This is a genomic window from Flintibacter porci (assembly GCF_041925195.1).
Taxonomy (GTDB): Bacteria; Bacillota; Clostridia; order Oscillospirales; family Oscillospiraceae; genus Lawsonibacter; species Lawsonibacter porci.
The window spans coordinates 163,049-209,506 of record NZ_JBHEVB010000007.1; the positions used below are offsets into that span (position 1 = coordinate 163,049).

The window sequence follows — 46,458 nt, forward strand, 5'->3', positions numbered from 1 at the left end:
GGATCATGGTGCGGCGGTAGAAGTAGGCGGTGCCCAGACCCTCTGCCGCAGCCGCCAGACCTGCCAAAACGGCGGCTTTTTTCAGCAATCCCATAAAATCAGCCCTTTCTCTCCCGGGCCAGCAGGTCGCCCAGCTTCAGAGCCTTGTCGATATTGCCCTCCACCTTCAGCTTGCCGGTGGTAAAGGCCAGCACAGGGTCGGTCTTGCCCTTGGCCAGCTTAAACAGGGTGTCCGCAGTGCAGATGAACATCACGTCCCGGTCAAAGTACTCGTAGGGCTCGATGTACAGCTTGCCCTCCTTGACCTCGGCGTAGAAGATGCCCTCGGCCTCCCCGATGATGTTGAATTGGTAGGCCAGATGCTCCTGGATATCACTGACATCTGCTCCCGCCAGCATACCTTTTACTTCGGAAAACATGTCTGCGTATGTCATTGGGATCCTCCTTTTTTCGACCGCCGGTCAATACATTTTCCTTCCAATTAACAAGTAAAATGAAAGATTTGGTAATTATTTCATTTGTGCTGGGAAAAACTGTGCTATACTGTAAAAAATGAAGGTGCTGGTAAAATTTAAGCGAGAAGGATGGAACACCATGGCCAAGGACCAGAAAAAATATGATTTGATTTTAGACGCGCTCCAGCAGCTGCTGCGGGAGCGCAGCGTACAGACCATCTCCGTCAGCGATATTGCTCAGGCTGCGGGGATCGGGAAGGGGAGCATATATTATTATTTTCCCTCCAAGGACGCCATTGTGGAGGCTCTGGTCCAGCGCAATTACGAAGCGCCCCTGAAAACGGCCCAGAGCCTGTCCGCCCGGCAGGATATCCCGCCCTTTACTCGCATGGCTATGATCTTCCAGGCCTGCCGCTCCTCGTCCACGGAGTACTCCAAGTCGGAGGCCAGTACCGGGGATGGGGCCGGCGCCCAGGAGAAGGCCTTTCTCCATCAGACCTACATGAACCACCTGATCACTGAGCTCAAGCCGGTGCTGGCCGAGATCATCCGTCAGGGAATCCAGGCCGGAGAGATCCACTTTGACCACCCCGACGAGCTGGCCGAGATGGTGCTCATCATTCTCACAGTAAAGATGGACAATACCATTGTTCCATCTACGAAAGAGGAGATCGAGGGGACCATTACTGCCCTGGTGTCCCTGCTGGAGAAGGGGACAGAGAATCCGCCGGGGTCGCTGGACTTCCTTATTAAATAATGAAAGAGAAACGAGGAGCCTGAGCGCATTGCTCAGGCTCCTCGTTTCTCTTTCTTTCAGGCCTTACGTTTCTTTTTTCCATGGTCCAGGATATATGCCATGCACTGATAGCTCATCAGCTGCACCATCCACAGCCCGCCCACCAGCAAAATCCAGCCCGACGGGGCCAGGCCGTTGTCGGCCAAGATAAACAGCACCAGCATCACGATGGGGAAAAGGGTGCTCATCACCCGGAAGGAGAAGTAGCTGCACTGGCCGATCTGCTGCTGCTCGGCCTCGTCGCAGCTCCGGAACCAGTCCTTCTGGAACTTGCTGTCAAATACGTTGCCCTTCTTCTCCGGGTGGATGACCTTGGTGGCCTTCACCGTCAGGGCCTGGAGGGCCACCACCCAGACCAGCTGAACGACCAGATTGACAATAAACAGTACGTTCTCCATCAGGCCGCCGATGCGCAGGATATGGTCTCCCAGCCACATGGCCTGGCTGTTGGCCCAATCAGTCTGTCCGTTAATGCCCAGGGCGATAAACAGCCACACTACGGCCGCTCCGGAGAGGATCAGGGACAGGCACAGCCGACGGTCGGACTCCTGAAAGGCGTCGTCATCTGCCTCCGCCTGGGGCAGCAGGGCTTTACCTCGGAGATAATAGATGGTGCTCACCAACAGCAGCACATACCCGGGGATAAACCACAGCTGGCCCAGAGACGCCAGGGCCATGTTCAGACTGTCTGCGGAATCAAGTAAATTTTTTCCTGCCATGGCGGCACAGAAGCCCGCCACGCCGCCCAAAGCGGCACACACCAGAATCGTAATTGCAAACCGGGCATAGATTACTTTATTGCTACGTTCCTTTTTCATTGTTCCTCATCCTCCTCGGTGAGATAAAATACCTCGTCTACTGTCGTTCCAAATACCTTTGCGATGCGTAGGGCCAAAGTGATGGAGGGGTTGTAGTCCCCCCGCTCAATGAGGCTGATGGTCTGGCGGGACGCGCCCACCAGCGATCCCAGCCCCTGCTGGTTAAGCCCCTTCGCCGCCCGCAGCTCTTTCAGTCGGTTTCCAAGCGGCATATTGCAGTCTCCTTTCGTGACAAGAATCTATGTCGTTTTGACAACCATCTTTGTCATCGTTAGAATAGCATTGACAAGGATCCTTGTCAATAGGGAAAAATCAATTTTTTCAAACAAGAAAAAGCCCATGCCTTTCCTTGCGAAAGGCATGGGCAGAAAGGCAGGGGAGAGTTCACTCGCACAGCGCCTCCAGGCCGGGACGGTCCAAAATCTGCACCGAACGGTAGCCCAGGGAAATGAGCCCCTCCCGGGCAAGCTGATTGAGGATGCGGCTGACGGTCACCCGGCTCACCGAGATGGTGGCGGCGATCTCCTCCTGGGGACAGGATACCTGGCCGTTTCCGTCGGCGTTGACGGTGAGAAACCGGGCCACCCGCCACCGGGCGGGCCGGAAAGCCATCTGGTCCACTTGGTCGGAGAGGAGCCGCACGGTGCGGGCCAGATACTTCATCATGGCCAGGGCCAGCTCCGGATGGGCAGCAAACTCCCGGCTCAGCAGCTCCCGGTCGATGGGTACCAGCTCGCAGGGGGTCATGGCCACGGCGGAGGACACCCGGGGCAGCTCGTCAAAGAAGGAGGCCTCCCCGAATAGACTTCCCTCCTGATACAGGTTCAGCACCCGCTCGCCCCCGTCGGGGGATTGGATAAAGCTTTTCACCTGGCCGGATTTTAAATAGTAGAAGCAGGTGGCTGCCGTGTTCTGTAAATAAATGAGGTAGCCCGCCGGGCACCGGATGGCCCACCGCTGCTGGGCAAAGGGCCGCCAGATGTCCGGCGGCAGGTTCAATTCCATGTGGTGGAGCTGGTCCATCGAGGAGATCCCTCCCAAAACATTTTTTCAGATTGTAACATGGTTTACATTCTTTTGGCAAGAGCTCTGCTAGGATAACAGGGAAAGAACATTCCTGAAGGAGGAAGTTACATATGGGTATGACAATGACGCAGAAAATCCTGGCCAAGCACGCCGGGCTGGACCACGTGGAGGTTGGCCAGCTCATCGAGGCCAAGGTGGACATGGTCCTGGGCAACGACATCACCACTCCCGTGGCCATCACCGAGTTTGAGAAGGCCAGCTTCAGCCAGGTCTTTGATAAGGACAAGATCTCCATCGTCCTGGACCACTACACCCCCTGTAAGGACATCAAGTCCGCTGAGCTGTGCCTGAAGGCCCGCAACTTTGCCCACAAGCACAGCATCACCAATTTCTTTGACGTGGGCCAGATGGGCGTGGAGCACGCCCTGCTCCCCGAAAAGGGCCTGTGCGCTCCCGGCGAGATCATTGTGGGCGCTGACTCCCACACCTGCACCTACGGCGCTTTGGGCGCCTTCTCCACCGGCATCGGCTCCACCGACATGGCCGCCGCCATGGCCACCGGCCTTCTGTGGTTCAAGGTGCCCGCCGCCATTAAGGTGACCTTGAAGGGCAAGCTCCAGCCCATGGTCTCCGGTAAAGATGTGATCCTCCACCTGATCGGCGAGATCGGCGTGGACGGAGCCCTCTATCAGTCCCTGGAGTTTGCCGGGGAGGGCGTTTCCTCTCTCTCCATGGACGACCGCTTCACCATCTCCAACATGGCCATCGAGGCCGGCGGTAAGAACGGCATCTTCCCTGTGGATGAGAAGACCATGGAGTACATCAGCGGTCGGGTGAACCGCCCTTGCGAGGCCTTCGAGGCCGACGCCGATGCGGAGTATGTCCGCGAGGTGGTCATCGACCTGGACAAGCTGGAGCCCACCGTGGCTATGCCTCACCTGCCTGAGAACACCAAGGTGGTTTCTGAGGTGGCTGGTCTGCCCATCAACCAGGTGGTTATCGGCTCCTGCACCAACGGCCGCATCAGCGATCTGCGCGCCGCCGCTGCGGTGATGAAGGGCAAGAAGGTGGCCGACAACGTGCGCTGCATTGTCATCCCCGCCACCCAGGAGATCGTCCTCCAGGCGATGAAAGAAGGACTGATTGAGACCTTCATCGAGGCTGGCGCCGCCGTCTCCACCCCCACCTGCGGTCCCTGCCTGGGCGGACACATGGGCGTGATGGCCGAAGGGGAGCGCACCGTCTCCACCACCAACCGCAACTTCGTAGGCCGCATGGGCCATGTCACCTCCGAGGTCATTCTGGCCTCTCCCGCTGTGGCTGCCGCCTCCGCCATTGCCGGCTGTGTCGCCGACCCCCGCACGCTTTCTTGAAAGAAAGCTTAGCAAAGAACTTTGCGCGAAACTTCGTTTCGCCTCTGGGGTTTTCGGAAGGGGAGAGGAGGACAGAAAGATTCTTCGTTTTTCGGTTGGTTTCCTTTTTCATTCCGTTCCCCAAACTCCTACATTGATTTAGAAAGGATTGAGACCTGATGAAGGTTTATAAATACGGCGCCAACGTGGATACTGACGTCATCATCCCCGCCCGCCACTTGAACGACCCCTCTCCCGCCGCCCTGGCCTCCCACTGCATGGAGGACATCGACGCCGACTTTGCTTCCACCGTCCAGCCCGGCGATATCATCGTGGCCGGTCCCAACTTCGGCTGCGGCTCCTCCCGTGAGCACGCCCCTCTGGCCATCAAGTCCTGCGGCGTGAAGTGCGTCATTGCCCCCTCTTTCGCCCGTATCTTCTACCGCAACGCCATCAACATCGGCTTCCCCATCGTGGAGTGCGCCCAGGCCGCCGAGGAGATCCAGCCCGGCGACCAGGTAGACGTAGACTTTACCACCGGTGTGATTACCGACCAGACCACCGGTAAGACTTATCAGGCCGCGCCCTTCCCCGAGTTCATCAAGGGCATCATTGAAAGCGGCGGCCTGCTCAATTCTTTGAAGGCCCGGGGGGTGGCGAAATGAATTACAAAATCGCTCTCATCCGCGGCGACGGCATCGGCCCCGAAGTAGTGGGGGAGGCCGTCAAGGTTCTGGAGCAGGTGGGCAAGAAGTTCGGCCACACCTTTACCTACACCGACGTGCTCATGGGCGGCTGCGCCATTGACGCGGTGGGCAAGAGCTACCCCGACGGCACCGCCGAGGCCTGCAAGGCCTGCGACGCCGTTTTGCTGGGTGCGGTGGGCGGTCCCAAGTGGGGCCACTCTACCGATCCCGAGAAGCGCCCGGAGACCGCTCTGCTCTCCATCCGGAAGGATCTGGGCCTCTACGCCAACCTGCGTCCTGCCGCTCTCCGTCCTGCTCTGGCCGACGCCTGCCCTCTGAAGAAGGAGACCGCCGACAAGGGCATTGACCTGATGATGGTCCGGGAACTCACCGGCGGCATCTACTTTGGCCAGAAGGAGCGCTACCAGACGGAGGACCGGGGAGAGGAGGCCTCCGACCGCATGGCCTACTCCGAGAAGGAGATCGAGCGCATTGGCCGCCGTGCCTTTGAGCTGGCCCGCCTCCGCCGCAAGAAGGTCGCCTCCGTGGACAAGGCCAACGTGCTGGAGACCAGCCGCCTGTGGCGGCAAGTGATGCACCGTCTGGCCGAGGAGTATTCCGACGTGGAGTACGAGGATGTGCTGGTAGACAACGCCGCCATGCAGCTGGTCCGGGACCCCAGCCAGTTTGATGTGGTGGTCACCGAGAACATGTTCGGCGACATTCTCTCCGACGAGGCCTCCATGATCACCGGCTCCATCGGCCTGCTGCCCTCTGCCTCCATTGGCGACACCGCCCCCGGCCTCTACGAGCCCATCCACGGCTCCGCCCCCGACATCGCCGGGCAGGACAAGGCCAACCCCATCGCCACCATTCTCTCCGTGGCCATGATGCTTCGCTACTCCTTCCACCTGGCCGACGAGGCCAACGCCGTGGAGCAGGCTGTAGACGCTGTCCTGGCCGAGGGCTACCGCACCGCCGACATTGCCAAGGCAGGGGAGAAGGCCATCGGCACTTTGGAGATGGGCCGTCTCATCTGTGAGCGCATCTGATATTGCCTTTGTTTCAAGCGGGCTCCGGCTTTCACCGGAGCTCGCTTTTTGCATATTGTCCAAAGGAGAGATGCAAAACTTTTGAAATTTTACGAGAATGGGCTTGCATTTTTGAAAGCAGAAGCATATAATGTTTTTTGCTGTGACAAAGGAATGAAGTGCAAGGTTTTAGAACAGCGCCCAAATATTGCAAGCCTCTCCGTTTTGCAGTTTTCCATGCAGCGGAACAGGTAAATTGCATTATTATGAAGGAATTCTTGCAAATATAACGATACGGAGGCGTTTCCTATGAAAGAGTTGTCCCGGATTGCACTGGCCATCGAGCCTTCTGCCACCATGGCCATTGACTCCATGTTCAAGCAGATGAAGGCTGACGGTTTGGATGTCATCGGCTTTGGTGCCGGTGAGCCTGATTTCCCCACTCCCGATTACATTAAGGAGGTTGGTATCCAGGCCATCCAGAATAACGACACCAAGTATACGCCTTCTGTGGGCACTGTGGCCCTGCGCAAGGCCATCTGCCAGCGTCTGAAGGAGGACTGCGGCGTGGAGTACACTCCCGCTGAGGTGGCTGTCTCCAACGGCGCCAAGCCCTGCGTCTATGTGGCTCTGCGCGCTCTGGTGAACCCCGGCGACGAGGTCATCCTGCCTGCTCCTTACTGGGTCAGCTACATTGAGCTCATCCGCATGGTGGGCGGCGTGCCCGTGGTGGTGGAGGCGACCGAGGCTGAGCACTTCAAGATCACTCCTGAGAAGCTCTCCGCTGCCATCACCCCCAAGACCAAGTGCATGATCCTCAACAACCCCTCCAACCCCACCGGCATGATGTACAGCCGCAAGGAGCTGGAGGAGATCGCCAAGGTCTGTGTGGAGAAGGACATCTATGTCATCTCCGACGAGATCTACTACCGCTTGGCCTATGACAACGAGGAGTTTTTCAGCTTCGCCGCTCTGGGCGAGGATGTGAAGGCCCGCACCCTGCTGGTCAACGGCGTGTCCAAGTCCTATGCCATGACCGGCTGGCGTATCGGCTACGTGGCCGCTCCCGCCGCCATCTCCAAGGTGATCGGCAACTATCTGGGCCACTGCACCGGTTCCCCCAGCTCCATCTCTCAGGCCGCTGCCGCCGAGGCTCTCTCCGCCTCTCAGGAGACCGTGGAGAAGATGCGTGAGGCCTTTGAGGAGCGCCGCAACTACATGGTGGAGCGCATGAACCAGATCGAGGGCGTCTCCTGCATCAAGCCCGAGGGTGCCTTCTATGTCATGATGAACATCAGCAAGATCTTCGGCAAGGAGCTCTTCGGCCACGTCATCAAGGACGCCGACGACTTCGGCAACATGTTCCTGAAGTACGGCAAGGTGGCCGTGGTGCCCGGCACCAGCTTTGGCGCCCCTGAGTTCATCCGCTGGTCCTACGCCACCTCCATGGAGAACATCAAGGCCGGCCTGGACCGTCTGGAGTGCTTCCTCTCCGGCAAGGAGGTTTGATCTACTTTTCTTGAAAGAAAAGTAGACAAAAGAACTTTATGGGAAACTTCGTTTCCCCTCTAAGCCCGTTATAAAGCATCACGTGGGAGTGACATTCTTCGTCGCTCCCACGTTTTTTATTGTCACGGAATGGGCGGGCCGCATAGGATAGGCGGAAAGGGGAGAGGACCATGCCGCTCATACCATACGACCGGGACGCGGCGGTGCGCTACGCCCACCGCTGGGCCTTCAGCCGAAATCCACGATTTTATAATTTTGATGAATTGGGGGGCGACTGCACCAACTTCGCCTCCCAGTGCCTCTACGCAGGGGCGCCCTTTATGAATTACACCCCGGATTTGGGCTGGTACTACATTGGCCCAAACAACAAAGCTCCCGCCTGGACGGGAGTGCCCTATTTTTATAATTTTTTGATCCGCAAGCAGGAAAACCGGGGACCGGTGGGGGTGTCCGCCTCCATAGAGGACCTTCTGCCCGGCGATTTTGTCCAGCTCCGCTTTGCTGGGGATGAGTTTGGACACACCCCGGTTGTGGTAGAGGTGGGTTTCCCCGCCACGTTGGAGAACGTGTTAGTGGCCGCCCACAGTCAGGACTCCGACTTCCGGCCGCTCAGCACATATGAGTTTCAGGAGATCCGATTTATTCATATTTTGGGCAGCCGAAAATAATTCGCGTTATTGATTAAAAAAGCATTGGCGGCAGGAGCAAAATAGGATACAATACAGGTAAGCCCCAAATAAACTAACACAAAGGAGAATTGCACATGGGTATTCTGGAACTCAAGCCCGGTTTTTATTTTACCGGCGCCCTGGATCACGACCTGCGGGTGTTTGACATCATCATGTACACCGAGTACGGCACCACCTACAATTCCTACGTGCTGAAAACCGCCAACCATACCGTCCTTTTTGAGACGGCTAAGGCCAAATGCCTGGACAGCTGGCTGGAGAAGGTGGGCTCCATCACCCCCATCGACCAGGTGGACTATCTGGTGGTCAGCCACACCGAGCCCGACCACAGCGGCAGCGTGGAGCGCCTGCTGGAGCTCAACCCCCGGCTGAAGATCGTGGCCACCGGCTGCGCCATCAACTTTTTGAAAGAGATCGTCAATCGGGATTTCTACTCCATCGCCATCAAGGACGGCCAGACTCTGGAGCTGGACGACAAGACTCTGGAGTTCATGGTGGTTCCCAACCTCCACTGGCCCGACACCATGTACACCTATATCCGGCAGGACAAGGTGCTGGTCACCTGCGACTCCTTCGGTTCCCACTACGCCTGCGACGGTATCCTGGCCAGCGCCGTTACCGACCAGGAGGGCTACTGGAAGGCCACCAAGTATTACTACGACTGCATCATCGGTCCCTTCAAGAGCTTTATGCTGGACGCTTTGAAGCGGGTGCGCCCCCTGGAGCTGGAGATGATCTGCCCCGGCCACGGCCCGGTGCTGGATACGGGAATTCCCCACATGCTGGACACCTACGAGCAGTGGTCCACCGTCATCAATCCCAACCCCCGGCCCACCGTCATTATTCCCTATGTCAGTGCCTACGGCTACACCGGCCAGCTGGCCCAGTCCATTGCCCAAGGTATCACGGACAAGGGCGGCATCGACGTGCGCCTGTATGACATGGTGGAGGCCGACGCCGGCAAAGTGGCTGAGGAGCTCCTCTACGCCGACGGTTTCCTGCTGGGCACCCCCACCATCGTGGGTGAGGCCCTCAAGCCCATCTGGGACCTGACCACCGGCATGTTTGCTGGCACCCACGGGGGCAAGGTGGCCTCCGCCTTCGGCAGCTACGGCTGGAGCGGCGAAGGCGTGCCCCACATCATGGAGCGCCTCAAGCAGCTCAAGCTCAAGACCCTGGAGGGCTTCCGGGTGCGCTTCAAGCCCAGCGAGGACCAGCTCAAACAGGCCCGGGAATATGGCATGGAATTTGCCCAGTCTGTGCTGGACAACCTCCATCCCATCCAGCGCGCTCCCAAGGGAAAGGTGCGCTGCGACGTGTGCGGCGCGGTGTTTGACGCCGACGCGGAGGCCTGTCCCGTCTGTAAGGTTGGCCCCGAGCACTTTGTCCCCCTCACCGGGGAGGAGAAGACCCCCAAGGAGGAGCTGGTGCGGTGCAAAGTGTGCGGCGCGGTGTTCGAGTCGGACAAGGAGCGCTGCCCGGTGTGCGGCGTCGGCCCCGAGTATTACGTGCCCGTGAAGAAGGAGGAGAAGAAGGGCTCCGGCACCCGCAAGCTGGTCAAGTGCCTGGTGTGCGGCGAAATTTTCGACTCCTCTCTGGACACCTGCCCGGTGTGCGGCGTGGGCCGGGACAAGTTTGTGGAGGTAGAGGTGGAGGAGACCGCCTTCCGCAACGACACTCAGAACACCTACGTCATCCTGGGCAACGGCTGCGCCGGCGTCAGCGCCGCCCAGGCCATCCGGGAGCGGGACAAGACGGGCCGCATCCTGCTCATCTCCAACGAAGGCCCCGCCTACCAGCGGCCCATGCTGACCAAGGCCATGCTCTCCGGCCTCACCGCCGACCAGATGGCTCTGCATCCCGCCGGGTGGTATGAGGCCCAGAACATCGTCCAGATCCTGGAGCGCCAGGTGGTGGCGGTGGACACCCAGAACAAGCAGGTGGAGCTGGACGGCGGCTTCAAGCTGCCCTACACCAAGCTCATCTTCGCCCTGGGCAGCGAGTGCTTCATCCCGCCCATCCCCGGCCACGACAAGCAGGGCGTGGTAGCCATCCGCCGTCTCAGCGACGTGGAGAAGATCCAGGCCATGGGCAATGCCCTCAAGCAGGCTGTGGTCATCGGCGGCGGCGTGCTGGGACTGGAGGCCGCCTGGGAGCTGCGCAAGGCGGGCATTGAGGTGACCGTCCTGGAGCTGGCTCCCAAGCTGATGGGCCGTCAGCTGGACGATCAGGCCGCGGCGCTGCTGCTGGACGCCTGCGGAAAGTCTCAGGTCCGGGTGGAGACCGGCGTGCAGATCCAGTCCATCCAGGGGGGCGAGGCTGTCACCGGCGTGGAACTGGGCAGCGGCGAGATCATCCCCGCCCAGCTGGTGGTGGTGTCTGCCGGCGTGCGTGCCAACACCGCCATCGCTCAGAGCGCCGGTATTGAGATCGACCGGGCCATTGTGGTCAACGAGCGCATGGAGACCAACCTGCCCGGCGTGTACGCCTGCGGTGACTGCGCCCAGTATCAGGGCGTCAACTACGCCCTGTGGCCTGAGGCCCAGGAGCAGGGCAAGACGGCGGGCGCCTGCGCCGCCGGAGAGCTGGCGGCCTACCAGCCCATCGCCCCGGTGCTGGCCTTCCACGGTATGGGCACCGAGCTGTTCTCCCTGGGAGACCCCGGCAAGCAGCCCGGCGTGGAGTACAAGACGGTGGAGGTCCGCGACGAGGCCCGGAATACCCTGGAACGGTACTACTTCACCGCCGGCAAGCTGTGCGGCGTGATTCTGGCGGGTGACCTCTCCAAGATGGCAGACATGATGGCCGCCATCGACGAGAAGCGCTCCTTTGCCGAGTTCTTCGCCTAAATCATCACCTCTTTCCCGGCTGGGCATCCGCTCAGCCGGGAATTTTTTCTTCTTCCATTGACATAGACTCGGATGTGCTGATAAGATAGAGCGTACACAAAAATCAGCCCCTTCAGTGCCCAGCCTCGCCGCTGGGGTAAAAGGAAATCGGGTGCAAGTCCCGAGCGATCCGGTCACTGTAAGCGGGGAGTCCGCCGCAAGGTGCCATTGTCCGGCCAACAAGGCCGGGTGAGAAGGCGCGGCGGGCGCCGATCCGCAAGCCAGGAAGCCTGCTGAGGGAGCCATGGTGGGTATCTTCCGCAGAAAGTAGCCCCATCTGGATTTTTGGGCGGTTTGTTGCGCCCATTTTTCCGATGCCTGCTTTCCCTGGAAAGCAGGCATTTCTGTTTTCCTAGAGGCAGGACATCTCGATGCGCAAGATACAAAAAGAAAGGAGATCGTATGAATACCTGGAAACGCCCCCTGTCCGCGCTGCTGGCCCTGTCGCTGGCTCTCACTCTGTCCGCATGCAGCGGACAACCCATGTTGGATACTTCCGGCTCCCAAAGCACATCCTCTGCTGTCTCGGACAACTCCGATGGCTACTATCCCGTCACTATCACCAATTACAACTACGCCGGGGAAGAGGTAAGCTACACCTACAACCAAGCCCCCCAGCGGGTGCTGGCCGTCTATCAAGGCTGCATCGAGACCATGATCGCCCTGGGGCTGGAGGACCACGTCATTGCCAGCTACGGCCTGGACAACGAGGTAAAGCCGGAGTGGCAGGATGGATTCTCCAAAATGCACTACGATGACTCCGTTTTTGCCCCGGATAAAGAGACTGTCACTTTGATGGAACCCGATTTTATCTTCTCCTGGGGCTCCTACTTTGGAGACAAAAAGCTGGGAGACGTGGATGCCTGGAATGAGAAGGGTGTGGGGACCTATATGAACTCCAACACCGTTCCCGGAGGCACCCGCACCCTGGAAAACGAGTACACCGACATTCTGAACATCGGAAAGATCTTCCACGTGGAGGACAAGGCCCAGGCTCTGGTGGACGAGATGAAGGCTCAGGTAGCTGACACTCTGTCCGTAGTACAGGGACAGGAACCGGTACGCGTGGCGGTGGTGGAGCCCATCAGCGGCAGCATCACCAACTATGGCGCCAAGTCCCTGGCGGGGGACATGGTGACCGCCCTGGGCGGGGAGCTGGCCATGCCCCAGGCCGACTCCATCAGCAAGGAGGACCTGGTGGCCGCCGACCCGGAGGTCATCTTTGTGGTGTACATGGCCTACTCCGGCGACGATCCGGAAAGCGTGAAGCGTGAGCAGCTGTCCCTCATTCAGGATGACCCCGCCCTCCAGAGCCTGCAGGCGGTCAAGAACGGTAACGTCCATCTCATTATGCTGGGCGACATGTACGCCAGCGGTCCCCGGACTCTGGACGGCCTGAAGACCCTGGCCCAAGGCATGTACCCGGAGCTGAGCCTGTGAGTCGGAACGGAAAAGCACGCCTGGCCCTGGTGATCCTAGCCGCCGCCCTCATCTTATCCCTGGGACTGGCGGTGAGCGTGGGTTCCATGGCCATCCCTATGGGAGACGTGTACCGGGTTATGGCCTACGAGCTCTTTGGCCTGGGAGACGGCAGTCAATGGGGCAGCGGAGGGGTCCACGATGTGGTGTGGCTCATCCGCCTGCCCCGGCTGGTACTGGCGGCGGCCACCGGGGCTGGCCTAGGCCTGTGCGGCGCGGTGATGCAGGCCATGGTCCAGAACACCATGGCCGACCCCTACATCCTGGGCGTGTCCTCCGGCGCCTATCTGGGAGCCGCCCTGGCACTGACGGCTGGTGCGGGCACCGCCCTGGGCGGCAATGCCATGGGGTTATTTGGCGCAGTGGGGGCCTTTCTGGCCGCTGCGGCGGTACTCCTGCTGTCCCGGCTGGGAGGGCGCTCCACGCCAATAAAACTGCTGCTGTCCGGCGTAGCTCTCAGCGCAGTGTGCTCCGCCCTGGGTAACTTCTGTATTGTGCTGGAAAACGACGACCACGCCGCTGCCGCCCTGGTGCAGTGGACCATGGGGGGCATGGGGGCAGCCAACTGGCCGGGCAACGCCATCGCCTGCGGTGTGGTGGTGTCGGGCGGGCTGTTCTTCTGGAGCCAGTACCGCACCCTGAATCTGATGCTGCTGGGGGACGACTGCGCCGGTACCCTGGGGGTAGAGCTGGCCGGGCGGCGGCTCATATACCTGCTGGTGGTGGCCGCCATGGTGGGCGTGCTGGTCTACCAGGCGGGGATGGTGGGCTTTGTTGGTCTCATCATTCCCCATGGGGTGCGGCTGCTCTTCGGCAGCGACCACCGCACCCTGCTGCCTCTGGCGGGACTGACTGGGGCTGTCTTTCTGGTGTGGATGGATGTGCTGTGCCGGTTGGTGCTGCCGGGCAATGAAATTCCCATCGGTATCCTCACCGCCCTGGTGGGCGCACCGGTATTTCTGGCTCTGCTGGCCCGGCGGCGGTACGGATTTGGAGGTGAGGTGTGATGGACCTGCTGGCCCAAGACCTGCAAGTTACCCTGGAGGGAAACCACATTCTGAATGGAGTAACCCTGGAGGCCAGGGCAGGGGAGCTGGTGGGGGTCATCGGCCCCAACGGCAGCGGCAAAAGCACCCTCTTAAAATGCCTCTACCGTCAACTGGCCCCTCAGGGGGGCGCGGTGTATCTCAATGGCCGGGATTTAACCAGGGAGAGCCGCCGGGAGAGCGCCAAGAAAATTGGAGTCGTGGCCCAGCACAACGACAAGGGCTTTGACTTTACCGTTCTTGACATGGTTCTTTTAGGCCGTTCTCCCCATAAAAAAGCCCTGGAACGGGACAACCCAGCAGACTACGCCATCGCCCATCAGGCACTGCAGGAGGTGGGGATGGATGCGCTGGCAAACCGCTCCATGGTCACCCTCTCCGGCGGAGAGCGCCAGCGGGTCATTTTGGCCCGTGCCTTGGCCCAGCAGACCCCTGTCCTCATTCTGGACGAGCCCACCAACCACCTGGATGTGCAGTACCAGCTCCAGCTCATGGAGCTTGTAAAGGGAGTAAGCTGTACCGTTGTTGTCGCCCTCCACGACCTGAATTTAGCCGCTATGTACTGCCAGCGGCTCTATCTGCTGGACGAGGGTAGAGTAGTGGCCCAAGGTACCCCGGAGCAGGTACTTACCCCGGAGCGTATAAGCGCGGTGTACGGCGTACGAGCGGAGGTAGTGTCCGCTTCTGACGGACATCTAAGGGTGTTGTTTTACCCTCGGTGAAGAAAAATTTCTCCTTGCCAGAACCGCCCTGTTGGGGTATGGTTAGGACAGAAAACCACGGGGAGGGACACACATGACGCTGCTGGTTACCGGCGGAGCCGGATTCATCGGGAGCAACTTCATCTTCTATTGGCTCAAACACCACCCGGAGGACCAGGTAGTCTGTCTGGATAAGCTGACCTATGCGGGAAACCTGGCTACCCTGGTCCCGGTGATGGACCATCCCAGCTTTCGCTTTGTGCGGGGAGATATCTGCGACCGGGCAGCGGTGAAACGACTCTTTGAGGAGGAACAGCCCCAGGCAGTGATCAACTTCGCCGCCGAGAGCCATGTGGACCGTTCCATCCAAGCCCCGGAGGTCTTTTTACAGACCAACGTGCTGGGCACCCAGGTACTGCTGGACGCCTGCTGCGCCCACGGCGGGGTGCGCTTTCATCAGGTGTCTACCGACGAGGTCTACGGCGACCTGCCCCTGGACCGCCCCGACCTGCTCTTTACCGAGGAGAGCCCCTTGCGGCCCAGCAGCCCATACAGTGCCTCCAAGGCAGGGTCCGACCTGCTGGCACTGGCCTATTTCCGTACCTACGGCCTGCCCGTGACGGTGAGCCGCTGCTCCAACAATTACGGTCCCTACCAGTTCCCGGAAAAGCTCATTCCACGGATGATCGTCCGAGCGCTGGCCGGAAAAACCTTGCCGGTGTACGGCAGGGGAGAGAACGTGCGGGACTGGCTCCACGTGGACGACCACTGTACCGCCCTGGATGCGATCCTCCAACGCGGTGTGGCTGGAGAGGTCTACAACATCGGAGGCCGCAGCGAGCGCACCAACCTGGAGATCGTAGGCCTCATCTGCCGCAGGCTGGATGTACCCCCGGAGCAGGTAGTCCATGTGGCCGACCGGAAGGGCCACGACAAGCGCTACGCCATCGACAGCGGAAAGCTGTCCTCCCAGCTGGGCTGGCAGCCTCAGGTGTCCTTTGACCAGGGGATGGATGAGACCATCAACTGGTATCTGGACCACCGCTACTGGTGGGCGCCCCTGGCGGAGGATGTATGAAAAAAGACATTCCGATAAAAAATTTCTCGCTGTTGACAAACAAATCTTTTTGTGCTAAGATGCAGAAAATTTAATTTACTAAACCGTTGAAGCGGAGATAACGGCAGGATATGCCTTTCCAGAGAGTCCGGGGTGCTGCGAGCCGGGCAAGAAACAGCCTGTCAAATGGACCGCTGAGGGTGCAGGGAAATGTGAGGAACCTCACAGAGTATTCTGCAACGCGTGGGCATGCGTCAGTTGCCGGGGATATGTTGGTATCCCGCAAGGGCATAGGGTCATTCCTATGAAGCAAGGTGGCACCGCGGATAAGCTTTTTTATTCGTCCTTGACAGAAGAGATCATTCTGTCAAGGGCGATTTTTTATTCTCCTTTGGCAGACACGGACCGAAGAAAGGAGAAGCACCATGATCAAAGAAGCCATTGTCAAAATCGTCAGAAAAGGGGACCTCACCTACGAGGAGGCCTACACCGTGATGAACGAGATCATGAGCGGCCAGACCACCCCCACCCAGAACGCCGCCTTTCTGGCGGCTCTCTCCACCAAGAGTGCCCGGGCGGAGACCACCGACGAGATTGCCGGCTGCGCCGCCGCCATGCGCGCTCATGCCACCAAGGTAGAGACCGGGATGGAACTCTTCGAGATCGTGGGCACCGGGGGCGACAACGCACACAGCTTCAATATCTCCACCACCTCCGCCTTAGTGGCGGCGGCAGGAGGGGTGAAGGTGGCCAAGCACGGCAACCGGGCCGCCTCCTCCCAGTGCGGCACCGCCGACTGTCTGGAGGCCCTGGGGGTAAACATCCAGCAGAGCCCGGAGAAGTGCGTGGAGCTGCTGCAGGAGGTGGGCATGTGCTTCTTCTTCGCCCAGAAGTACCACACCTCCATGAAGTACGTGGGAGCCATCCGCAAGGAGCTGGGCTTCCGTACCGTATTCAACATCCTGGGCCCCCTTACAAACCCCGGCACCCCGTCCATGCAGCTGTTGGGGGTGTATGACGACTACCTGGTTCAGCCCCTGGCCCAGGTGCTCATCAGTCTGGGGGTGCGCCGGGGCATGGTGGTCTACGGGCAGGATAAGCTAGACGAAATTTCCCTCAGTGCCCCCACCACTGTGTGCGAAATCAAAGACGGGTGGTTTAAGAGCCGGGTCATCACCCCGGAGGAGTTTGGATTTGCCCGTTGTGCCCGGGAGGACCTGAAAGGCGGCACCCCGGCGGAGAACGCCGCCATCACCCGAGCCATCCTGAATGGAGCGCAGGGCCACAAGCGAAACGCTGTTCTCCTCAATGCCGGAGCGGCCCTGTACATTGCCGGAAAGGCGGACACCATGGCAGATAGCGTGGCCTTGGCCCGGGAGCTCATCGACTCCGGCGCGGCTGCCCGCACCCTGGAGAAGCTCATTGTAGTGAGCAACCGGGAGGTGGGGACGGCATGACCATCCTGGAACAGCTGGCCGATCACGCCCGGGCACGGGTGGCGGCGGCCAAGGAGAAGGCGGGGCTGGACACCCTCCAGGCCCAGTGCCGGTCGCTGGAGCGGACCCTGGGCCGGGGGCAGGGGAAGGAGCGCTTCCAGAAAGCCCTGAGTAAGCCGGGACTTTCCTTCCTTTGTGAGCTGAAAAAGGCGTCTCCCTCCAAGGGACTCATCGACCCGGAGTTTCCCTATCTGGACATTGCCAAAGATTATGAGGCTGCCGGAGCGGATGCCGTCTCCTGCCTCACCGAGCCCAAGTGGTTCCTGGGCTCTGACGATATTTTCCGCCGGGTGCGGCAGACCGTGTCTTTGCCCATGCTGCGCAAGGACTTTACCGTGGACCCCTACCAGATCTACGAGGCGCGCCTTATAGGTGCCGACTGCGTGCTGCTCATCTGTGCTCTGCTGGATACCCAGACCTTGAATGAGTACCTGAAGCTGTGCCAGGAGCTGGGGCTGGCCGCTCTGGTGGAGACCCACGACGAGGATGAGGTCCGCTCCGCCCTGGCGGCGGGAGCCACCATTCTGGGGGTCAACAACCGAAACCTCAAGGACTTCTCCGTAGATTTCTAGAACGCCAAGCGGCTGCGGGACCTCATCCCGCCGGAGGTCCTCTATGTGGCCGAGTCAGGAGTAACCGGCCCCCAGGATGTGGCCGAGCTGAAGGAAGTGGGGGCCGACGCGGTGCTCATTGGGGAGACCCTGATGCTCGCTCCCAATCAGCGCTCCATGCTGGAGCAGCTCCGGGAGGCGGCCCGATGACGAAAATCAAGCTGTGCGGCCTGACCCGCCCGGAGGACATCACCGCCGCCGCCCTGATGGGCATGGAGTGCGTGGTGTTCATGGGGGAGGAGGACACCGTCCGTCAGGCCCTGAACGTATATCGCATGCGCCTGTTGGGGGCCACGGTGGTGCCTGTTACCTCTGGCACCGCCACCTTGAAGGACGCCGTGTCCGAGGCAATGCGGGAGTGGACGTCCCGCATTTCCGACACCCACTACTGCCTGGGCTCGGTGATGGGTCCCCATCCGTTCCCCACCATCGTGCGGGACTTCCAGGCCGTCATTTCCAAGGAAATCAAGGAGCAGATGCTGGCCAAGGAGGGCCGCCTGCCTGATGCCGTGGTAGCCTGCGTGGGGGGCGGCTCCAATGCCATCGGCAGTTTTTATCACTTTATTGACGACAAGCAGGTGCGGCTCATCGGCTGCGAGGCAGCTGGCCGGGGCATCAACACCTTTGAGACGGCGGCTACCGTCAACACCGGCCGCTTAGGCATCTTCCACGGTATGAAGTCCTACTTCTGCCAGGATGAGTACGGCCAGATCGCCCCCGTCTACTCCATCTCCGCCGGGCTGGACTACCCCGGTGTGGGACCGGAACATGCCTGGCTCCACGACATCGGCCGGGCGGAGTACGTCCCCGTCACCGACGACGAGGCGGTGGACGCCTTCGAGTACCTGGCCCGCACCGAGGGCATCATCCCGGCCATCGAGTCAGCCCACGCGGTGGCCTACGCCAGGAAGCTGGCCCCCACCATGTCCAAAGATCAGATTCTCGTTATCACGATCTCGGGCCGGGGAGACAAGGACTGCGCCGCCATTGCCCGTTACAGAGGGGAGGATATCCATGAGTAAGATCAAAACTGCCTTTGACCACGGCAAGGCGTTTATTGCCTTTCTCACCTGCGGCGACCCAGACCTGGAGACCACCGCCGCTGCCGTCCGTGCCGCTGCCGCCAACGGGGCTGACCTCATCGAGCTGGGTATCCCATTCTCCGACCCCACCGCCGAGGGTCCCGTCATCCAGGGAGCCAATCTGCGCGCCCTGAAAGGGGGCGTCACCACGGACAAGATTTTTGCTCTGGTAGAGGAGCTTCGAAAGAACGTGACCATCCCTCTGGTGTTCATGACCTACGCCAACGTGGTCTTCTCCTACGGCACCGACCGCTTCCTGGCCCGGGCGGCGGAAGTTGGGGTGGACGGCATCATCCTGCCCGACGTCCCCTACGAGGAGAAGGAGGAGTTTGCCGCACCCTGCCGCGCCCACGGCCTGGACTTTATTTCTCTCATCGCCCCCACGTCGGAGCACCGCATTGCCGCCATTGCCAGGGAGGCGGAGGGCTTCCTCTGTCTGGTGTCCAGCCTGGGGGTCACCGGCACCCGCAGCGAGATCACCACCGACCTGAGCTCCATCGTGAACGCAGTGCGGGAGAACACCCAGATCCCCTGTGCCATCGGCTTTGGCATCTCCACTCCGGAGCAAGCCGGGCAGATGTCCCAGCTGGCCGACGGAGTGATCGTGGGCTCGGCCATTGTCAAGCTGCTGGAGCAATACGGTACCCAGGCTTCTCAGCACATCGCCGCCTATGTAAAATCCATGAAAGAGGTCATGTAAAGAATCGGGCTATCCCGTTGCGCCCTAACATATTGGATGGTAAAATAAAAAAGACAGATGGGTTTATTGTTCCGTCTGATCTATCACGGAAAGAAGGTTGATTGTATGGACCGTTTGAAGGATAAGGTAGTCATTTTGTCGGGCGGTAACTCCGGCATCGGCGCCTGCGCGGCCAAGCTGTTTGCCGCTGAAGGGGCCAAGGTAGTAATCTCCGCCCGGCGTGTGGAGGCGCTGGACGCGGTGGCGGAGGAAATTCGCCAGGCCGGGGGAGAGGTTCTGGCTATTCCCTGCGACATTTCCAAGCCGGAGCAGTGCGCCGCCGTGGTGGCCAAGACGGTGGAGACCTTCGGCACGGTAGACGTGCTGGTGAACAACGCCGGGGTGCTGGACAGCGGTCTGGATGCCATCGAGAAGATCAGCGATGAGACCATCGACCGCCTGGTGGACACCAACACCAAGGGCACTCTTTACCTCACCCGAGAGGCCGCCAAAGTACTCATGGCCAAAAAGAGCGGTTCCATCGTCAATGTGGCCAGCGTGGCAGGCTACTGCGGCAACGGCGGCGCGGCCTATGTGGCCAGCAAGGCAGCCATCATCGGCCTGACCAAGAATATTGCCATGCGGGGCGCTTCCGTCAATGTGCGCTGTAACGCGGTGTGCCCCGGCACGGTAGCCACTCCCATGACCGCCGGCCTCAACCCCGCCAACCTGGACCCCGATATGATGGGCGCCATGGCTAAGCACGCCGACCTCACCCTGCCCGTGTGCCAGCCTCAGGATGTGGCCAATCTGCTGCTGTTTTTGGCCAGCGACGAGTCCAAAGCAGTGACCGGACAGGTGCTGGTCATTGATTACGGCGCCAACCTGTAATTTCTTTCTTCCGCGGATCTGCCTGATGTTCCAGGCTTGCCGGAATTTCAAACAAATGGTATGATACCTATACCGGCTTTGCCGGAATATCAAGTTCAGGAGACATGCTGTTTGAAACGAAACAACACCTTGGAGATTGTGCCCTGACCGGGAGGCCGGAGCACGATCCGCAGGCCTCCCAATATTGAATCCACAATATTCAGGAGGAAACAATCATGAAGCAACATAACATCATCATCCGCCAAGAGACTCCCGCAGACTATGCCGCCGTGGAGCACCTGACCCGGGAGGCATTTTGGAATGTGTACCGACCCGGCTGTCTGGAGCACTATGTGGTCCATGTGCTGCGCAATGACTCCGCCTTTGTGCCTGAGCTGGACCTGGTCATGGAGCAGGATGGAGCGCTCATCGGCCATGTCCTGTATATGCGCGCCATCATCAAGGCCGACGACGGTCGGGAGATCCCTATGATGACCTTTGGACCCATCAGTATTCGCCCCGACCTTCAGCGCCAGGGATTGGGCAAGTATCTGTTGGACTACTCCATGGAAAAAGCCAAGGAACTGGGCGCCGGTGTTCTGTGCATCGAGGGAAACCTGGATTTCTATGGCAAATCCGGCTTTGTTTTGGCCGGGACCCGGGGAATCCGCTACCACGGGGAACCGGAGCAGGAACTGGTTCCATATTTTCTGCTGAGAGAGCTCCGTCCGGGCTTTCTGGACGGCGTGACCGGCGTCTATCATACGCCCCAAGGCTACTATGTGGATGAGGCTGCGGCCGAGGTCTTTGACCGGAGCTTTCCGCCTAAAGAAAAATTGAAGCTGCCCGGCAGCTGTTTTGAAGCAGAGAAGAGGGACTGCGGCATATGCCGCAGTCCCTCTCTTTTCTTTTTGGGAAAGTTTCAGCCCTCTTCCCGGAGCAGCGGACGAAGCTGTTCATACTCCGGACTTCCCCGGAAAAAGGTAAATTCTTCGCTGTGCTCCAGGTCGTCCGTAATCCGGTCATAGAGAGATTGGGCCAGAGCAGCCAGATCCCCGTCTCCCATGTGGCGGTAAAGAGGACACGTCTGGGGAGTCCAGGGCTCTTTCAGTACAGGAAGAATGTGGCGGAGGGCAGACAGACAGGCAGCCCTGTCCTGCCGGAGGGAGGCCAGCTGGAATTTGGCGGTGTAGGGGATCCACTGGGTCACATGGAGCAGGCTGGAGACCTGCTGATAGGTATCCGCACAGAACTGGGCATCCTGTGGGCGGCCCTCTTTTTCCGCAATTTCCATCAGATGGATCAACGCCGTTTGCAGCTCTGTGGCACTCTGAAGGATCCGGCGCTCCCAGAGCCGCTGGGCATCCTCCCATTTTTCCTGCTGGGTGTAGAGGGTGGCCAACTGCTCCTCTTTATCGATGCGGGTGGATGGGATGGTATTGATAAGCTCTTCCGCCCGGGTGAAATCCTTCCGGTTGCGGTGGTAGGCGATGCACATGGCCAGGGCGGCATCCCGGATTTCCGGTGTCTGGCTGTGGGACATACTCTCATAAAAGGGAATCAACCGGTCGGTATAGGCGTCCGGGTTTGGAAAGCCGTGGAGGAATCTGGCGCCGTCCAGATAGAAAATTGCCGTGTAAATCAGCTTTTCGCAGGTGGGGTACTGATGGATCTGGTCCATGGCCCGCTGGAACGCGGCGTCATAGCTCTCCTGAGAGATCATGCGGTCCAGTTCTTCCAGAAAACGGGCAATCTCCTCGTCGGTCAGTTCCTCTTGGAAGGACAACAGGGTATTCAAATCTGTCCTCAGCACCCGGGCCAGAGCGGGCAGGGTGGTAATGTCTGGGTAGGTGGTCCCTTTTTCCCACTTATGGACCGCCGGAGCCGACACGCCCAGATAGTCGGCCAGCTGTTCCTGGGTCAGGGAGAGGGCCTTTCGCTTCTCCCGGATGATCTCGCCAAGCTTCATCGTTCTACCTCCCTTTCTCTTGTATCTCCATCATAACAGAGGCAGGGAAGAGGAACAATAGCGCGGTAGTTATATGAATTGGTCAAAAAAGTAACTGTGGGTTAAATTCACTGTTTCTCTTTTAGAATTGAGTGATTCCTACTCAAGAAGACGATCCGGAAGACAATTTCCGCCAAAGGGTGGTCCGGCTCAAGCCTAGCTTTTCTGCCAAGGCAGCATTGCCATAGCCCAGAATTTCTTTGGCTGCGGCCACGCCGGCTTGAAATTGACCGGGATTCTCCGCCGCTCCGGGAGAGAGTGCGGGGTATTGCAGCAGCAGGGACTGAAACAGTGCCTGCTCTCCAATGGCGTTGGTCAACAGACGGCAGCGGGTATTCACCGTGCTGCCTGGCTCCATACTGAGGGCATACAGGTAGCGCTGACAAACAGCGGACAGTTCCTCCAGGTTGCCCGGCCAGTGGTAGAAGGACAGCAGCTGTTCCATGCGGCTGGAAAGGCGGGGAACTTGTTCAGCCCGCTCGGTATATTGTCTCAGATACCGCATGAACAGGGCGGGAATATCTGCGGGGTGCTCCCGAAGAGGCGGCAAGTTCAAGGTCAGGATCCCACACAGTTCTCGCAGGGCAGGGGAGAAGTGCTGAGCTTCCTCCGGGGTGGCCAGGGTGACAAACCGGACATGGAGCGGGATCGCCGTCTGTCCACCCAGGTGTTTGATCCTCTGATGGCGCATCACATCCATCAGGCAGGAAAGCGCCTGGGGCTGGGCCTGATCCAGGTGCTCCAGTACGACGGTACCCTGTTGAGCAAATTCCAGCATGCTCTCCACGGTACGGCCATCCTGTTCCATCCCAAGCAGCAGCCGGCCTGCATCCTGGCTGGAAAAGGCAGCAAAATTGATGCGCACATAGGGGCTGTTTTCCCCGAAGGCCGCATTATGAATACACTGAGCCAGCCACTCCCGGCCACTTCCTTCCTCACCCAAAATGGTCAAGCTCAGGGGAACGTGTGCATACTGCAGCGCCTGACGGGTACAGCCATCCAATCCGGCACAGCAGGCCATCCAATCCGCAAAGGTAGCCTGGGCCTTGGACTCCGGCAGACTGACGGGCAAATTTCGCTTCCGGCTGCGGGTATCCATGTAAAAGGTGGTCAAAACCCCAAGGGACTCCTCCCGCAGCTGTATTTTGGTCTGCACACAGCGGAACATCGTATCCTGAATAAGATGGTATCCGTCCTGCTGCTCTTGTGTACCCGCCAGAAAGCGGGAGGTTTTCAGGGTCGGGAAAATCTGATCGATGTGCCGTCCCCGAACGTCCCGGCCGGAAAACCCGGTGAGCTGCTGGGCTGCCCGGTTAAAAAGAATTACCTCTCCCATGGCATTGCAAACCATCACGCCAAAGGTGGAGTTATTGACAATGGAGCGGAGAATGGTCTGATTCTTCTGCTCCTGATGCAGTTGACGGGCCAGTCGGCGGGCGTCTTCCAGCGCCTGGGCAATGCTCGGTTTCCCGGGATAGAGAAGAATCCCCGCTTTTCCAAGTTTTTCGGCTGTCTCTACGGCGTGGGAGGCTCCAATGATCATATCACAGTCGGTTTGCGCGATCTTTTCCTCCAGCTCCTGGGTATCCTCGTAGGTCAAAAGGGTCACAGGATCCCCTAACAGCCGCTCATAGGCAGCCATATCCGGCAGGCGGACGCGGTAATACAAAACAATGGCTGGGCGGCACCCCCGTTCCAGCGCGGAGTGCAGTGCGGTCAGGTAATCCAGATCTCCCACAGGGATCTCCACCAGGTGGCCCTGTCCCTGCCGGACAAATTCAGCGGCGTTGGCCGCGCCGCCTACAAATACCTCACACCCATTTCGGCGTCCCTGCTCCACACAGGCCTGCAGGGTATCAGCTGTGCAGTTCATTACCTGGATCTCCGTATCCGGCCAGGAAAGCTCCGACAGGACCTCTTGGGCCAATTGGGTAAGCTGACCATAGCCCAGAAAGCCAATTCGGTATCGATAGGCCACAGGTTTCCCTCCTCTATCCCTGAAAGTGGATTGATTTTATCATTATAATATGAAAATTATTTGGAAACAAGGGGATGCACTCTATGATGCGCCCCCTTGTTTTGTTTAATTTTCATAAGAAACACAGCAGAATCCGTCGGTGCTATCGTCCAAAAATGATGACCTGTCCATTGTATTTTGTTTCATGCCGCTTCTATTCTTGATTTTTGAAACGTCACTTCCCAAATTTTATTGAAAAAGTTCAACAAATTGTTAATCTTCTTGTGACATGGTACTTTTTACTCACAAAATTTAAAAAACGGAGGTAATTAACATGGCTGGAATTTTAAGTGGAGTAAAAGTACTGGACCTCACCCGAGTGCTGGCTGGTCCCTACTGCGGCATGATGCTGGCAGACATGGGAGCCGACGTCATCAAGATCGAACTGCCCGGACGGGGAGACGATTCCCGTGGCAACGCCCCCATCGTCAACGGCGAGAGCGCCTACTTCATGAACCTGAACCGGAACAAGTACGGCATGACCCTGAACCTGAAGAGCGAGGAAGGCAAGAAGATCTTCCTGGAGCTGGTGAAGCAGAGCGACATCGTGCTGGAGAATTACCGTCCCGGCGTCATGGACAAGCTGGGTCTGGGCTATGAAGAACTGCGCAAGGTGAACCCCGCCATCGTCTACGGCTGCGTGTCCGGCTTCGGTCACTACGGCCCCTACTCCAAGCGGGCGGGCTACGACATCATTGGCCAGGCCATGAGCGGTCTGATGAGCACCACCGGCTGGCCCGATACCCCGCCCACCCGCACCGGCACCGCTATTTCCGACGTCGTGGGCGGCCTGAGCTGCTGCATCGGTGTACTGGCCGCCTACTGCAACCGCCTGAAGACCGGTGTAGGCGACAAGGTGGACATCTCCCTGGTGGATGGCATGGTTTCCTCTCTGGAGATCATCAACATGATCTACCTGTGCACCGGCCGCGTGCCCTCTCCCATCGGCAACCGCTACGAGGCCATCTACCCCTACGACTCCTTCCAGGCCGCCGACGGCTATGTCATCATCGCCTGCGGCAACGACAAGCTCTACAACCTGCTCAAGGGCGTGCTCCAGATCCCCGAGCTGGAGGATGAGAAGTTTGACAAGAACATCAAGCGCGTAGAGAACCACGCGGCCCTGAAGCCCATCATCGAAAACTGGACCAAGGAACGGAAGATCGACGACATTGTGGAGCTGCTCCTGGCCGCCGGTATCCCTGCCGGTCCTATCAACACCATTGACCGTGTGGTGGCAGATCCCTACATTGCCGGTGCCCGGGAGATGTTTGTGGAGTGCGACCACCCTGTGGCCGGCAAGGTGAAGATTACCAACAGCCACCTGAAGTTTACCAACAACAAGACCTCTATCCGCATGCGCTCTCCGCTGCTGGGTGAGCACAACGAGCAGATCCTGAAGGAACGCCTGGGCATGAGCGAGGAAGAGATCACCAAGCTCAAGGAAGAGAATGTGTTCTGAGAAAGGGGGAGAAGCGTATGAACAAGCAGATTACCGTAGCTGAGATCGGTCCCCGGGATGGATTTCAGAGCATCAGTTGCATGATGATCCCCACCGAAACCAAGCTGGAGATCATTGAGGCTATCCTGGCCTCCGGGGTAAAGAAGCTCCAGTGCACCAGCTTTGTCAGCCCCAAGGCCATTCCCCAGATGCAGGATGCCTCGGAGATCGCCAAAACTCTGCTGGAGAAACACCCGGAGGTAGATCTCTTCGCCCTGGTCCCCAACTTCCGGGGCGCCCAGTCCGCCGTGGAGGCGGGGCTGAAGACAGTCTCACCGGTTATCTCCCTGAGCGTCCAGCCACAACCAGAACAACGTGCGCCGCACCCACGAGCAGTCCTTTGACGAACTTAAGCGCATCATGGATACCTTCCCCGAACTGAACATCGACCTGGATGTGGCCACCGCCTTCGGCTGCCCCTTTGAGGGCCGGATGACGGTTCCCGCTCTGGTGGACTTTGTAGGCAAATTGTATGATTTGGGTATCCGCAGCTTCAATATCTGTGATACCATTGGAGTAGCCTACCCCACTCAGATTCGGGAGACCTTCCAGGCTCTGATGGCCGCCTATCCCGACGTGCACTTCTCGGTACATATCCACGACACCCGCAATATGGGCATTCTCAACAGCCTGGAGGCGGTGCGCTGCGGGGTAGACACGGTGCAGACCACTCTGGGCGGCCTGGGCGGCTGCCCCTTTGCCCCCGGCGCCACCGGCAACACCGCCACGGAAGACTTTGTCTATCTGCTGGACCGGGAGGGCTATGAGACCGGCATCGACCAGAAGAAGTTGCTGGCCGCCGCCAAGCTGGAGGTGGAGAAGATCCCCGGCAATTACAGCGGCCACCATATCCACATCAACGTGGAACAGAAGGGATTTTAAGTGTGAAATAAGGGAATAAGGAGGAAACGGGATGCTTCACACCAAGCAAAACTTTTTTGAGACGGATGATGGAACCATCCTCTACTATGAGGATTACGGACAGGGCGAACCCATCGTTCTGCTGCACGGTTTCTGCTGCAGCAGCCAGGTATTCAAACGCAACATCAAAGGACTCAGTCAGAATCACAGGCTCGTTCTGATGGATCTGAGAGGGCATGGTGCCAGCTCCAAAACCCTGTCCGGCGTGACTATGCCCCGCATGGCCCAGGACGTGAAGAACCTGATTGAGTACCTGCATCTGGAAGATGTCACTTTGTTAGGTTGGTCCATGGGGGCTCAGGTTGCCTTAATGTACTGGCGTCTCTTTGGCGAGTATGGCTATGTGCGTCGCCTGGGCATTTTGGACGCTACCCTTTATCCCTTTTCTGACGGAGATTGGAACTTCCATGGAAACCGCTGTTTTAACATGGACAAGGCCAATGCCCGCCTGATCGGTATGATGGCAAATCACGAGGCAGATGCCTACGCCATGGTCGACGGCATGGTTTCCGGCGAGATCAGCCAGGAGGACCGCCAGTGGATCCAACAGGAGATCATGAAAACACCGCCCTACATCGCTTTCAGCATTTACAGCGATTTCCTGGGACGTGATTTTACCGAATATATTCCGGCTGTGACAGTACCCACTCTCTTTGTGGGCAGCATGTCCCCGGCGGTAAACGGGGAGGCGGCCATGGACTACTATGTGACCAAGAGCCGCACGGAATACCGCCTGGTGAAGATCGGCCCCTGCGGGCATTTCTTCTTCTATTTCCACCCCCAGCGGTTTGAGCAGATCGTGCTCGACTTTATGCGAGACTTTCCCATTCAAAAAGGAGGGATTTCCAGATGACAGACGTAAAAGACCTGGAGAGCAGAGACTATGATGTGAATGACATCGTAGAGGATAAGCGTTTTATTCGCTGCAAGAAGGAAATGTGGATGATCGTGGTCATTGGTTTGATCCAGATTCTGGTCCCGGCCGCTATTATCTACTCGCTCAACGGCAACGGAAAGTGGTTTTTGGGCCTGCCCATGTGGTACGGCGTGGCAACCGTGTTCTATCTGTGTATGTCCCTGATCTGCATGGTGGTGGCTACCAAAGTCATCCGCACGCACAAGCTGGACGCCGTAGCTGATGACAAGGAGGAGAAATAACGATGGATCTTGGATTTACGATTTCCGCTTCCACGCAGCAGGCCATCATGATTGTCTTTATCCTCTATACGGCAATCATTGTTGGACTGGGCGCCTACGTCAAATTCGCATCCCGGAATGAAAACAGCTCCCAAAAGCTGGCCGGCTTTCTGACCGGCGGCGGCAACCTGGGCTCCCTGGCTGTTGGCTTGATCATGGTCACCAACATTATGTCCAGCGGCGGCATGGTAGGCGGCCCGGGCATGAGCTATGGAACCGGATTCATCTGGTCTCTGTGCGTATTTTGCAGCTTTATCAATATCTTTATGTCTCTGGGCAGTGTGGGCAAAAAGATGTCCATCCTGGGACGCCGTACCGGCGCTCAGACCGTCCTGGGACTGTTCCGCCACCGCTACCAGTCCAAGGTGTTTTCCACCTTCCTGGGCCTGAGCTTCATCATCTTCCTCATTCCTTACTCCGCCAGCCAGTTTACCGGCGGCGGCCGCCTGTTTGCCGTCGTAACCGGCACCGGCAACTATCGCATCGGCGTACTGCTCTTTGCCGTGATCACCCTGGTCTATACCCTGACCGGCGGCATCAAGTCCATCTCCAAGATCGCCGTATTCCAGGGTGCCATCATGATCTTCTCGGTCATCAGCATCTATGTTGTGACCGGCGGCGCCATTCTGGAGGAGTATGGCTCTCTCCAGGCCGCCATGGAGTTTGTCCAGGAGTCCAAGCCCTCTCTGCTGGACGCCACCACCTGGGCACCCCTGTACTTCATCGGCACTGCCTGTGTGCAGAGCTTCGCACTCATTCCGCTGCCCCCCGCCATGGCCGGCATCGTCATTGCCGGCGCTGTGGCTGCCATTCAGTCTACGGTAGCCGCTTTCTTCATCATCATCGCCTCCACCATTGTCAAGGACATCTACAAGACCCTGGTGAAGCCTGATATGACCATGGAAGAGGAGAACAAGGGCAATATGATCTTCACCACTCTGGCTGCTGTTGTTGCTATTGTGTTTGCCATGTTCCCCAGCGAGTACCTTCAGACCATCGTAAACTTCGCTATCGGTGGCCTGGCCTCTGGTTTCTTCTTCCCCCTGTTCTTCGGCCTGTACTGGAAGAAGGCTACCCCCGCTGCTGGTATCTTCGGCACCATTTCCGGCACCCTGGTTTATATCTTGGCCAGCTCGGTGTCCTCTCCCATTCATCCCATTCTTTGCGCACTGGCGGTTTCCGGCATTGGCATGTTGGTGGTCAGCCAGTTCACCCCCAAGGTTAAGCGCGGTGTGTTTGAGGTCTGGTTCGGAGAGCACTACGACGAGCGCTACGCCAAGATTTCCTGACAACCTACTATAAATCCCATTTTGGCGCCCGGCCGTTACAGTACGGCCAGGCGCCAAATCAAATTCAAACACAACAGAAACGGAGGTCGACATGGATTATCAAAGCTTATCATCCCTCTGCACCCAGGTGCGGGGTGACATTTTGAACATGACCCACAAGGCCGGCTCCGGCCATCCCGGCGGCTCTCTCTCGGCCGTGGAGCTGCTGGTGGGGCTCTACTTCAGCGGTGAGATGGCGGTGGACGCCAGCCATCCCGATTGGGAGGAGCGGGACCGCTTTATCCTCTCTAAGGGCCATGTGGCGCCGGTACTGTACAGCGTGCTGGCCCGCAAGGGCTTCTTCCCGGTGGAGGAGCTGTGGACCCTGCGCAAGCTGGACAGCATCCTCCAGGGCCACCCCCACATGGGCCACACCCCCGGGCTGGACTGCTCCAGCGGCTCTCTGGGCCAGGGGCTGTCCATTGCCAACGGCCTGGCCCTGGCCTTCCGGATGCAGGAAAAGTCCAACCGGGTGTACTGCCTGCTGGGAGACGGCGAGCTCCAGGAGGGCCAGGTGTGGGAGGCGGTCATGACGGCCGCCCAGCACAAGCTGGACAACCTGTGCGCCATGGTGGACTACAACCGGGTGCAGCTGGACGGAACTTTGGCTGAGATCAAAGATCTGGGCGACCTGACTGCCAAGTGGCGGGACTTTGGATGGAATGTGATCGAGCTGGACGGCCACAACATCCAGGCGGTGGTAGAGGCCTACCGGCAGGCCAAGGTCTGCAAGGGGAAACCCACGGTGCTCATGGCCAACACCATCAAGGGCAAGGGCGTCTCCTTTATGGAGAACGACTGCAACTGGCACGGAAACGCCCCCAACGCGGAGCAGCTCCGGCAGGCACTTTCGGAACTGGGATTGGAGGGAGAACAATGAACAAGATTCCCATGCGTGACGGATACGGCAAGGCCCTCTTAAAGCTCATTGGAGACGGAAAACCGGTGGTGGCGCTGGATGCCGATGTGGCCAAATCCACCCGCACGGTCTGGGTGCGGGATCAGTACCCGGAGCACTTCTTGGACATGGGCATTGCCGAGCAGGACATGGTAGGCACCGCCTCCGGTCTGGCTCTGGGTGGTATCATTCCCTTCGCCTCCACCTACGGCGTGTTTTTGGCCGGACGGGCCTGGGATCAGATCCGCACGACGGTGTGCTATAATAACCTCAACGTCAAGCTGGCCGGAGCCCACGCGGGTATCTCAGTGGGACCGGACGGGGCCACACACCAGGCCCTGGAGGATGTTGCCCTCATGCGGGTGCTGCCCAATATGACGGTGGTAGTTCCCTGTGACGCGGTGGAGACGGAGAAAGCCACCCTGGCTTTGGCAGAGCGGGAGGGACCCTGCTACATCCGCTTCGGCCGGGAGGCGGTGCCCGTTATTACCGACGAGGACAGTCCTTTTGAAATTGGCAAGGCCAACGTACTTCGGGACGGTAAAGACGCAGTGCTCTTTGCCAATGGTGCCATGGTCTATGAGGGATTGGAGGCCGCCAAGCAGTTGGCAGGGGAGGGGATCGACCTGATGGTGGTCAATCTCCATACCGTCAAGCCGCTGGATCAGGAAGCCGTTGTGGCCGCAGCCCGAAAAACCGGTCGGGTCATCACCGCGGAAGAACATCAGGCGGCAGGCGGCATGGGCAGCGCCGTAGCGGAGTGTCTGGCACAAAATTATCCGGTCCCCATGCGTATTCTGGGTATGCAGGACGGCTTTGGTGAGTCTGGCGCGCCCGATGAATTGATGAAGCGGTACGGATTCAGTTCTGACGCTATTTATCAGGCGGTAAAGGATTTCGTGGCACTATAAACAGGTTAAAAGCAGAGTAAAACCAGGGCGCGGACTTGGGATCAAGTCCGCGCCCTGGTTGCTATTTTTAAACTAATATACGGTTATAAAATAAGGAAGGTACAGCTGCCCGGAGCAAGCAAAGCGTTGCCCTGAGGCTGCCGCTGCGCAGCAAGCTCAGGAATCCTGCAAACGCCTGAAATCGTCAATTCTTTTCCGTTGAGCAAAACCGTAGGAGAACGCATCGTCTGGGCATGCAGCGTGTAACGCATGGCCTCTTTGGGAAGCGTCACGGTAAGGGCATCGGTCAACGAATTGTTCACGATCAAATATGCCGCTCCTGGTTGTCCATCCTTGCGAGAACGGCAGTAGACATGGGCGCTGTCCCTGTTCATCGCCTCACAATCATATACTGCAGTTCCCATCAATCGGTTCCAGAGCAAAACGGCATAATAGTTGGGCCGGGGCAAAAAACTGCCGGGTTCCAGAAAGCCATAGTCGGAGGATGCCAGAGTATTGTGGAAAATAACACCGTCAGTAATCGTACCGTAGCTGCCTAATTCATTCAGGGTGCGCAGAACATCCAGATAGGTGGAGGCCCAGGTATTTCCGCCTCCGCCGGCGTCCCCTGATTCCGTAACCCACATTGGTCCCCCGGGGACAAATTTGTCCCGCAGCGCCGTATGGGCTTTGGCACAGGCCGGTGCGACCGCCAAATATGCATCGGTGTGGGCCATCTGTCCGGGCCAGTGGGCAGACGGTATAACTCCGGCGATCCGCTCTGAGACCCCGTTGTAGTAGTGATAGCTGAACACATCCAGAGGGATTTGTGTTTCTTCCAACAGTTCCTGCGTAGTACAGGTCTTGGTCAGAGCGGCAATTCCTGCTCCAAAGTCCTTGCTTTCCACACTTTTTACAGAGGGGTCTCCGGTAGTGCATGGACCAACCAGAAGGCATTTGGGATAATTTGCCCGGACCCACGCATACAGGATATCCTGGTCACGGGCGTAGTCAGCAGCGGTATAGCCTTTTGGCGCACCAGACAGTTCCAGCATATTGGGTTCGTTCATAAACTCTACGGCGCTGATATCCACTCCGTGGTGGTGGCTGAAGTCAAAAATCTTTTTTGCCTGGGTCAGATCCAGCGCTTCGCCGTTTGGGTGGTCGCCGGCACAGTTACTTACCGAGATCAGGAGCTTTGCTCCCACATAGGACACAAAGTCCAAAACACCAAGCCACTGCTCGCCAGTCAAAACATTGGCATAACCTTCCGGGGGTTTCCCTCCGGTCACCCCATCCAGGTCGTAATATGTCTTCGTCGCCCAGGTGCCCGATACTCGGACCCACGCAGGACCCAGCTGTCTGGCCAGTTCCCGCAGACGCTTATTGGTCAGATCAATGGGGGGATAGCACTGCATCAGTTCCGGCATTGCGGTCACATCTGTCAATGCTGTAACGGTCGGAAACTCCTGCGTCCCGGCGATCTGCTCCGCGGTATACAACTTCCAGAACGTACCGCCGGTCACCTCTGTCATTTCAATGTTGTAGGACATCAGCCGCTCATCCACGTGGCGGATAAGGTGAGCCGGCTGGGCCTGCAAAGAAATGCTCTCCCTTGGAGCTTGACTTACGTTTTTCATATACAGTGACACCTCTTCGTTTGAAATCGATACGGTCTTCTTACCGAAACTTACAGCCTGAAAGGCCAGCACTGGCATTCAGCGCCCATTGTGCAGTATGTGAGGAATATTGTAATCATGAAGCCCGTTGATTTCATTGGGCAAAGCACTGTGTACGTTACACTTTTTCTCAGTTTCAGGATCAATGTTACATTTTGGGACAAAACACGCGTTTTGTCCTATGCCTTTGAAGGAACCATTCGTTCTGATACAGGCTATAAATTTGGACACACCAATTGATTTGTCCAAAGATAACCTGTCCCATCGTGTTGAGAATGATCCGGCAATATGATATACTAATTTTATATAAGGGAGTAGTCAGCACTTTGGTGTGGTGATACCAACATACTGGAGCTTTCCTGGTATTATCTTAAATGACGAGACTTATCTGTTTGGGCAGGTAAGTCTCTTTTTTTACAGCCGCAAAGGGAGGGGATCGGGTATGGCAGATTCCAATATCACAAAACGGGCTCTGGCGACTTCTTTGAAGGAGCTGATGCTGGAACAGCCCTTTGATAAGATCAATGTGGCGCAAATCTGCGCGCGCTGCAATATGAATCGAAAGAGCTTTTACTATCACTTCAAGGACAAATATGATCTTGTAAACTGGATCTTCGATACGGAGTTTATTGCCTTGATGAAGGATGAGAACCTGGCTGCCAATTATCCAAACTATAAGGAACGCTGGGTGTTTATCGAGAAAATTTGCGGGTATTTTTATGAAAACCACGCATTTTACCGCAAAGCGCTGCAGATCAAAGGGCAAAACTCCTTCAGTGACCATTTCCGTGAGTATATTCGGCCGCTTTTGGCCGATCGCATTTCTCATCTGCTTGGGCAGGAGCAGCCGGATGAGTTCATCATGGAGTTTTTTACTGACGCGGTGCTCTGTGCCATGGAACGCTGGCTGCTGAACAAGGAGTGCATGCCGCCGGAACAATTTCTGGCAAAGATCAAAGTGATTATGGAGGACGGCGCTCAATCCATCTGTCGGGAGATGGCTCAGACAGAGCAGGCATCTTCCTGACAGAATCAGGCCGCAGATGATATAAAACAGAACCGAGGGCGTATCGCATAAAACTGCGATACGCCCTCATATTTTGGTTACCGGGATACAATCGGCACAGACTTTGGATAGGCCTGCCGGATCAGTGGGGTTATCCCGTCTTCAAACAAGCTGCCGAAGGGCATACAGTCAGGATGATCCAGGGCTATCAGCTGTCCATGTCCGTCAAAGAGTACGCAGCAGGCGTCATCCGAGATGATTTCATCCAAACTCCGGATATCGTGATACAGTTCCCAAGGTATTGTCTGATAGGATTGTCCATTGCGCGCTTTCACTACCGCCTGATAAACAAGATCCTGTACCTTTGTCGGGCAGTCCGGCTTGGCTGTCAGAATGGTGAACAGGGGATACAGCTGCTGTGTGTCCGCAAAAAGTTCGCCGCTGGTAATGGATTGCAGATCATTCTGATCATAGGGTACATAAACCGAGTAGGGCAGATGGGCATCTCTCAGCATGGCGCAGACCTCGTCGGTCCCATCCTCCCAGCGCACCACCAGCATCAGATGCTTGATGGGAATAATCTCATCCAGAAGGGCAGAGGTCACGTCCTCCGGCCGGCAGAACAAGAAAAAGGCGCTGTCAGGATGGTGCTCGATCAGCGGAAGCAGCGCCATCGGATCGGTGCGGGAGAGAAGTCCCCAGGTATAGATACCCAACTGTTCCCCCTCCGTAATGGCACTGTCGTACTCAAACAGATGGTCCAGGCACTGGAGATCATCCATTTGAAAAAGCACCGTCCAGGGAATGTTGAAACCAAGGCGCTGTTCATTCCGCCGGATCCGCTGAGCGCCCCAGGTACAGCTGTTATACCCAAGATTCATACCGAATTTCACCAGGTGCTCTGTTTCGATGTGGCTGGTGGAATGCTCCACCAGAGAATAATACGCACTGTCCTCATGCTCCAGCATCGTGCGGGCTGTCTGGAAAAAGTGGCTTTGAAAACGGCCTTCGGAAAAATGCAGCGACATGTCCACCAAATTCCGGATGCTCCGCTTGGGGTTTTCTTTCAGCCCCTTCAAAGTTTGCCGGACAGTGGTCTCTATTAAGATACGGGACATACTGTTTTCCATGAAATGAATCTCCTTCCCGGACTGTTGCAGTTATATCACAGAAAAGCTTAGTTCCCTGTCCATATGCAGGCAATGGACAGGGGACCTTCTGTGTCCCAAAAGGTAACGGAGCAGGGAGGATGTCCAAATTTTTGACGTATCCCAACTTATGTCCCGTGACTTTTCGCGCTTGTTCCCTATAATGTGCCTTAATCAGCCGGAATCGGGCATGGAAAGGATGAAACATCATGCGTAATAATGTAAAAGATAATATGCAGAACTTTGCCATCAATCAGGCACTGAAGTATATCGAGGGAAATCCGGAAGAAAACATTCCCAAGCTCATGTCCCTGGTGGACCGCTTTACCCCGGAGGGCTGGTATCAGAGCCAGCGGGATGCCATCCGGCAGGTCATCGAAGAGAAGAACAACTGGTACCAGCTGATTCTGCGGGTCTATGAACTGGACCCCGGGGTGCGCCGGGCCTTTTTCCAAAACTTCCTGTTTAATGCCAGCCTGAAGGGCAGCGCTACCCAGGAAGAGGTCAAAGCCCGGGAAAATTGCAACGTACCCTGGGCGATCCTGTTGGACCCCACCTCTGCCTGCAATATGCACTGTACCGGCTGCTGGGCAGCTGAGTACGGCAATCGGCTCAACCTCAGTCTGGAGACCATCGACTCCATTATCCGTCAGGGCAAGGAACTGGGCACCTATATGTACATCTACACCGGCGGTGAGCCTATGGTGCGGAAAGCCGACCTCATCCGGCTGTGTGAGATGCATCCGGACTGCGAATTTCTGGCCTTTACCAACGGCACCCTCATTGACGAGGAATTCTGCCAGGAGATGCTGCGGGTAAAGAACTTTGTCCCCGCCATCTCCCTGGAAGGGTTTGAAGAGGCCAACGACTCCCGCCGGGGCAAAGGTGTGTATCAGAAGGTCAACCGGGCCATGGCGCTGTTGAAGGAGCACCACCTGCCCTTCGGCATCTCCACCTGCTACACCAGCCAGAACTACAAAGACATCACCAGTGAAGCATTCTTTGACCATATCATCGACAGCGGCGCTCTGTTTGTCTGGTTCTTCCATTACATGCCTGTGGGCAATGACGCAGCCACCCAGCTGCTGCCCACCCCGGAGCAGCGGAAAGAGGTATACCACCGGATTCGGGAATTCCGTAAGAGCAAAGCCATCTTCTCCATGGATTTCCAGAACGATGCGGAATATGTAGGCGGATGCATCGCCGGCGGACGAAACTATCTGCACATCAACGCCAAGGGCGATGTGGAGCCCTGCGTATTCATCCACTACTCCAACTGCAACATCCACGACACCAGCTTGCTGGACGCCCTCAAGAGTCCCATCTTCATGGCGTATCACGACAACCAGCCCTTCAATGAAAACATGCTGCGTCCCTGCCCCATGCTGGAAAATCCCGAGGCGCTGCGGGCCATGGTGAAAAAGACAGGCGCGGTGAGTACCGACTACCAGAGCCCGGAGAATGTGGACCATCTGTGTGATAAGACGATACCCTATGCGGAAAACTGGAAGGGCACTGCGGAGGAGCTTTGGAAGGGATGCGGCGGCTGCACTGCCTGCGGGAAAAAGGAGTAACCATCCCGACCATATAATGTAAGGACAATAAGTAAGCGGGTACTCTTTGAGCAAAGAGTACCCGCTTACTTTTTATAATTAGCCATACGATTGGAATGGAACCGCATGGACAAGTTCCTCCAAAGCAGGAGGGAAGCAACCGGATGGGAGGTAAAATTAAGAAAAGTTAAGAGAACATTTATATGCCTTCTCTCTTATCTCTGCTATAATCCCAGACCTGAATCATTTCGAGCAGCGACTGTTATATAGACTGCAACCAATAATCACAGGGGCAAGATACAGTCAGGAAAAACAAAAAGGGAGGATCGCATGATACTTTTACGGGGAATTTCAGGATTTTGGGATGCAAAAACACAGCCGCCGCCTTTAGAGGATGAGAAATCATTCCGACAGATGGGTCACATGCTGGCCCGAAGCAACGGAGGAACTGTGGCAGAAGTGGATACAGACACCACCGCAAGGAGTTTCTATTTTGCCCAGATCTGCAAATATGAAAGCTCCATTTTTGTCTTGCAGAATGCCCATTATCCCTACGCAGCTTTTGCCCAAAGAGACCCCTTCGGTGGATTCACACTGACCCAGCAGCCAAAGTGGCTCCAACTGCGGAAAGCCCGGTGCATGTGTTGAGTCTCGACGAGTTAAATCAGGACTGGCACAGCCTCTGCAAGGAACTAGGCCAGGAAGAACTGGAGCAGATCAGCTTCTGGCGGCCGCAAACAGTGGGAGAAATCATATTCAATACCTGGGACTGAGGTGGATGGAGTCGCCAGGGAAAAAACAGCCGTGCCGTTCGTTGGCAAAGGAAACATCCATTCCTACGGAAGCGTACTTAACAGGAAAGACTCTTCACGTTCCAGTTGTATAATAAATAATATCTCCTTGTGCCTGGGCAAACAGTTCCGCCACATAGGCATCCCGCGCATCTATCATTTCCTTGGGTGGATTGACTTTTGTAAAGTTCAATCCATGATCTTCACAATACTCTTTTCCCACCGCATCCAGCAGCTTCTGACGCGCAATCGTTCTGGGCGCTTTCTCTCCCAAATACTTGAAATACTCGTCAATCGTAAGATTGACTTCCTCACAATACTGATCCATCATTTCCTTGCCTTCCGGCGTGGCGTAAGCCTGTTTGCTGTTTTCAACCAGGGCATCCACTTCAGACTGCGTGGCAGCATATCCAAGCCGGATGGCCTCCTCATATTAAACCATGTTTTGCAGGATTTCTGTCAGGCTTTCTTCCGCTGTCTGTTGATTCGATTGTCCTGCCGCAGCATGATTGTACATGTGGCGTTCTACATCCTTTACATATACCGGCTGCCCATGAAATTCGGCCAGAGGGCGCGACGCATCAACTTCTGAAAGCTGCAAAGAACCAGGTTCTTGCCGTGTATTCCAATACGCACCTGCCAGCACGGCAGCAAGTATACACACAACGCCTGCAATGATAAGGATACGACGGTTCTTTTTCATACGGAAAACCTCCTCTTTTAAAACGGAACATTACTGGCAGGAGCGATTACAAAAGTCGTCTGAATGGACGATTCCAATCCATTTCTGTGCGCGCAGGTTAAATTCGTATTTTCAAGAAATTTTTTAAAGCAAATTTGCAGGCAGAACAACGTATTATTATAAAAATTATAACAAAAATTGCAGCAAAAAGCAATGATTTAGATCAATTTCTGTCCAATCAGAGCCAATTTCCAACAAAAAAAGCAGCAACCACCAATAAGCAAGAAATTTCTGCACTGCCCCATGGCTCAAACGAAAATAAAGAATTTGAGAAAATCATCATAAATTTATATAGGTAAAACCATCGCAGGCCAGCCACAAATCGTAGACTAAGATATGACATGGGTCATTTCTGTGCTCCCTTAAAAAAGGTACACTCCAGTCAGCAACAAAAAACTGGAGAGGAGCATGTCATATGTCGCTGGTATATTCCCAGGGGAAGGAGTTCCACATCGATCTCGCCAAGGGGGAGGTAGGGCGCTATGCCATTCTGCCGGGAGACCCCGGCCGGTGCGAAAAGATCGCACAGTATTTGGAGAATCCCCGGAAGATTGCCCAGAACCGGGAGTACGTCACTTACGTGGGCGAACTGATGGGGGAGAGGGTGGCCGTTACCTCCACCGGCATCGGCGGGCCTTCGGCATCCATCGCCATGGAGGAGCTGATCCACTGCGGAGTGGATACCTTTATCCGGGTGGGTACCTCCGGGGGCATGCAGCCCGAGGTGTGCGGGGGAGACCTGGTCATTGCCACTGGTGCAGTGCGCGCCGAGGGTACTACCCGAGAGTACGCACCCATTGAGTACCCCGCCGTGGCCCACTACGAGGTAGTGAAAGCCCTGGAACGGGCGGCTCAGGAGATGCAGGCCAAGTACCACGTGGGCGTAGTCCAGTGTAAGGACAACTTCTACGGCCAGCACAGCCCGGAGACCATGCCATGTCATACTTGGCTCACTGACCGCTGGGAGGCTTGGAAAGTCTGTGGGGCTCTGGCCTCGGAGATGGAGTCAGCAGCTCTGTTTATTACCGCCGCCGTGCGCCGGGTACGCATGGGCACCGTGCTGCTGGTGCTGGCCAACCAGACCCGTCGGGAGATGGGTCTGCCCGACGTGGCGGTGTACGACACAGACCTGGCGGTGAAGACCGCTGTGGCCGGCATTGGCCAGCTCATCCAGGCGGATAAAAACAAAAAATAAAAATATGGGCGGCAGAAGCGTTTACTTTTGCCGCCCATATTTTTATTCATAGATCAGGAGTTCACCGGAGGACACCCGCTCCAGGGCGTCCCGGTCCTGAATGTAGTAGCAATTGTGTTCTTTTGAAAGAATGTTCAAGGCGCACAGCTGCTTCATGATCCGCAGCAGGTGACGATAGCTGGTGTTCAGAGCATCGGCGCAGTCGGTAAGCTGGAGGGTAAAGAGATGGCCGGCGGTATTGAGCAGGATAAACTGGGCCAGGCGCACCTCCAGGGGGGTCCAGCAGAGTGGTAGAGTAGCGGCCCTCGTTGTTGATCTTACTGGCCAGCAGCTCACAGATATTCCGCACGAAGGTGAGGTCGTTGAGCAGAGCGGTGCGGTAGCGTGGAAGATTGATGGCGATACAAACCGTATCGGACAGGGCCTTCACGTTGAAGGTTGGAGGCTTTCCAAACAGGGAGGATGCCTCGCCCATCAGGGTCTGGTGCTGAGTAAAGGAGACACAGTTGTTCTTTTCGTTGGTGGTGTAGGAAAAACAGATGGTTTTCCCGCTCATGACAAAGTAGAGGTAGTCCGACGGAACGCCCGCCGTGACCAGGTACTCATTGCGGGCAAAGCAGACCAAATCGGAGATCTCATGGATGTCCAGGGTCATATAGTCCGCCAGCTTGTGGGTTTGGATCAATTTTTCTTTTTGGATGGGGTCGTGCAAAATCTTCAAAATATCCCCTTCTCTCTTCCCGGTGTTGCCCTCTTCCTGTGTTTGAATATAGCACAATGCCCATTGGAAAACAATATGTCCACTTCCTTTTGTGATATGTGACACAGGTCATTTGTGACAGGTACACAAAATGGTACAGTGATGTCAGCAAGGCACCAAACACAAGAAAGGAGCACAGAGAACAATGAGAGAGAAAAAACGAAACGGACTAAGCAGGGCACTGCGGATCTTCTACGGAGTAGGGGACTGCGGCTACACCCTGACCACCAACGTGGAATCGTATTTCTTCAGCTTTTTCCTCACCAACATGGCCCAGTATTCCATGGCAACCATCTCCGTCATCACCACCGTGACCAGCGTAGTCTGCGCCATCCTGGTGGGCGTGGCCGGCGGCATCATCAACAGCAGCAAACCCATGCGGTGGGGACGCTACCGGTCCTGGCTGGTGGTGATCCCCTGGCTGATACCTCTGATTTACCCCTTCCAGTTTGTCAAGATTGGCGACGGCGTGATCTCCGGCCTCATTATCATGGCGGCGGCCATCATCAGCCACACCCTGTGGCAGTTCCCCTATGTAGCCAGCATCTCCATGATCAGCGTGGCCGGAAAGACCCAGGAGGAGCGGGCACAGCTGTCCTCCACCCGGGCTATGTGGAACAGCTTCTCCAAGGTGATCTTCTCCGTGGTAGGCGTGCCTCTGGCCGGTGTGTTCGCCAGCATCCTGGGCACCAAGAATCAGTACGCCGGCGTGGCCTTCTGTTTGGGCCTGGCCATGGTGATCGGCTACTACATCCACTTCCGCATGTTTGAAGGCTATGAGGAAAAGGAGGACACCCTCCAGAACCAGAAGGCTCCCGCCAAGGAGAAGACCAGCCTGAAGGACCTAGCTGTCTCCCTGATCCAGAATCCCTCCCTGGTGGCTCTGCTCATCGCCTGCATTGCCCCTTATGTGTACGTATTTGTCACCTCCGGCATCGCCATCTATTACTTCGACTACGTGGTGGAGCACAGCGAGATGCTCTCTCCCTACATCATGGTCTCCAGCTTTGTCAGCATTCTGGGCTCCTACCTGTGCAAGAAGCTGGTGAAAGCCATCACCGCCCGGCGCACCTTCCTGCTGGCCTTGGTGTTCATGGCGGCCTGCTCCGGTATCGCCTTCCTGCGGTATGAGCACATGTACGAGGTCATCGTGTTCATGAGTCTGGTGCAGCTGGGCTTTGGCGTAGTCATTGCCAGCCAGCCCATGCTCTACTCCGACGTGATCATCTACAACCAGTGGAAGACGGGCAAGAACGCCGCGGGCTGGATCACTGGCTTGCAGATGGTGCCCCTGAACGTGGGCATCGTGTCCCGGGGTCTTATCATCTCCGCCTGTCTGGCGGTGGCCTCCTTCGACCCCAACATGGTCATGGATGTGATTCCCACTGAGCTGAAAACCGGCATCTGCGTGGCCTTCATGGTTATCCCCGGCGCGGTTCTCCTGGTGGGTGCCCTGATCTTTGCCTTTGGCTTCCGCCTAAAGAAGGAGATGGTGGAGCAGTACCAGGCTGAGATCAACGCCAGACAGTGAAAGGATGGGAGAGCACATGAAGATCCTGCATATTTCCGACATTCATTACCGCCAGAGCTATGAACCCTGCGAGAAGGGGTACAAGGCGGTGCTCTACCGGATGCAGGCCCCTCTGGAGCCCCTGGGCCGCTGCCTGGCCCAGGCCCGGGAGTCCTATCCCGACCTGGATTGCCTGCTCATCTCCGGCGACCTTACCGAAGACGGGACCGCAGAGGACTACGCCCAGCTGCGGCAGTTCATTGAGGACCAGGTAGGCGGCCTGCCGGTGGTGGTGACTTTGGGCAACCACGACAATAAGGCGTCCTTCTATCAGGGTTGGCTGGGGCAGGAGCCCTCCTCTGAGCCATACAACTGCGTAGCTCACTTTGGGGACACGGCCATTATCTCCTGGGACACCTCGGTCCAGGGCAATCCAGACGGGGTCATTACCCCTCAGCAGATGCAGTGGCTCAAGGATGCCTTTGCCCAGATTCAGGACCGGCACATTATCCTGATGACCCACCACCACTTTATGGAGCACCAGGCCTCGGTGCCCGCCATCCCCGATCAGAAGGAGTTCCCTGAGCTGCTGCGGGACCGTCAGATCGACTGCCTGCTGTGCGGCCACACCCACCACAAGTTCGCCTACTTCTATGGGGACGTGCCCTACTACACGGTGGACGGTATGTCCTTCTACGCCGACCTGCTGATGAATGGTGCGGTGCGTTTCCGGGAGACCTACGGATACAACTACTACAAAATTGACGACGGTATGGTGTCGGAGCACCGCACCGCCACCTTCAACACCGGAAAAGTACTGGACACCATGTTCTGGTAACCAGGCTTTTCTGAACAACGTGCAGGGAGAGGAGCGGGTCCTCTCCCTGCACGGGCGTTTCTCGGATAGACCGGGATGAATCGAATAAAAAGGAGATTTTTATGATGGAACTGATCTTAGACACCCATTCCCATACCATTGCCAGCGCCCACGCCTATTCTACGGTAACCGAGCTGGCCCAGGCCGCTTCGGACAAGGGCCTTAAGCTGCTGGCCGTGACCGACCATGCCCCCGCGCTGTCCGACTCCAGTCCGCTGCTGCACTTCATGAACTACCACGTGCTGCCCAAGACGCTCAAAGGGGTAGAGATGCTCTACGGGGTGGAGCTGAACATCCTGGATTTTGAGGGGCACATCGACATGCCCGAAGACATCCTCCAACGCCAGGACATCTGCATCGCCAGCTTTCATACCGAGTGTACCAAGCCGGGTACCCTGGAGGAGAATACACAGGCCTTTCTGGGTGCCATGGACAATCCCTATGTGAACATCATCGGCCACCCGGACGACGGGTATATCCCCGTAGACTACGAGGCCCTGGTGAAAAAGGCCAAGGAGGAGGACATTCTGCTGGAGGTGAACAACGCCTCCTTGCAGACTGCCTACTTCCGGCTCAACACCAAGGACAACGCCAAAACCATGCTGAAGCTGTGCAAGGAGCTGGGTGTACCTGTTTCGGTGGGCAGCGATGCCCACTACGCCGACACAGTGGGCCGCTTTGACGGGGCCCTGCAAATTTTGAAGGAGGTGGGTTTCCCCGAGGAGTTGGTGGCCAATACCTCGGTGGAGAAGTTCAAAGCGCTTCTGGCCAAGCGGCTGGAGCACGGGAAGCGGAGCTGACCCGTGGAGGCGCTGATGAGTGTTTATGGGCTCCTCCAGGAGCTTAACCCGGTTTCCATGGTGGTGCGCATCCTGCTGGCTGCCTGCTGCGGCGGCATTCTGGGCATTGAGAGGGCCAAGAGCAACCAGGCCGCCGGGATGCGCACCTATATGCTGGTGTGCCTGGGCTCCACGGTGGTCATGCTCACCAGCCAGTATATGGCCCAGTACTTTAATACCGGGGACCCAGCCCGGCTGGGCGCCCAGGTCATCAGCGGCATCGGCTTTCTGGGGGCGGGCAGCATCATGACCGGGGGAAAGCTGGAGGTGCGGGGGCTTACTACCGCGGCGGGGCTGTGGACGGCGGCCTGCATCGGCCTGGCTGTGGGCATCGGCTTTTACGCCGGCGGTATTTTAGGCACTGCGGCGGTCTATCTCACTGTCTCCTGCCTCAAACCGGTGGCCTACCGTTTCTCCCGGGACCACAACCGCTTTGGGCTGTACATTGAGGTCAAACGAATGGAGTATCTCCCCGTGGTCTATAAGCTCATCGAGGAGTTCGACGGCTATCTCAGTGACAAAGAGGTGTCCGAGTGCCGGGAGGACGGCAGCTGCGGGGCGGTTCTGTCCATCAAGCTGCCCCGGGAAAAGATGCCCGAGGAGATCATGGAGATGCTGTCACTGGAGCCCTTTGTGAAGGACGTCAAATTTATCAACTATAACATTTGAGCCCCGGCGGGCTCAGCCAGAAAGGGATCGGATATGAAAGAATTTAAGCGCGTCTTTGTGGTGGTGTTGGATTCCATGGGGGTGGGTGCCATGGCCGACTCCCCGGAGTACGGGGACGTGGGCGTGGACACTTTGGGTCATATCTCCCAGAGCGTGGAGGCGTTTCACATTCTCAACCTGCAAAAGCTTGGGCTGGTCAATCTGCACCCGCTTCAGCAGGTAGAGCCAGTCAGCCGACCCGCCGGGCGGTTCTGCCGCCTGCGGGAGGCCAGCCGGGGCAAGGACACCATGACCGGCCACTGGGAGATGATGGGGCTGTACGTGACCAAGCCCTTTGTCACCTTCACCGACCACGGATTTCCCCCAGAACTCATCCGGGAGCTGGAGAAGCGAACCGGACGGAAGATTATCGGCAACAAAAGCGCCAGCGGCACCGAAATTCTGGAGGAGCTGGGGGAGGAGGAGATCCGGGAGGGCCACCTCATTGTCTATACCTCCGCCGACTCGGTCCTTCAGATCTGCGGCAACGAGGAGACCATGGGTCTGGAAAACCTGTACCGGTACTGCGAGATCACCCGGGAGCTGACCATGCGGGACGAGTGGAAGGTGGGGCGGGTCATTGCCCGGCCTTACACCGGTATGAAGCGGGGGGAATTCAAACGAACCGCCAACCGCCACGACTACGCATTAAAGCCCTTTGGGCGGACGGTGCTTAACGCCCTAAAGGACGGGGGCTATGACGTGATCTCGGTGGGCAAGATATTTGACATCTTCGACGGGGAGGGGCTCACCGAGTCCAACAAGTCCAAGTCCTCCGTCCACGGTATGGAGCAAACTATCGACGTTGCCGGGCGGGATTTTACCGGCCTATGCTTTGTCAACCTGGTGGACTTTGACGCTCTGTGGGGCCACCGGAGAAACCCGGAGGGCTATGCCTGGGAGATCGAGCGCTTTGACGAGAAGCTGGGGGAGCTGCTGGAGCGGCTGGGGGAGGACGATCTGCTGATCCTTACTGCGGACCACGGAAACGACCCCACCTATACCGGCACCGACCACACCCGGGAGATGGTTCCCCTGGTGGCCTGGTCGCCCCGGTACACCCGGGGCGGTCCTCTGGAAGACCAGGACACTTTCGCGGTCATCGGAGCCACCATTGCGGAGAACTTCCAGGTGCCTATGCCGGAGGGGACCATTGGACATTCGATTCTGTCCCAGCTGCGGGACGGAGAATAAAGGAGGAGACGAAGATATGGACGATAAAGAACTGATCCGGCTGGCCCACCAGGCCCGGGAGCGTGCCTACGCCCCTTACTCCAACTTTTTGGTGGGGGCAGCCCTGGAGACCCAGGACGGAAAGGTGTACCTGGGCTGCAACATCGAAAACGCCTCCTACGGAGCCAGCAACTGCGCTGAGCGCACCGCATTTTTCAAAGCGGTGTCGGAAGGGGAGAGGCACTTTGCCAAGATCGCCATTGTGGGCGGGGCCAGGGGGGATGAGGCCTGCTCCACCTGTTCGCCCTGCGGGATCTGCCGCCAGGTGATGAGTGAATTTTGCGATGGCAAGACGTTTATCATCCTTCTGGAGGGAGAAGGCGGAGAGATCAAGCGATTTACTCTGGATGAGTTGCTCCCATTTGCGTTTGAAAAAGTATAACGATGCGGTTCCCTGGACGGTATTTCGTCCAGGAAATTTTTGTATAAAGAAAACCACCCGCCAGGCGAGTGGACCCGAACTGCACTTCAAATTTTTCCTTTATTTGCAACTCAGGAAATTGGGTACTGCAAACCCAAAAAGTATTTTGCTCCCGGAGATTAAGAAAACTTAAGAGAATGTTTATGAGCCTTCCCTATTTGCTGTGATATAATCCCAAAATCAAGTCAAGATATGGTGGGGGAGGCCAGGACATGAAACGCATCATCACAAATGGAATCACCAATCTGGAACCACTGGCCGGCAGCAGTAAATGGTATTGGGGCGCCGACTATGCCGGCGGAGATTTATACGAAGCCGAAGAGCTGTTCCGCAGCGGTCATCCAATCCGCAAGAACCGGCTTATCCTGGTCCGCTGCCCGGAGGGCACAGTCTATGAGCCGGTATGCACCAAGCCGGGGCAGTACCTGGGCAGACCGGCGTACCACAATGGACAGGTTGTGTTGCTGCTGGTGGATTTTCCAAAGGAAGAGATTCGTATTTTGTCCTTCGATGAAGCAGAGGAAATCACTAAGCCGCTGGCGGTGTTGCCTCTCTCTATCGTGTCGGACTGCTATAATCTCATGCTGGAGGCATCACCGCTTATGCTGACCCGGTCCGCCCACGACAATCAGTTCCAGATTCTCTGGCCGGAACGCCGGGACTTTGCGATAGAGGACCATGTGTTTTTTGAGTTTCTGGAAGGAAACAGGCTGTATACTTCGGTCTGGTATGAGGACCCGGACTACCGGGAGGAGCTTCTGGTGCGGGATTATGATACCGGGGAACTGCTGGAGCGGATACCGGGAAGCCTCCGCCAGATGCCGAACGGCCAGAAGTGGCTCCTGGTGTGAGGAGTCCTGCAAATAAAAGTCAAGTCCTAAAATGAAAAAAATCCCGCAAAGTTTGCGAGATCAAAAAAGCGCAACAAATCAAGCTGGAGAAAAGACTTCCACCAGCTGGAGTGA

General features: G+C 57.2%; 46 protein-coding genes, 3 pseudogenes and 1 riboswitch (1 of these 50 running past the window's edge). Of the genes and pseudogenes, 36 read left to right on the plus strand and 13 right to left on the minus strand.

The window, feature by feature from the left end; all coding sequences use genetic code 11:
- Window positions 1–94, minus strand: partial view of an alpha/beta hydrolase gene (locus ACEVJL_RS09745; protein ID WP_374737689.1) — the beginning only. It extends 845 nt beyond the left edge of the window; the window shows 94 of its 939 coding nt (coding positions 1–94); the start codon lies at window positions 92–94; its stop codon lies off the left edge, out of view.
- Window positions 95–98: 4 nt separating this feature from the next.
- Window positions 99–434, minus strand: a complete 336-nt coding sequence (locus tag ACEVJL_RS09750; protein WP_325207758.1) for an SCP2 sterol-binding domain-containing protein — start codon at window positions 432–434, stop codon at window positions 99–101.
- Between the two features lie 160 nt (window positions 435–594).
- On the opposite strand from ACEVJL_RS09750, the gene ACEVJL_RS09755 reads away from it, so the two are divergent.
- Window positions 595–1,212: a TetR/AcrR family transcriptional regulator gene (locus tag ACEVJL_RS09755; RefSeq protein ID WP_020989614.1), complete on the plus strand. Its 618-nt coding sequence runs from the start codon at window positions 595–597 to the stop codon at window positions 1,210–1,212.
- 56 nt (window positions 1,213–1,268) lie between these two features.
- Here the strand turns inward: ACEVJL_RS09755 and ACEVJL_RS09760 are convergent, their stop codons facing one another.
- The 3 genes from ACEVJL_RS09760 to ACEVJL_RS09770 form a co-directional block, all read right to left on the minus strand.
- A complete protein-coding gene (locus tag ACEVJL_RS09760) occupies window positions 1,269–2,069 on the minus strand; it encodes a DUF3169 family protein (protein WP_374737690.1) in 801 nt (266 codons plus the stop codon).
- Window positions 2,066–2,281 (minus strand): helix-turn-helix transcriptional regulator, encoded by a 216-nt coding sequence (locus ACEVJL_RS09765; RefSeq protein WP_008980663.1) that lies wholly within the window; start codon window positions 2,279–2,281, stop codon window positions 2,066–2,068. The genes ACEVJL_RS09760 and ACEVJL_RS09765 overlap by 4 nt, the downstream gene beginning before the upstream one ends.
- Before the next feature lie 172 nt (window positions 2,282–2,453).
- Complete coding sequence (locus tag ACEVJL_RS09770; protein WP_302667682.1) at window positions 2,454–3,092, minus strand: Crp/Fnr family transcriptional regulator; 639 nt, start codon at window positions 3,090–3,092, stop codon at window positions 2,454–2,456.
- A 113-nt stretch (window positions 3,093–3,205) separates the two neighbouring features.
- Between ACEVJL_RS09770 and leuC the strand changes: the two genes are divergently transcribed.
- From leuC to ACEVJL_RS09850, 16 genes and pseudogenes are all read left to right on the plus strand, one after another.
- Window positions 3,206–4,468: a 3-isopropylmalate dehydratase large subunit gene (leuC, locus tag ACEVJL_RS09775; protein ID WP_374737691.1), complete on the plus strand. Its 1,263-nt coding sequence runs from the start codon at window positions 3,206–3,208 to the stop codon at window positions 4,466–4,468.
- Between the two features lie 158 nt (window positions 4,469–4,626).
- Window positions 4,627–5,112: a 3-isopropylmalate dehydratase small subunit gene (locus ACEVJL_RS09780; protein ID WP_008980666.1), complete on the plus strand. Its 486-nt coding sequence runs from the start codon at window positions 4,627–4,629 to the stop codon at window positions 5,110–5,112.
- Window positions 5,109–6,185 (plus strand): 3-isopropylmalate dehydrogenase, encoded by a 1,077-nt coding sequence (leuB, locus tag ACEVJL_RS09785; RefSeq protein ID WP_008980667.1) that lies wholly within the window; start codon window positions 5,109–5,111, stop codon window positions 6,183–6,185. Before ACEVJL_RS09780 ends, leuB begins: the two co-directional genes overlap by 4 nt.
- A gap of 288 nt (window positions 6,186–6,473) precedes the next feature.
- A complete protein-coding gene (locus ACEVJL_RS09790; RefSeq protein WP_374737692.1) occupies window positions 6,474–7,673 on the plus strand; it encodes a pyridoxal phosphate-dependent aminotransferase in 1,200 nt (399 codons plus the stop codon).
- 170 nt (window positions 7,674–7,843) lie between these two features.
- The gene (locus ACEVJL_RS09795) at window positions 7,844–8,341 is read left to right on the plus strand and encodes an amidase domain-containing protein (protein ID WP_374737693.1); all 498 of its coding nucleotides are present in this window, start codon (window positions 7,844–7,846) and stop codon (window positions 8,339–8,341) included.
- A 95-nt stretch (window positions 8,342–8,436) separates the two neighbouring features.
- A complete protein-coding gene (locus ACEVJL_RS09800) occupies window positions 8,437–11,211 on the plus strand; it encodes an FAD-dependent oxidoreductase (RefSeq protein ID WP_374737694.1) in 2,775 nt (924 codons plus the stop codon).
- 96 nt (window positions 11,212–11,307) lie between these two features.
- A riboswitch (cobalamin riboswitch) is annotated at window positions 11,308–11,502 on the plus strand.
- A gap of 150 nt (window positions 11,503–11,652) precedes the next feature.
- On the plus strand, window positions 11,653–12,690 hold the full coding sequence (locus ACEVJL_RS09805) for an ABC transporter substrate-binding protein (RefSeq protein ID WP_374737696.1): 1,038 nt from the start codon (window positions 11,653–11,655) through the stop codon (window positions 12,688–12,690).
- Window positions 12,687–13,736 carry a FecCD family ABC transporter permease gene (locus ACEVJL_RS09810; RefSeq protein WP_374737697.1) on the plus strand — a complete coding sequence of 350 codons (1,050 nt, stop codon included), beginning with the start codon at window positions 12,687–12,689 and terminating at the stop codon, window positions 13,734–13,736. Before ACEVJL_RS09805 ends, ACEVJL_RS09810 begins: the two co-directional genes overlap by 4 nt.
- Complete coding sequence (locus ACEVJL_RS09815) at window positions 13,736–14,497, plus strand: ABC transporter ATP-binding protein (RefSeq protein WP_374737744.1); 762 nt, start codon at window positions 13,736–13,738, stop codon at window positions 14,495–14,497. Before ACEVJL_RS09810 ends, ACEVJL_RS09815 begins: the two co-directional genes overlap by 1 nt.
- 73 nt (window positions 14,498–14,570) lie before the next feature.
- Window positions 14,571–15,554, plus strand: coding sequence for a dTDP-glucose 4,6-dehydratase (gene rfbB, locus ACEVJL_RS09820; RefSeq protein WP_374737698.1), 984 nt, complete (start codon window positions 14,571–14,573; stop codon window positions 15,552–15,554).
- Between the two features lie 404 nt (window positions 15,555–15,958).
- Window positions 15,959–16,990, plus strand: a complete 1,032-nt coding sequence (trpD, locus tag ACEVJL_RS09825) for an anthranilate phosphoribosyltransferase (RefSeq protein ID WP_374737699.1) — start codon at window positions 15,959–15,961, stop codon at window positions 16,988–16,990.
- Window positions 16,987–17,790: pseudogene (gene trpC, locus ACEVJL_RS09830) on the plus strand (indole-3-glycerol phosphate synthase TrpC). The gene trpD and the pseudogene trpC overlap by 4 nt, the downstream one beginning before the upstream one ends.
- Window positions 17,791–17,831: 41 nt before the next feature.
- Window positions 17,832–18,662: pseudogene (trpB, locus tag ACEVJL_RS09835) on the plus strand (tryptophan synthase subunit beta); the annotation flags it as partial.
- The gene (gene trpA / locus ACEVJL_RS09840) at window positions 18,655–19,422 is read left to right on the plus strand and encodes a tryptophan synthase subunit alpha (protein ID WP_374737700.1); all 768 of its coding nucleotides are present in this window, start codon (window positions 18,655–18,657) and stop codon (window positions 19,420–19,422) included. The pseudogene trpB and the gene trpA, both read left to right, overlap by 8 nt.
- A 105-nt stretch (window positions 19,423–19,527) precedes the next feature.
- Window positions 19,528–20,292 (plus strand): SDR family NAD(P)-dependent oxidoreductase, encoded by a 765-nt coding sequence (locus tag ACEVJL_RS09845; protein ID WP_235396642.1) that lies wholly within the window; start codon window positions 19,528–19,530, stop codon window positions 20,290–20,292.
- Window positions 20,293–20,507: 215 nt separating this feature from the next.
- Window positions 20,508–21,299 carry a GNAT family N-acetyltransferase gene (locus ACEVJL_RS09850; protein WP_374737701.1) on the plus strand — a complete coding sequence of 264 codons (792 nt, stop codon included), beginning with the start codon at window positions 20,508–20,510 and terminating at the stop codon, window positions 21,297–21,299.
- Here the strand turns inward: ACEVJL_RS09850 and ACEVJL_RS09855 are convergent.
- Together ACEVJL_RS09855 and ACEVJL_RS09860 are read right to left on the minus strand one after the other, a co-directional pair.
- Window positions 21,194–22,240 carry a helix-turn-helix domain-containing protein gene (locus tag ACEVJL_RS09855; protein WP_374737703.1) on the minus strand — a complete coding sequence of 349 codons (1,047 nt, stop codon included), beginning with the start codon at window positions 22,238–22,240 and terminating at the stop codon, window positions 21,194–21,196. The two genes, ACEVJL_RS09850 and ACEVJL_RS09855, sit on opposite strands and share 106 nt — an antisense overlap.
- Before the next feature lie 142 nt (window positions 22,241–22,382).
- On the minus strand, window positions 22,383–24,257 hold the full coding sequence (locus ACEVJL_RS09860) for a PrpR N-terminal domain-containing protein (protein WP_374737705.1): 1,875 nt from the start codon (window positions 24,255–24,257) through the stop codon (window positions 22,383–22,385).
- A 313-nt stretch (window positions 24,258–24,570) separates the two neighbouring features.
- Here ACEVJL_RS09860 and ACEVJL_RS09865 point away from each other — a divergent pair, with 313 nt between their 5' ends.
- The 8 genes from ACEVJL_RS09865 to ACEVJL_RS09900 all read left to right on the plus strand — a co-directional run bounded on the left by ACEVJL_RS09865 (window position 24,571) and on the right by ACEVJL_RS09900 (window position 31,052).
- The gene (locus tag ACEVJL_RS09865; RefSeq protein WP_374737707.1) at window positions 24,571–25,758 is read left to right on the plus strand and encodes a CaiB/BaiF CoA transferase family protein; all 1,188 of its coding nucleotides are present in this window, start codon (window positions 24,571–24,573) and stop codon (window positions 25,756–25,758) included.
- 17 nt (window positions 25,759–25,775) lie between these two features.
- Window positions 25,776–26,141, plus strand: a complete 366-nt coding sequence (locus ACEVJL_RS09870) for a beta/alpha barrel domain-containing protein (protein ID WP_374737708.1) — start codon at window positions 25,776–25,778, stop codon at window positions 26,139–26,141.
- Window positions 26,113–26,679, plus strand: a complete 567-nt coding sequence (locus tag ACEVJL_RS09875; RefSeq protein ID WP_374737710.1) for a beta/alpha barrel domain-containing protein — start codon at window positions 26,113–26,115, stop codon at window positions 26,677–26,679. Before ACEVJL_RS09870 ends, ACEVJL_RS09875 begins: the two co-directional genes overlap by 29 nt.
- A gap of 31 nt (window positions 26,680–26,710) precedes the next feature.
- Window positions 26,711–27,571 (plus strand): alpha/beta fold hydrolase, encoded by an 861-nt coding sequence (locus ACEVJL_RS09880; protein WP_302667487.1) that lies wholly within the window; start codon window positions 26,711–26,713, stop codon window positions 27,569–27,571.
- Window positions 27,568–27,876 (plus strand): hypothetical protein, encoded by a 309-nt coding sequence (locus tag ACEVJL_RS09885; RefSeq protein WP_110440577.1) that lies wholly within the window; start codon window positions 27,568–27,570, stop codon window positions 27,874–27,876. The genes ACEVJL_RS09880 and ACEVJL_RS09885 overlap by 4 nt, the downstream gene beginning before the upstream one ends.
- Before the next feature lie 2 nt (window positions 27,877–27,878).
- Window positions 27,879–29,204 (plus strand): sodium:solute symporter family transporter, encoded by a 1,326-nt coding sequence (locus ACEVJL_RS09890; protein ID WP_374737712.1) that lies wholly within the window; start codon window positions 27,879–27,881, stop codon window positions 29,202–29,204.
- Between the two features lie 91 nt (window positions 29,205–29,295).
- Window positions 29,296–30,123, plus strand: a complete 828-nt coding sequence (locus ACEVJL_RS09895) for a transketolase (protein ID WP_374737714.1) — start codon at window positions 29,296–29,298, stop codon at window positions 30,121–30,123.
- A complete protein-coding gene (locus tag ACEVJL_RS09900; RefSeq protein ID WP_374737716.1) occupies window positions 30,120–31,052 on the plus strand; it encodes a transketolase family protein in 933 nt (310 codons plus the stop codon). Before ACEVJL_RS09895 ends, ACEVJL_RS09900 begins: the two co-directional genes overlap by 4 nt.
- Before the next feature lie 83 nt (window positions 31,053–31,135).
- Here the strand turns inward: ACEVJL_RS09900 and ACEVJL_RS09905 are convergent, their stop codons facing one another.
- Complete coding sequence (locus ACEVJL_RS09905) at window positions 31,136–32,671, minus strand: beta-glucuronidase (RefSeq protein ID WP_374737718.1); 1,536 nt, start codon at window positions 32,669–32,671, stop codon at window positions 31,136–31,138.
- 481 nt (window positions 32,672–33,152) lie between these two features.
- Here ACEVJL_RS09905 and ACEVJL_RS09910 point away from each other — a divergent pair, with 481 nt between their 5' ends.
- Complete coding sequence (locus ACEVJL_RS09910; RefSeq protein WP_235396671.1) at window positions 33,153–33,737, plus strand: TetR/AcrR family transcriptional regulator C-terminal domain-containing protein; 585 nt, start codon at window positions 33,153–33,155, stop codon at window positions 33,735–33,737.
- Between the two features lie 77 nt (window positions 33,738–33,814).
- On the opposite strand, the gene ACEVJL_RS09915 is transcribed toward ACEVJL_RS09910, so the two are convergent.
- Window positions 33,815–34,846, minus strand: coding sequence for a hypothetical protein (locus ACEVJL_RS09915; RefSeq protein ID WP_235396673.1), 1,032 nt, complete (start codon window positions 34,844–34,846; stop codon window positions 33,815–33,817).
- A gap of 227 nt (window positions 34,847–35,073) precedes the next feature.
- Between ACEVJL_RS09915 and ACEVJL_RS09920 the strand changes: the two genes are divergently transcribed.
- Window positions 35,074–36,438, plus strand: coding sequence for a radical SAM/SPASM domain-containing protein (locus tag ACEVJL_RS09920; protein WP_374737720.1), 1,365 nt, complete (start codon window positions 35,074–35,076; stop codon window positions 36,436–36,438).
- An 846-nt stretch (window positions 36,439–37,284) separates the two neighbouring features.
- Here ACEVJL_RS09920 and ACEVJL_RS09925 read toward each other — a convergent pair.
- Together ACEVJL_RS09925 and ACEVJL_RS09930 are read right to left on the minus strand one after the other, a co-directional pair.
- The gene (locus ACEVJL_RS09925) at window positions 37,285–37,596 is read right to left on the minus strand and encodes a hypothetical protein (protein ID WP_235396680.1); all 312 of its coding nucleotides are present in this window, start codon (window positions 37,594–37,596) and stop codon (window positions 37,285–37,287) included.
- Between the two features lie 45 nt (window positions 37,597–37,641).
- A complete protein-coding gene (locus ACEVJL_RS09930; RefSeq protein WP_235396682.1) occupies window positions 37,642–37,911 on the minus strand; it encodes a YdgA family protein in 270 nt (89 codons plus the stop codon).
- Between the two features lie 134 nt (window positions 37,912–38,045).
- Here ACEVJL_RS09930 and ACEVJL_RS09935 point away from each other — a divergent pair, with 134 nt between their 5' ends.
- Window positions 38,046–38,249 carry a hypothetical protein gene (locus ACEVJL_RS09935; protein WP_374737723.1) on the plus strand — a complete coding sequence of 68 codons (204 nt, stop codon included), beginning with the start codon at window positions 38,046–38,048 and terminating at the stop codon, window positions 38,247–38,249.
- A 122-nt stretch (window positions 38,250–38,371) separates the two neighbouring features.
- Window positions 38,372–39,145 carry a uridine phosphorylase gene (udp, locus tag ACEVJL_RS09940; protein WP_235396764.1) on the plus strand — a complete coding sequence of 258 codons (774 nt, stop codon included), beginning with the start codon at window positions 38,372–38,374 and terminating at the stop codon, window positions 39,143–39,145.
- Window positions 39,146–39,187: 42 nt separating this feature from the next.
- Here the strand turns inward: udp and ACEVJL_RS09945 are convergent, their stop codons facing one another.
- Window positions 39,188–39,481 carry a helix-turn-helix domain-containing protein gene (locus tag ACEVJL_RS09945; RefSeq protein ID WP_374737746.1) on the minus strand — a complete coding sequence of 98 codons (294 nt, stop codon included), beginning with the start codon at window positions 39,479–39,481 and terminating at the stop codon, window positions 39,188–39,190.
- A gap of 49 nt (window positions 39,482–39,530) precedes the next feature.
- Window positions 39,531–39,800 (minus strand): annotated as a pseudogene (locus ACEVJL_RS09950) (Crp/Fnr family transcriptional regulator); the annotation flags it as partial.
- Window positions 39,801–40,050: 250 nt separating this feature from the next.
- Between ACEVJL_RS09950 and ACEVJL_RS09955 the strand changes: the two are divergent.
- The 7 genes from ACEVJL_RS09955 (at window position 40,051) to ACEVJL_RS09985 (ending at window position 46,344) form a co-directional block, all read left to right on the plus strand.
- Window positions 40,051–41,436: an MFS transporter gene (locus tag ACEVJL_RS09955; protein ID WP_374737725.1), complete on the plus strand. Its 1,386-nt coding sequence runs from the start codon at window positions 40,051–40,053 to the stop codon at window positions 41,434–41,436.
- 16 nt (window positions 41,437–41,452) lie between these two features.
- A complete protein-coding gene (locus tag ACEVJL_RS09960) occupies window positions 41,453–42,253 on the plus strand; it encodes a metallophosphoesterase family protein (protein WP_374737727.1) in 801 nt (266 codons plus the stop codon).
- 101 nt (window positions 42,254–42,354) lie between these two features.
- On the plus strand, window positions 42,355–43,092 hold the full coding sequence (locus ACEVJL_RS09965; protein WP_374737728.1) for a phosphatase: 738 nt from the start codon (window positions 42,355–42,357) through the stop codon (window positions 43,090–43,092).
- A 15-nt stretch (window positions 43,093–43,107) separates the two neighbouring features.
- Complete coding sequence (locus tag ACEVJL_RS09970; RefSeq protein ID WP_191905286.1) at window positions 43,108–43,800, plus strand: MgtC/SapB family protein; 693 nt, start codon at window positions 43,108–43,110, stop codon at window positions 43,798–43,800.
- 33 nt (window positions 43,801–43,833) lie between these two features.
- Window positions 43,834–45,033: a phosphopentomutase gene (locus ACEVJL_RS09975; protein ID WP_374737731.1), complete on the plus strand. Its 1,200-nt coding sequence runs from the start codon at window positions 43,834–43,836 to the stop codon at window positions 45,031–45,033.
- A 16-nt stretch (window positions 45,034–45,049) separates the two neighbouring features.
- Complete coding sequence (locus ACEVJL_RS09980; protein ID WP_374737733.1) at window positions 45,050–45,454, plus strand: cytidine deaminase; 405 nt, start codon at window positions 45,050–45,052, stop codon at window positions 45,452–45,454.
- Between the two features lie 251 nt (window positions 45,455–45,705).
- Complete coding sequence (locus ACEVJL_RS09985; protein WP_374737735.1) at window positions 45,706–46,344, plus strand: hypothetical protein; 639 nt, start codon at window positions 45,706–45,708, stop codon at window positions 46,342–46,344.
- Window positions 46,345–46,458 lie beyond the last annotated feature (114 nt).

Coding starts and splice junctions, on each gene's coding strand:
- ACEVJL_RS09870 (WP_374737708.1), top strand. CDS start 25,776: ATGAACAAGCAGATTACCGTAGCTGAGATCGGTCCCCGGGATGGATTT.
- ACEVJL_RS09760 (WP_374737690.1), bottom strand. CDS start 2,069: ATGAAAAAGGAACGTAGCAATAAAGTAATCTATGCCCGGTTTGCAATT.
- ACEVJL_RS09890 (WP_374737712.1), top strand. CDS start 27,879: ATGGATCTTGGATTTACGATTTCCGCTTCCACGCAGCAGGCCATCATG.
- trpA (WP_374737700.1), top strand. CDS start 18,655: ATGAGTAAGATCAAAACTGCCTTTGACCACGGCAAGGCGTTTATTGCC.
- ACEVJL_RS09790 (WP_374737692.1), top strand. CDS start 6,474: ATGAAAGAGTTGTCCCGGATTGCACTGGCCATCGAGCCTTCTGCCACC.
- ACEVJL_RS09905 (WP_374737718.1), bottom strand. CDS start 32,671: ATGAAAAACGTAAGTCAAGCTCCAAGGGAGAGCATTTCTTTGCAGGCC.
- ACEVJL_RS09855 (WP_374737703.1), bottom strand. CDS start 22,240: ATGAAGCTTGGCGAGATCATCCGGGAGAAGCGAAAGGCCCTCTCCCTG.
- ACEVJL_RS09865 (WP_374737707.1), top strand. CDS start 24,571: ATGGCTGGAATTTTAAGTGGAGTAAAAGTACTGGACCTCACCCGAGTG.
- ACEVJL_RS09885 (WP_110440577.1), top strand. CDS start 27,568: ATGACAGACGTAAAAGACCTGGAGAGCAGAGACTATGATGTGAATGAC.
- ACEVJL_RS09955 (WP_374737725.1), top strand. CDS start 40,051: ATGAGAGAGAAAAAACGAAACGGACTAAGCAGGGCACTGCGGATCTTC.
- ACEVJL_RS09930 (WP_235396682.1), bottom strand. CDS start 37,911: ATGAAAAAGAACCGTCGTATCCTTATCATTGCAGGCGTTGTGTGTATA.
- ACEVJL_RS09970 (WP_191905286.1), top strand. CDS start 43,108: ATGAGTGTTTATGGGCTCCTCCAGGAGCTTAACCCGGTTTCCATGGTG.
- ACEVJL_RS09900 (WP_374737716.1), top strand. CDS start 30,120: ATGAACAAGATTCCCATGCGTGACGGATACGGCAAGGCCCTCTTAAAG.
- leuC (WP_374737691.1), top strand. CDS start 3,206: ATGGGTATGACAATGACGCAGAAAATCCTGGCCAAGCACGCCGGGCTG.
- ACEVJL_RS09800 (WP_374737694.1), top strand. CDS start 8,437: ATGGGTATTCTGGAACTCAAGCCCGGTTTTTATTTTACCGGCGCCCTG.
- ACEVJL_RS09965 (WP_374737728.1), top strand. CDS start 42,355: ATGATGGAACTGATCTTAGACACCCATTCCCATACCATTGCCAGCGCC.
- ACEVJL_RS09915 (WP_235396673.1), bottom strand. CDS start 34,846: ATGGAAAACAGTATGTCCCGTATCTTAATAGAGACCACTGTCCGGCAA.
- ACEVJL_RS09920 (WP_374737720.1), top strand. CDS start 35,074: ATGCGTAATAATGTAAAAGATAATATGCAGAACTTTGCCATCAATCAG.
- ACEVJL_RS09795 (WP_374737693.1), top strand. CDS start 7,844: ATGCCGCTCATACCATACGACCGGGACGCGGCGGTGCGCTACGCCCAC.
- rfbB (WP_374737698.1), top strand. CDS start 14,571: ATGACGCTGCTGGTTACCGGCGGAGCCGGATTCATCGGGAGCAACTTC.
- ACEVJL_RS09845 (WP_235396642.1), top strand. CDS start 19,528: ATGGACCGTTTGAAGGATAAGGTAGTCATTTTGTCGGGCGGTAACTCC.
- trpD (WP_374737699.1), top strand. CDS start 15,959: ATGATCAAAGAAGCCATTGTCAAAATCGTCAGAAAAGGGGACCTCACC.
- ACEVJL_RS09850 (WP_374737701.1), top strand. CDS start 20,508: ATGAAGCAACATAACATCATCATCCGCCAAGAGACTCCCGCAGACTAT.
- ACEVJL_RS09815 (WP_374737744.1), top strand. CDS start 13,736: ATGGACCTGCTGGCCCAAGACCTGCAAGTTACCCTGGAGGGAAACCAC.
- ACEVJL_RS09805 (WP_374737696.1), top strand. CDS start 11,653: ATGAATACCTGGAAACGCCCCCTGTCCGCGCTGCTGGCCCTGTCGCTG.
- ACEVJL_RS09910 (WP_235396671.1), top strand. CDS start 33,153: ATGGCAGATTCCAATATCACAAAACGGGCTCTGGCGACTTCTTTGAAG.
- ACEVJL_RS09880 (WP_302667487.1), top strand. CDS start 26,711: ATGCTTCACACCAAGCAAAACTTTTTTGAGACGGATGATGGAACCATC.
- ACEVJL_RS09765 (WP_008980663.1), bottom strand. CDS start 2,281: ATGCCGCTTGGAAACCGACTGAAAGAGCTGCGGGCGGCGAAGGGGCTT.
- ACEVJL_RS09980 (WP_374737733.1), top strand. CDS start 45,050: ATGGACGATAAAGAACTGATCCGGCTGGCCCACCAGGCCCGGGAGCGT.
- ACEVJL_RS09780 (WP_008980666.1), top strand. CDS start 4,627: ATGAAGGTTTATAAATACGGCGCCAACGTGGATACTGACGTCATCATC.
- ACEVJL_RS09770 (WP_302667682.1), bottom strand. CDS start 3,092: ATGGACCAGCTCCACCACATGGAATTGAACCTGCCGCCGGACATCTGG.
- ACEVJL_RS09975 (WP_374737731.1), top strand. CDS start 43,834: ATGAAAGAATTTAAGCGCGTCTTTGTGGTGGTGTTGGATTCCATGGGG.
- ACEVJL_RS09895 (WP_374737714.1), top strand. CDS start 29,296: ATGGATTATCAAAGCTTATCATCCCTCTGCACCCAGGTGCGGGGTGAC.
- ACEVJL_RS09985 (WP_374737735.1), top strand. CDS start 45,706: ATGAAACGCATCATCACAAATGGAATCACCAATCTGGAACCACTGGCC.
- ACEVJL_RS09750 (WP_325207758.1), bottom strand. CDS start 434: ATGACATACGCAGACATGTTTTCCGAAGTAAAAGGTATGCTGGCGGGA.
- leuB (WP_008980667.1), top strand. CDS start 5,109: ATGAATTACAAAATCGCTCTCATCCGCGGCGACGGCATCGGCCCCGAA.
- ACEVJL_RS09755 (WP_020989614.1), top strand. CDS start 595: ATGGCCAAGGACCAGAAAAAATATGATTTGATTTTAGACGCGCTCCAG.
- ACEVJL_RS09960 (WP_374737727.1), top strand. CDS start 41,453: ATGAAGATCCTGCATATTTCCGACATTCATTACCGCCAGAGCTATGAA.